At 42.4% G+C, this 57,671-nt stretch carries 32 protein-coding genes (2 of these 32 running past the window's edge); 4 read left to right on the top strand and 28 right to left on the bottom strand.

Annotated features, from left to right (window positions below; translation table 11 throughout):
* From LQ227_RS24190 to LQ227_RS24110, 17 genes are all read right to left on the bottom strand, one after another.
* Window positions 1–649: the beginning of a SusC/RagA family TonB-linked outer membrane protein gene (locus tag LQ227_RS24190; RefSeq protein WP_230151610.1), read on the bottom strand. The gene continues 2,174 nt to the left of window position 1, outside the view; 649 of the gene's 2,823 nt are visible here — the first part of the coding sequence; it begins with the start codon at window positions 647–649; its stop codon lies off the left edge, out of view.
* Window positions 650–682: 33 nt separating this feature from the next.
* Window positions 683–2,356: a RagB/SusD family nutrient uptake outer membrane protein gene (locus LQ227_RS24185; RefSeq protein WP_230146246.1), complete on the bottom strand. Its 1,674-nt coding sequence runs from the start codon at window positions 2,354–2,356 to the stop codon at window positions 683–685.
* Window positions 2,357–2,370: 14 nt separating this feature from the next.
* Window positions 2,371–5,541 (bottom strand): TonB-dependent receptor, encoded by a 3,171-nt coding sequence (locus LQ227_RS24180; RefSeq protein ID WP_230151596.1) that lies wholly within the window; start codon window positions 5,539–5,541, stop codon window positions 2,371–2,373.
* A gap of 560 nt (window positions 5,542–6,101) precedes the next feature.
* The gene (locus LQ227_RS24175; protein ID WP_230151594.1) at window positions 6,102–7,067 is read right to left on the bottom strand and encodes a DUF4886 domain-containing protein; all 966 of its coding nucleotides are present in this window, start codon (window positions 7,065–7,067) and stop codon (window positions 6,102–6,104) included.
* 5 nt (window positions 7,068–7,072) lie between these two features.
* A complete protein-coding gene (locus LQ227_RS24170) occupies window positions 7,073–8,101 on the bottom strand; it encodes a glycoside hydrolase family 105 protein (protein ID WP_230151592.1) in 1,029 nt (342 codons plus the stop codon).
* Window positions 8,102–8,234: 133 nt separating this feature from the next.
* Window positions 8,235–9,113, bottom strand: a complete 879-nt coding sequence (locus LQ227_RS24165) for a family 16 glycosylhydrolase (RefSeq protein WP_230151590.1) — start codon at window positions 9,111–9,113, stop codon at window positions 8,235–8,237.
* Between the two features lie 10 nt (window positions 9,114–9,123).
* Entirely contained in the window at window positions 9,124–10,236 is a 1,113-nt protein-coding gene (locus LQ227_RS24160) for an alginate lyase family protein (RefSeq protein ID WP_230151587.1), read from the bottom strand.
* 116 nt (window positions 10,237–10,352) lie between these two features.
* Window positions 10,353–14,438: a hybrid sensor histidine kinase/response regulator transcription factor gene (locus LQ227_RS24155; protein WP_230151585.1), complete on the bottom strand. Its 4,086-nt coding sequence runs from the start codon at window positions 14,436–14,438 to the stop codon at window positions 10,353–10,355.
* Between the two features lie 206 nt (window positions 14,439–14,644).
* Window positions 14,645–16,207 (bottom strand): DUF4832 domain-containing protein, encoded by a 1,563-nt coding sequence (locus LQ227_RS24150; RefSeq protein WP_230151582.1) that lies wholly within the window; start codon window positions 16,205–16,207, stop codon window positions 14,645–14,647.
* A 34-nt stretch (window positions 16,208–16,241) separates the two neighbouring features.
* Window positions 16,242–17,465: a SusE domain-containing protein gene (locus tag LQ227_RS24145; protein WP_230151580.1), complete on the bottom strand. Its 1,224-nt coding sequence runs from the start codon at window positions 17,463–17,465 to the stop codon at window positions 16,242–16,244.
* A 56-nt stretch (window positions 17,466–17,521) separates the two neighbouring features.
* Window positions 17,522–19,168, bottom strand: a complete 1,647-nt coding sequence (locus LQ227_RS24140) for a RagB/SusD family nutrient uptake outer membrane protein (protein ID WP_230146237.1) — start codon at window positions 19,166–19,168, stop codon at window positions 17,522–17,524.
* Between the two features lie 13 nt (window positions 19,169–19,181).
* Window positions 19,182–22,175, bottom strand: coding sequence for a TonB-dependent receptor (locus tag LQ227_RS24135; protein ID WP_230146236.1), 2,994 nt, complete (start codon window positions 22,173–22,175; stop codon window positions 19,182–19,184).
* A gap of 393 nt (window positions 22,176–22,568) precedes the next feature.
* Entirely contained in the window at window positions 22,569–24,359 is a 1,791-nt protein-coding gene (locus tag LQ227_RS24130; RefSeq protein WP_230151578.1) for a glycoside hydrolase family 2 protein, read from the bottom strand.
* Window positions 24,360–24,371: 12 nt separating this feature from the next.
* Window positions 24,372–26,366, bottom strand: coding sequence for a glycoside hydrolase family 97 protein (locus LQ227_RS24125; RefSeq protein ID WP_230151568.1), 1,995 nt, complete (start codon window positions 26,364–26,366; stop codon window positions 24,372–24,374).
* An 842-nt stretch (window positions 26,367–27,208) separates the two neighbouring features.
* Window positions 27,209–27,535, bottom strand: coding sequence for a multidrug efflux SMR transporter (locus tag LQ227_RS24120; protein ID WP_215126290.1), 327 nt, complete (start codon window positions 27,533–27,535; stop codon window positions 27,209–27,211).
* A 105-nt stretch (window positions 27,536–27,640) separates the two neighbouring features.
* A complete protein-coding gene (locus LQ227_RS24115; RefSeq protein ID WP_230151566.1) occupies window positions 27,641–28,492 on the bottom strand; it encodes an NmrA family NAD(P)-binding protein in 852 nt (283 codons plus the stop codon).
* Between the two features lie 159 nt (window positions 28,493–28,651).
* On the bottom strand, window positions 28,652–29,383 hold the full coding sequence (locus LQ227_RS24110) for a YafY family protein (protein ID WP_230146232.1): 732 nt from the start codon (window positions 29,381–29,383) through the stop codon (window positions 28,652–28,654).
* A 352-nt stretch (window positions 29,384–29,735) separates the two neighbouring features.
* Here LQ227_RS24110 and LQ227_RS24105 point away from each other — a divergent pair, with 352 nt between their 5' ends.
* Complete coding sequence (locus LQ227_RS24105) at window positions 29,736–31,007, top strand: hypothetical protein (RefSeq protein WP_230146231.1); 1,272 nt, start codon at window positions 29,736–29,738, stop codon at window positions 31,005–31,007.
* A gap of 89 nt (window positions 31,008–31,096) precedes the next feature.
* Here the strand turns inward: LQ227_RS24105 and LQ227_RS24100 are convergent, their stop codons facing one another.
* The 10 genes from LQ227_RS24100 to LQ227_RS24055 all read right to left on the bottom strand — a co-directional run bounded on the left by LQ227_RS24100 (window position 31,097) and on the right by LQ227_RS24055 (window position 52,273).
* A complete protein-coding gene (locus LQ227_RS24100) occupies window positions 31,097–32,020 on the bottom strand; it encodes a DUF4886 domain-containing protein (protein WP_230146230.1) in 924 nt (307 codons plus the stop codon).
* Between the two features lie 110 nt (window positions 32,021–32,130).
* A complete protein-coding gene (locus tag LQ227_RS24095; protein WP_230146229.1) occupies window positions 32,131–33,810 on the bottom strand; it encodes a sodium:solute symporter family protein in 1,680 nt (559 codons plus the stop codon).
* Between the two features lie 22 nt (window positions 33,811–33,832).
* Complete coding sequence (locus LQ227_RS24090) at window positions 33,833–36,112, bottom strand: FAD-dependent oxidoreductase (protein ID WP_230151563.1); 2,280 nt, start codon at window positions 36,110–36,112, stop codon at window positions 33,833–33,835.
* A gap of 222 nt (window positions 36,113–36,334) precedes the next feature.
* Window positions 36,335–39,178 (bottom strand): hypothetical protein, encoded by a 2,844-nt coding sequence (locus LQ227_RS24085; RefSeq protein ID WP_230151560.1) that lies wholly within the window; start codon window positions 39,176–39,178, stop codon window positions 36,335–36,337.
* Complete coding sequence (locus LQ227_RS24080; RefSeq protein ID WP_230151557.1) at window positions 39,175–40,626, bottom strand: SGNH/GDSL hydrolase family protein; 1,452 nt, start codon at window positions 40,624–40,626, stop codon at window positions 39,175–39,177. Before LQ227_RS24080 ends, LQ227_RS24085 begins: the two co-directional genes overlap by 4 nt.
* Complete coding sequence (locus LQ227_RS24075; RefSeq protein ID WP_230146225.1) at window positions 40,577–43,987, bottom strand: hypothetical protein; 3,411 nt, start codon at window positions 43,985–43,987, stop codon at window positions 40,577–40,579. The genes LQ227_RS24080 and LQ227_RS24075 overlap by 50 nt, the downstream gene beginning before the upstream one ends.
* Before the next feature lie 8 nt (window positions 43,988–43,995).
* Complete coding sequence (locus LQ227_RS24070; RefSeq protein WP_230151555.1) at window positions 43,996–46,590, bottom strand: glycerophosphoryl diester phosphodiesterase; 2,595 nt, start codon at window positions 46,588–46,590, stop codon at window positions 43,996–43,998.
* On the bottom strand, window positions 46,587–47,486 hold the full coding sequence (locus LQ227_RS24065) for a DUF5017 domain-containing protein (protein WP_230151553.1): 900 nt from the start codon (window positions 47,484–47,486) through the stop codon (window positions 46,587–46,589). Before LQ227_RS24065 ends, LQ227_RS24070 begins: the two co-directional genes overlap by 4 nt.
* Before the next feature lie 17 nt (window positions 47,487–47,503).
* Window positions 47,504–49,075 (bottom strand): RagB/SusD family nutrient uptake outer membrane protein, encoded by a 1,572-nt coding sequence (locus LQ227_RS24060; RefSeq protein WP_230151551.1) that lies wholly within the window; start codon window positions 49,073–49,075, stop codon window positions 47,504–47,506.
* 18 nt (window positions 49,076–49,093) lie between these two features.
* Window positions 49,094–52,273, bottom strand: coding sequence for a TonB-dependent receptor (locus LQ227_RS24055; RefSeq protein WP_230151549.1), 3,180 nt, complete (start codon window positions 52,271–52,273; stop codon window positions 49,094–49,096).
* A gap of 341 nt (window positions 52,274–52,614) precedes the next feature.
* Here LQ227_RS24055 and LQ227_RS24050 point away from each other — a divergent pair, with 341 nt between their 5' ends.
* From LQ227_RS24050 to LQ227_RS24040, 3 genes are all read left to right on the top strand, one after another.
* A complete protein-coding gene (locus tag LQ227_RS24050; RefSeq protein WP_230151547.1) occupies window positions 52,615–53,631 on the top strand; it encodes a GntR family transcriptional regulator in 1,017 nt (338 codons plus the stop codon).
* A gap of 467 nt (window positions 53,632–54,098) precedes the next feature.
* The gene (locus tag LQ227_RS24045; protein WP_230151545.1) at window positions 54,099–56,423 is read left to right on the top strand and encodes a PAS domain S-box protein; all 2,325 of its coding nucleotides are present in this window, start codon (window positions 54,099–54,101) and stop codon (window positions 56,421–56,423) included.
* 38 nt (window positions 56,424–56,461) lie between these two features.
* On the top strand, window positions 56,462–56,821 hold the full coding sequence (locus LQ227_RS24040; RefSeq protein WP_215126336.1) for a response regulator transcription factor: 360 nt from the start codon (window positions 56,462–56,464) through the stop codon (window positions 56,819–56,821).
* 120 nt (window positions 56,822–56,941) lie between these two features.
* Here the strand turns inward: LQ227_RS24040 and LQ227_RS24035 are convergent, their stop codons facing one another.
* A protein-coding gene (locus LQ227_RS24035; protein ID WP_371824755.1) for a glycoside hydrolase family 130 protein crosses the window boundary here: on the bottom strand, window positions 56,942–57,671 show its 3' portion. 302 nt of this gene lie beyond the right edge of the window; only the last 730 of its 1,032 coding nucleotides appear in the window; its start codon lies off the right edge, out of view; its stop codon occupies window positions 56,942–56,944.

Genomic DNA, 57,671 nt, shown 5'->3' with positions numbered 1-57,671 from the left:
GTGTTTGCCCGATATTGGTTAAGCCACGATTATACAAGGTGGCAAAATCGTAGGCATTTAAGGGCTTGATCAGGTTGCTGGCCGACTGAAAACCGCCCTGGGCATCGAAAGAGATTAGGTTTTCTCCAATTTTGCCTCTTTTGGTTGTCACCAGAATGGCACCATTGCCTCCATTTAGTCCGTACCAGTTTAAAGCAGCAGCATCTTTTAATACAGTTACGCTTTCAATTTCGCTGATATCCATATCTTCGAAATCACGTTCAATTCCATCCACCAAAAAGGCAGGTGTTGAGCCCTGCGCATAAGATGACCTTCCACGGATCTGATAGGATACATTGCCGCCACCAGGTTGATTACCTGTCCATCTGAACAAAAAACCACTTAATCTTCCGGCGAGTAAACCAGACAGGTTACTGATGGGCACTTTTGTAAGTTGGTTATAGCGAAGCGAACTCTGGGCAAAATTTACTTCTTCCCGACTGCGGGTGCCAAAGGGAATTTCAATCAATTTATTAGTTGAGTCTGTCTGTCCATCGTTTTCCTTTGTGATAGACACCTTCTGATTTGTATTTTGTGCTAAAGCTGTGCAGGTAAACAGATAGCATATGATGCCCAAAATTATGCCTGAACATTTAGTATATCTTGTCATTTCTTATCTTTTAAATTATATATAACTGAATGATTACCAGCCTGGATTCTGTTTTAAAGCGCCGCTGGTTTTATTCATTTCTGCTCTCGGGATCGGGTATAAATACATGTTATTGTTGAACACCTTTTTAAATGCGGGCAATTCTATTACGCTGTAGCTGAATGATCCATTGGCATTTTTAATCACCTTCATGGCTTTCATTGGCTGCGCCACGATTTCCGGTCCTTTTTTCCAGCGGAGTATATCCCACCAGCGCATGTCTTCGAAAGCAAATTCTATGGCACGCTCATTTCTGATGCGCTCGCGCATTTCAGCTTGGCTGAGGCCAGCTGGCAAAACCGGCATTTTAGCCCGCAAACGAATGGCGTTCACCGCGTTATACACTTCGGCAGTTGCTCCTGCTTCTTCATTTAAAGCCTCAGCATAATTAATCAGTACTTCGGCATACCTGTAGAAAACATAATTCAGAAGCGCCGATGCAGTAGAGCCCGAACGCGAAGCTTCAGGCCACAATCTTTTCAGGTAATAGCTGGTTTTAGTAATGGAGGTAGCCGTACTGATATCCGTTCCATAAGTGATAATCCCCTGTGCATTGGGCTCTGATTGCCAGGTTTGTACCGCACGCCCCTGCCAGGTAACATTATTATAAAGAATGTTGACATAAAACCGTGGATCTCTATTGAGGTAAGGATTTTGCGGATTGTATCCCGACGTGGCATCGGTAATCGGTTTGCCATTCGCCATTTCATACAGATCAACATGATTCTGAACTGGCGAAAGATTAGATTGTGCCCCCCCATAACTTGTAGGAATCAAAAAATCGCTGAGGTAGGTACCAATAAACCCTCTCCCTCCGCGTGGCCAGATCCGGATGTATTCATTAGAGTTTGCCACAGTGAGTACGTTTGCATAGTTGGGCTCGAGTGAAAATTTATTCAGGTCTATAATTGCTTTTGATGCCTCTGCGGCCTTCTTCCACTTAACTAAATCATTGTTGGGATTATTTAACGGGCTGGCATCGAATAACAACGCTCTTGCTTTAAGCGCCATAACTGCAGCGCCTGTAGCCCTGTTAGACTGTGCAGCAGGATTCGGCCAATCGGCATTGGTTAATGGCAATAGTGTGATGGCCTGCTCCAGATCACTCAAAATCAGCCCTAATGTTTCTGCATAACTCGCGCGGGGAAGGTCTGTTGAAGCTTCAGTAAAATCCTGAGGCTGCTTTAATATAACCACCCCGCCAAAGCGCCTTAAAAGCTCAAAATAAAAATATGCCCGGAGATAAAGTTGCTCACCTTTGATATAATTGGGATTGTAAAGATCTGTCCATGGGGTTTTGTCCATGTTGGCCAGCATCAGGTTTGCATTTCGGATTCCTCTGTACATTTGGGCATAAATCCCTGTTACATCTGAAGCCCCTGGGTCTAAAAACTGGCCGCTATTCATCGCGGCAACCTCTATCTGACCGTTATTGACAATAGATTCATCTGTAAATTGTGAGGTCATGCCCTTGTAACCGCTCAGGCGGCCATAATCTGAAATGGAAAACGTATAAGTAAAATCGCCGAAACGGGAAGCCAGCAAGGGGTCTTTAAAAACCTCTTCGAGGTCGCTCTGGATCCCCACATCTCGTTGTAGAAAATCCTTTTTGCAGGAAAAACCAATTAACGAGGCGACTAAAAACAAGAGATATATGATTTTTTTCATGATTATACCTTTAATTAGAGTGATAAATTAAGCCCAAAATTGAAGATCTTGGTGGTTGGAATAGTGGCAACGGATGAAGCATAAGCATTTCCCGACAAGCTATTTTCAGGGTCTATACCATAGAAATTAGTCCATGTTTTTAAATTCTGCCCGCTAACAAATACCGTAAGGCTACTTAACCGAAGTCTGGTTATCCATTTTTTAGGCAAACTGTAACTGAGCTGCACATTTCGCAGCTTGATGTAAGATGCATCCTGCAAGGTAAAATCGTTCAAACTTTCGTTGGGGTTTGCATTCAGGCCCGGACGGATTACCGGCCAGCTGGCGTTGGTATTGCCAGGCGTCCATCTTTCCAGCATCGGTGCATAATACTGGTTAAGGCCACCGCTTTGGAACACTACGTTAGAACTCACATTGGTTACCGCATTAAACAATGCCGACAACTGAAATCCCTTATAGCCGAACTGCATATTCAAGCTGGCATTGTATTCAGGGATGTTTGGATGCCCAATGGCCACTACATCCTGGTTATTGATTATGCCATCTTCGTTTACATCCTGATATTTAAAATCGCCGGGTATAGACGGATATGCCGTTATTTTGTTTAGCGGACTGCTGTCAATGTCTTTTTGGTCTGCATAAAAGCCAAGCACATGGTATCCGAAATAAGTACCGATAGGCCTGCCTGATACCCGCAGGTTCTCTGCAAGGCCGGGAGCCTCGTCTAGTACCCTGCGCTGGTTACGTGCATAACTCAGGTTTCCGGTGAAGGAGTAGTTAAATTCATTAATCTTATTGCGATAAGTTACTGAAAGTTCATATCCATGGTTATAATTGATGCCATAATTGGTACTTGGAACCGTGGCTCCATAAGTGGCAAAACTTGTTGCTGATCGGGTCGTTAAAATATCCGAACGCTCATCATCAAAAAGGTCTGCCGTGATATTCAGTTTATCTTTAAATAAAGAGAGATCAAGCCCTATGTTTCTTTTTAACGAGATCTCAAAGGTGATAAATGGATTACCATATTGCAATTGGGTATAGGTTGGCGCACTGAAATTGCTGTTTGGGTTTCCAAATACGACATTTGCCCCTGCCCCAAACCTATTCTGGTAATAGAACCGGCTTGTACCCGGACTGGGAATCCCTACCCTTCCAATCGAACCACGTATTTTGAGCATACTGATCCAGGTAAACTTTTTCATCCATTCTTCATTGGCCAGATTATAGCCTACAGTTGCAGCCGGAAAGAAGCCATAACGATAGCCTTTGGCATAGTTCTCCGAACCGTTGTAAGTAGCACTGGCTGTTAAAAAGTATTTATTACCATAGTTATAGGTTGCTTCTGAAATAATACCTTGATTAGCATATGGGGCGGCGGCAGCGGCTGAGCCTTGAAGCTCGCGCTGACCGATTAAATTAGCACTCAAGTTGTGCTTACCGAATGATCTGCCATAGGTTAAAAACAGCTGTAAGTTCGTTTTGGTGAACCCACTTCTTGAATAAGCTGGTGCGCCAAAAAAATCATTGTAAGTTCCTCCAACTGGTGTAAGCGCTAAAGTTGACCGATTTAGCTCGAGGTATCCTGTACTGCCTCTTTGCAACTTTCCTGATAATTGTGTGGCATCATAACCAAACTGGGCTTTTAAACTCAGGCCTTTTGTTATAAAATCAAGTTTTTGGCGTACCGTAAAAATTGATTCGGCAATGTTGTTATCGGTAAAAGCATATCCTCCATAGGTTAACAAAGCGTAAGGATTGAAGGCATTTACCCCACTAAGTCCATAATTTACGATGTGGTTATAGTTTCCATCCAACGCAATCACTTTAGGATCGTCGGAGTTGGTATATTCTTTAAAAAATGGGGCTGCCCACGACGGCATTTTCAGCGCCCTGCCCACAAGCCCTTCAATACCATTGCTCACCACACCAGCAGGGTCATTGTGTTCGCTCATGCCTGCAGGACTGTAGCGGTGCTCGTTTCTGCCTGCAAGGTTAACTTCAAAATTTGTAGTCTTGGTAAGATCTATGCCAACCCTGGCCCTGAAGTTATAACGGCTATAGCTCGGCGAGGTAGAATAATCTAAAGGTGTTTTAAATTCCTTGAAATTTCCATCTTCGCGCAGGTGGCTAAAAGAGGTAAAATATTTTACTTTTTCGCTACCGCCTGATATTGTCAGGTTCTGCTGGTTCTGCATCCAATGGTCTTTAACGAGTTCATCGTACCACATTACATTTGGATAAAGCAACGGATTACCGTTTCCGGCCTTAAATGTGGCTAAATCTTCATCGGTAAATGTGCGGGCTTCACCAACATTAAGCTGGCCTTCGGTAAGTAACATCGCACTTTCGTAGGCGCCCAGAATCTCAGGACGGGATGTGGCACTAACAATGCCCACGTTACCAGAAAGGGTTACCCTTGCCGGCCCTTCAACTCCCCTTTTCGTGGTGATTACAAATACGCCGTTGGCGCCTTTTAAACCGTATAAAGCGGTAGATGATGCATCTTTTAAGATGTTAATACTTTCGATCTCATTTGGATCAATATCGCCGAAAGAAGTCCGCTCAACACCATCCACAATAATGAGTGCTGTTGCTGAGGGAGAAACCTGTCCGCGGATATACAGCGCTGCACCGTTAATTCCTGGCCGTCCGGAGGTTTGCTGTACGACCAAACCAGGTACCCGCCCAGCCAAAGCGTTATTGACATTGGTTACTGGCGCTTTTAATAAATCGGCACCTGAAACGGTACTGATGGCGGCTGTAACGGCCGATCTTCTTTGTGTAGAATAACCATTTACCACCACATCATTAAGCGAACTACTTGAAGATGTTAAGGTTACACTAATTACACTGGAAGCGCCTATAGTTACTTCCTTGCTTTCAAAACCAATGGTAGAAAAAACAAGTACCTGACCTCGGTTAACGTTGATTTTATATTTCCCGTCCAGATCGGTTTGAACACCGATGGTAGTTCCTTTTATTTTGATTGTTGCACCCGGAATCGGTTGATTTTTCTCATCCTTAACTATTCCGGTTATTTCCTGAAACAATCGTTTGGGAGATGTAGTAACAGCGCTGGTGGTTATTTTTATGGGTTCGGCAGCGAGCGCATGTGCCCGACACCACACCACAATAACCACGAAAAACCAGCTTTTGGGCCTGAGGTTTAATTTTTTTATCATCTATTTGATATATGGTTAGAATTATTTTTTTCGAAAATGATGAGCCTTCCTTATCTGATTTTAAAGTTGCAGCCTCATTTTATTTACAATTATGCTTCAGGCAAAATCAATTGAATTAAAATGGTCACGCCTTTTTATCACGCATAATTCACCTTCAGGATACCATACAAGCGTCCTCATAAATCCCAAAAAAGGGTAGGTTTATCAGCTGAATTTTAAGAAAAGAGATATGAAAGCATTACAATAGCAATTATTTGATTTTGCCGTTTTGGTTTAAACCTTATGCCGTGAAATATAAGTTAAATGCCTATGCCATTCTATTTTACTGACTTGTGGTTTAGCCTTTGTGTTTTCCTCATTGGCAATGGCCGAGATGGTTGAGAAATGGGTTATCATACTTAGTTGGGTTTATTATTTGGTTAACACAAATCTATAGTACTTAGCCCTTACATAGGGTTCACTTTTGTACGGAAATGGTTTGGTTTTGTACAGTTAGCGCATTATTTCGATTAAATTTATCCGCAGACTGATGCTGGGGGCAAAAATCTGCGGAGATCAATTTAGTTGATAGACACTTTATGCTTATTCTCCACCCTGAGCTTTCCTACAACTTTGCGTGCCACTTTTTTCAGGTAAGCTGCAAAGTCATTAGATACACTTTGGGGCTTGAAGGCAATATTTTTCAAATCATCATTAAACAATAAGCTATACCAGATTAATCCACCTAAATATTTCCCTGCATCATTGGCGTGATTTGGATCGAAACTTAACTGATTCTTGTTCCAGAAGTACCCGATATTTAGCGAATTGGTCTGATCTGGTAAATTTGGTGCAACTGGATGATCATAATCAAATGAAAGATCGGGCTTGAAAGCATATTTTTTATTGGTAGCCACCATTTCGAAAGCATCGCCAACTGGTAAAATACGGGCATTGATCCGTTTTGCAAGGAGATGATAAGCTGCACGGGATTTTTGCCACATTTCTTCCTGATTCTTCGCGGTTAGGCCTTCACTTATACGCCCAAACTTCTTTGCATCAGAACGGTAAGCCCAGGTTTGATGGATGACGATGCGGGCCTGAGGTTGAAGTGTTTTTACATAAGCAACCAGTTTGTTGGCATAGGGATAATAGCTCGAGGAATCGCCCGAGAGGAAAGAATATTGCTGTATAGTTACAATATCCCAATTCCCTTGCCCCAATAACATTTTTAATGATTTACCATTATAAGGTTTGCCCTTGGGGTCATCAACATTGGCTTCTGCTTTTTCTATATATCCCCAATGCTGTTCGAGTGAGTGCCCACCGAGTTCGGCACGGCCGATAATGAGGGTCTTTCCCCTCCCTTTAGCCATTTGTGGCAAAAAGGCTGAAGCGTTTTGCGAAAAGCTATTTCCTATGATAAATAAGCGTAAGGTATCCTGCCGGTTTTGAGCAAAAAGATCGGTAACCAGGCAGATCAACAGCAGAAAAAAAGCTGTTGATTTAGCTAAAGGAGCGCGCTGTATTTTGATGTTAATCTTCATTCTTGTTAATTTTTATAAGCCTTCTCCTGTGATTTTAAATATTGATACAATTGAGTTCCCGCCAACAAAAATGCACCCACACCGTAAACCTCGGTACTATTTGCATTTACGGCATCCGGACTTGCGCCAATAGGTTGCACATAACCCAGCATGCCATCATCATGAACAGCAGATACCAGAGCTTTCCATGATTTTTCTACCACAGGAAGATATTGCTTCTTTTCCAGAAGCCCATGGTTTAAGCCCCAGGCAATTGCATAGCTAAAGAAACCTGTACCGCTCATCTCCTTAACCGGAAAACTCGCAGGATCCAATAATGATGCATGCCAGCTACCATCTGGCTGCTGTAAGCTGGCAACTTTACCCACCATATCTTGGTAAAGTTGTACCAATTTAGTCCTGTCGGGATGGTTTTTCGGCGTATTTTCCAGCACCCTTACCAAACCCGCCAAAACCCATCCATTACCCCTCGACCAAAATATTTTCTGACCATTTTTTTCTCTTTTGTTAAAGAAACTTTCATCTCTGAAAAACAGCTTCTCTGTTGGGTCGTAGAGGAATTCTGTGGTTTTCCACCACAGTTTTACCGCTGTGTTTAAGTATTTTTCATCTTTGGTAGCGGTGCTCAGATAAGCTAAAGCAGGAGGCCCCATAAAAAGGGCATCGCACCAGGCCCACTCCCTGTTTTGGATTTTATTTTTCCAGTTTAAAGGCTCGTTATGTGGTTGATTTACAATGCTGTCTGCCTGCAAAATAAACGGAGCAATCATCTTTTTCTTTTTAAATTTACTATAAAGCTGAGCATAAGTTTGCCCCACACAATAGTCGTCTGCATGGAAGCGCAAATGTCCGGTATTCCAACCCAGCTCATCGCCAATATCTACCAGCGTTTTAAGATAATGTTCATTACCTTTAATGTTGCCAAAAGCGAAAATACCAGTATAACAGGCCCCATTTGTCCAGTCAGCTTTTCGATGGTTAAAACCTTTATTTTTCCAGGTTTCCAATTGCCAGTCTGCTACCCGCTGCATCATTTTAAAAATGTTTGTTTTTTGCAGAACCGAATCTCTTTTTGCATGTGTTGGTGCAGAAAAAGCGCTGAATCTGCAACAGCCAGTTAGTATTAATATTAAAAGCAAGTGTCTAAAATTCATGTGATTCATATTTTTAATTTTTTAATTTATTATTTTGGTAAACCCTTACATAATCTACTTCGAATCTGGCCGGGAAGAACGTTTTTGAAGGATCGCCACCTTGTTTTCCGCCTATTGCCAAATCGAGCAACATATAATGCGGTTGTTTGAAAGGATTAATATTGGTACCATTCTGGTTCACCAGCTTATCTAAAGGCACCTTGTTTAAGAGCTGATTATCTACATAAAGTGCAATGCTGTTCTCGTCCCAATCCATTCGCCAAATATGAAACTGATCTGCCCAGGCCTGGCCGCCCAGGGAATCGATATTTTTCTCGGTGCTAAACCAGGCATCTTTTCGATCGGCTCCCATAAAGGCAATATTGGCGAGTAGTTTTTTCCGGTAATATTCCATTATATCAATTTCGCCGGTTGCAGGCCACGACCCTTTTATCCCCAATGTCCACCAGGCTGGCCAAATGCCATCGCGGATATCAATTTTACCGCGCATCACAAACCTGCCGTAAAGCCAGCTGTGCAGTCCTTGCGTTTTGATACTGGCGGAAGTATAATCGGCTTCTTTGCGGTTTTTCTTCCAATCGCTGCTCCCTTCTTTAAAATTGGGGTTTATCTTTTTTTCTCTTTTCGCTTCGAGGATTAATTTTCCGTTTTCACATCTGGCGTTTTCTGGTTGATACCATTGAAGTTCTTCATTGCGTTCAAATCCAAGCTCGTAGGTCCAGTTAGCCGGATCGGGCGCACCATTGCCATTAAATTCTTCGGCCCATATCAGTTTGAAACCATCGGCGGTGAGTGCTGGCGGCATAGGTTGTTTTTGCTGTTGTGCTACTGCAGATAAGCCCGCGAAGAAAGTACAGGCCATTAAAAAGGGTTTTAATAAATGTTTTTTCATTGGGGTTGATTTATTGGTATCCGTTTAAACGTAAAGGCATCAGTGTTGGAAACGTCCAGGCATAATCGTGTTTCGGATACATGATCGGGCGATATGGCGCCAGGTATTTCTCATATTCCGCGTCGGAATAAATGCCGTTCATGGCCTCCAGAAGATTGGCCGGCCAGAAGCCCGTTTCTGTATACACCGCTCCCGTAGCAGGATTTTTGAAGAATTTCCATTCTTCAGGATGCTGGTTATAGTAGTGCAAATAATCTAGCGATTTCTTAAATGATGCGCCGTTTTTTGTTGCTGCAAAAAGATTTTCACCGGTTTGGTTATAGATCACCCAACTCGAAGCCGTTAGCGGAGCCAGCGAAAAATAGGTATACCAGATTCCTTTGCCCTGTCTTTTTACTTCTTCAACCATGTGACCATCAGGAGCAATCTTATCGAAAAGATCATTTTTAATCAGCGCAATATTTTTTTGTAAATCTTCCTGATCATCGAGATAGGTATCAGCCAGTATAGAAGCCAGCCGGGACCAATCGCCAGAGTTATTGTTGCGGAAACGAATGCTATTTGCCGCTTCCCGGAAAACGTTTTTAGTCCATAATTTAAATTGCGCAACATCTTGCGGCTTCCATTTCCTATAATCTTTAAGCAGGTCTGCACTGATCATCATGGTAGTACCTGAGTACGACATTACCAGCGAACCATCTAATTGTGAATATTTTTTGTTAACAGATGCCCATGCATTGAGAAAATAAATTGCTTTATCGGCATATTTAGCCTTCCCGCTCAGTTGATAGGCCAAGGCGCAACTATAAGCCGAAAAACCATCAACCTGAAGTGCCAGTGAGGTTTTCCGATGGCCATCCTTGTCCTGGTAAAATCCGGGAATGCTGAAATCTGCTACTGCATGCTGTTCTACCAGCAAGGCAGAATCTGCTTTGCTGATCAGTGCTTTATAAGCTGAGGTATATGGCTCTTTTTTGGCTTTGAGCTGCCTTTTAACAAAATCAATCTGTTGTTGTGGGTGCATGCCCTTAAGTTGGTTTTGCGCAAGCACTTGCTGTCCTTGCAGCGTACTTAAAAGGAATGTTGTGAGAAAAATGAAAAGAAAAAACTTTAAATGGTTCATGGTATTTTATTTGGTTAAAATGGGATGCTGAAATCACGCAATGCTCCCTTTATGTATGATATTATTTTTTTTGCTATGTCCAATAAGGCAGCATATCTGCCTATTTCCCATCATCATTACGCCGTATTGCTTTCAGTACTGTAGCGCTTTTTATATTCAGACGGACTGGCTTCGAATTGTTTTTTAAAACAAACACTAAAATATTTTGCGTTGTTAAACCCGGTTTGATAAGCAACTTCTGCCACGGTTAAATCTGCATGTTCGAGCAAATAGGCACTTCTTTTCAATCTGATATTTAAAATAAATTCTTTAATAGACATACCTACAATATCATTGATCTTTTGATAAAGAATAGTCCTTCCGGTGTTCATATCCGATACAAAATCGTCGACTGAATAATTGGGATTGGCCATATTCTGCTCAATAAATTTCATGGCCTTAATCAGCAGTTCCTCATCCATTGAGGTAATGGTAACATTAGATGGGTCGACCACCAGGCGCTTGCTGTACATCTCGCGCATTTCCTGCTGGTTTTTCAAAATGGTATCAATCTGCTGAATGAGGTATTCCACTTCAAAAGGTTTATCAATAAAAACCGTGGCTCCATGTTCAAGCGCTTTGGTCTTGTTCTGGTGTACATCGCCCATACCAGATATCATTACGATAGGAATATGGCTGGTTTTAAAATTCTGTCGCAAATGGCTGCAAACCTCAAATCCATTGGTATTAGGCATCACCAGATCGGTAATAATCAGTTGTGGATAGATTTTTTCGGCCTTAAAAATACCCTCCATCCCATCGCTGGCCATGTATACGTTGTATTTTTCAGACAGTCGCCGTTCCAGATAATTCCGAAGATTAGGGTCATCATCAATCAACAAGATGCTGGTGGCTTTTCTGGCATTTTTTAATGTATGATCAGGCTCTTCAGCTTCTAACAGGATATCGTCTATCTCTGAGATGGTATAATCGTATACGCTCGACTGCATATCGCCAGAGCCGGCTTCTTTTTTTAGAGGGAGCATCATGGTAAAAGAAACTTTATTTGTTTTATTCACCATCCAGATTTTCCCCTCAATGGCATCCACAAGCTCCTTTACAATAGCAAGGCCAAGCCCCGAACTTTCTTCGAAAGTTGGTCGGTAAGACGACAAACGATTGAAAGAGGTAAATAAGGTAGCAATCTGCGCTTCTGAAAACCCGATACTGGTGTTCAATACCTCCACAGAAATATATTCCCGGTCATGATGATCTGGCATAACATCCACACGCAGTTTTTCTTCAGCTGTAGATTGATAAATCCGTACGCCAACATAGCCTTTATTGGAGGTATATTTTAAAGCATTAGAGAAAAGATTGGTCAAAATCTTTTCAATAATATCGTAATCAAAGGCAACATATAAATGATCTTCATGTGCCGTTATGTTGGTTTCAATCTCTTTTTTGTTCGCGTAAAGTTCAAAAAGTCCAAAAACGTCGTGTACGAAGCTGATAAAATCTCCAACCTGAGGGTTTAGCGTTACTTTCTGGCTTTCGATTTCCCTGAAGCGTAACAATTGGCTGATTGTACGTTGGATACGGGCAACATTTTTCTCAATTAACTGCATATATCCAGTGGCGTGGTCGTTTTTCTGCACCGTTTCTTTTAACTGCTTAAGGGGTTCGAGCACCAAGGTAAGCGGTGTCTTCAGATCATGTGAAATATTGGTAAAAAAATCTGTCCTCGCCTGGTTTAAATCCCGCATATTCTGTTCTTTCATCGCTTCTAAAGCCAGCCGTTCCTTAAAAACCTTCTTATTGGTAAAGTAACGCATAATGAAAAACAGGAGCCCCAGTACAATTAAAGTATAAATGGAGTAAGCCCACCACGACAGGAAAAACGGTGGATTTACATGAAAATAAAGTTTAGAAACCTCGCTGCCCCAAAGCCCATCGTTATTAGAAGCCTTTATTTCAAAAGTATAATCGCCACTAGGCAAATTGAAAAACTGTACAGCATGCTGACTGGTATTGATCTTGAGCCATTTATCGCTGAGGCCTACCATACGATAAGAAAATTGATTTTTATCGGCAGATAGATAGCTGTTTGAGGAGAACCGGATTTCGATGTTTGACTGATTACTGGAGAGTGAAATCCTTCCGTTCTCCTGATTGCTTAAAGTAGAAATATCTTTCACCAATGGCGAATCTTTGGAAATGTTGCTCACCTGTTGATTGTTGATGAGCAGGCCAGTGAAAAATACCTTTGGCTTTTGTAAGTTTTTGTTCAGGTATTGCGGATCGAAAAGTAAAAAGCCGTTTGTTCCGCCAAACAACATTTCTCCGTTTTTGGTTTTATAGGCTGACCTTAGATAAAAAGAGCCGCAGCTATTTGCCTTATAAAACCTGGCTTTTTCAAATTTTTGATTTTTTTGATCGAAAAAATACAGTCCATCATTGGTGCTGAACCAAATATTTCCAGAAGCATCATCTTCAAGAATACCGAAAACGATCTTTGGAGGGAATCCATTTGCGCCATTGAAATTAAGGTATCGGCCATCTTTCTTTAAAATGTTAACTCCTCTTCCGGAAGTGCCGAGCCAAAGATCGCCATTTGATGCTTCATAATAGCTACAGAGGTGATTAACCGCATATGGACCATTTTTGATGACATAATGCCGCAGCACCTTTAGGGTTTTGGGATCTGCAATGTACAAGCCCTGATGGCTAACGATCCGTAAATGCTGTTGCTGATCAAGCGAAATGGCCTCAATTTCTACATCCAAAGGTTGACCATTTAAACCAATAAGTTTCACGATTTCAGTTGCTGACGCTGGCTGGTTTTTCTTCCGGTGAAAAAAGGTTTTATCAGGGTCAGTCATCCACCAGGTACCTTCGGCATCGCGTACAAAATCATACACGGTTAAGGGCTGTTTACTTTCTGGCGAGCGTATGTCGAGGTTGCTAAAGCGCCCGGTCGCCATTTCATAGGCAGAAATGCCACCATTAAAAGAAGATACAAACAGGTGTTTTCGCTCAGGATCAAATTTTAAGCGCTTTACCATGTTCGAATTGATGGCGTTGGCTTCGCCTTTGGTGAAATGCCGGAAAGTATCTTCTTTTCTGTTCCAATAGTTAAGCCCGCCGCCCTCGGTTGCAATCCAAACATTACCCAGGTCGTCTTCCTGAAAACCGCTAACTATTGGATGGTTAAGCCCTCCTGCGCTCGGTGTAAAATAGCGCACATATGCGTCATAGAGTGAACAATAAGCGATTTTGCCGCCATAAGTTCCAATCCAGGCACCCTGATCCGGATCGCCATAAATGGTCCAGATCGAATTATTTGGCAGGGAAAAAGCATCATTCAGGTTCATTTTGAGCAATTTGCTTGTTTCTGTCCGCGGATCGTAAAGCAAAAGCCCCGACTGTGTAGCTATCCACATCATTCCGACCTGATCGATGAAAATCTTTTTAGCCATAGTTGCCTGGTTCCCTCCGGCCACTATTGCAATATTTTTTTTAATTGCTCCCTTCGCATCGGTAATGAATATACCCCCGTATTGTGTAAGAAAATAATAATCGCCCCGATAGGCCACTGCATCGTTAACTACATAGGAGGTTTTGCCCAAATCGGCAAAAACAGTAAAGCGCGACGTTTTGGTATCGAACCTATACAGTAAATTTTCCTGCGAGAGGTAAATGTTACCCTTCAAGCTAATTACGCTATTGAAATATCTGCTGGCAGGCAGTTTAATTTTTTTGACCGACTTGTTTTGTTGGTTATATCTTAGCAGGCTATCGCCCGAGAGCATGTAAACATTCCCATCGTCATGCAGACAGATTGAGCGGATTTTCCCTGGAAGAATTAAATCAAAATTAAACCGTTCGTAATTAAACCTCAACAGGCCGTGGTTTGTTGCTAAAAACAATCCGCCCTTTTTATCAGTTACAACCGAGCCATAAGCCCACTTTACCTTCGGATTACTCAATGAAGCCAGTTCGTTTAACTGATAAAAGCTGTTTCCATCATACATAAAAACAGCATCAGGGCCGGTATACCAGATTCGCCCCAAGCTGTCCTTAGTGATGCTCTGAATGCCTCCGTAATAGAATGTTTCGGGCATTACATGAAAACGATACCTGGAAATATCAATCGCAAATGCACTTTTTAGTAGAAATGCAGTGAAACAAAACAGCAAACAAATGATTTTCCGGATATCCATAAGGTTAAAGCAGAAGCAGGTAAAGTATTGGATTTTGAAATTACCACTAAAATTTTTATCTATAAATTTATTTCGATTTCTATTCTCTTTTATATTCACGATGTTACACGCCTGGAAGGGAAATCATTAAATGATGGTGTTCAATAATTTCTAAGATCGAAGCGCTCGTTTACCCTAAAGCAAACAAACGCTTCGAAAAGACCTTCTTATTGAACAGCTACATCCATCAGCTTGAGCCACCCTGTGGAAGTTAAATCGCCATTTACAGCAATTTTTATCCCCGGTTGATTTTCTTTTGTAGTATCAACAATGGCTACTGCCCAGGTATAATTTCCTGCAGGTACGCCTGCGCTTAGCTTAAATTCGTAAGTGGCAGGGTTATTTTTTAACCAGGTTGATGGTTCGGCTTTGGTATCAACAAAAACTTTCTTCACATTGTTATTACCATCAAGGAGTGCAAAAGCCACTTTATATTTGAAGTTCCATTGCTTAATATTGTTTGGAAAGTAACCCCAGCCCATGTTTCTCCAACGGTGTGTAATGGTGGTTTCGCTTCCACTAGTCAATTTTTCTGGCAGGTACACCTGATCCGGATATAAACGGTAGCCGCCTTCAGAAACAAAACGTTGTGTTAAGTTAAATGCCTTTGTAAACCAGCTTTCAAGTTCTCCGACACGGAAATCCATCATGTTCACTGCTGCGTCTGCCGAGGCATCAAATTCGCCCTGGCGCACATCTTCAGGATGATCTTCCCTGTATTTACCATTCGGATCGGTCCAGTAGCGGTGAGTGCCTGTCGTAATCCAGCCGCCTTCCATAATAACCGGACATTTAAAACTCCATGTTTTGGCAAAGTTTTTTTCCCAGCTTTGGTAATAATCGCTCATGCCGAAAGCATCCTGTCTTAAAATGTAACCTTTGTTAATTGATTTTACTAAAAGTTTATCGCTGTTTGCATTGGCTGCGCCCCAACTTGCCGGATGGCCGATTAAGCGGTGATAGTTGATTACCATCGGTACTTTATCGAAATTCTTAGTATAAAGGTTGGTTACCCAGTCAAAAACCTGTTCCTTAAGCGCTTCGGTATTTGCGCCAGTTGAAGTATTGGGATCTTCATAAATTACATTGTGTGCCTCGCCCCATTTACCCAAGCCATAGGCATCGATAAAAGAAGTGCGAACCGGATCGTTGAAATCTTTGGCCAGTTCTTCAATAAATTTGGCATAATATTGCTGGAAAACTGGATCCTGAGGATAAGGCGTACGGCGGCTGGGAAATTTACTGTCTTCCAGGTAATATTTCGCTCCGGCATCGAATACAAACTGCGGGGTATTTAAACCCTGGTCGCGGCCATCTACAACAATCCTGAAAGCAATTGGCAAACCCCTGCTCTCTGCACCTTTAATCATTTTATAAAGTGCTGAACCTGGATTTCGCCATGCATAAACGCCGTTTGAGGGGTTGAATGTTGCCCAGCTGGTCCGGATATAACAGGCTGAAGCATAATCGATCGCCTTTACTCTTTTTCCTAAATCGGGGACATAATATTCGGTATCCCAATAAGATTCGTTACCAGAACCCGAGCCGTACATTACCCAACCGTTAAGCGGGTTACGAAATACAGCACTCCTGTTGTACTTAGGTTTAACCAAAGTACCTTCAGCCTTAGCGGTTTCTTCATCGACATTTTTTTTACAGGCAAAGCCCATAACACCCATCAGGGCTAATAATGCTTGTGAAATCAGTATTTTATAATTCATTTTTTTCATCTTTTATTTTTTTGAGGTCCCATCACTAACTGTATCATCGTTTTTCTGCCAGTATGGTCATATTACGCAGGTCGAATACAATCACATTTGTACCAGATGGAATAGTATAATAAGAATTGCGCTGTGCACTGGTAGAGCCGCCAGATAGTGGCGCAACGGTACCCTGCACAAGGGTAAGTTCTTGTGCGGTACCGGTGGCGGTAAGTGGGCAGCTAAATGCGTAGGCCAGGTTTTTATTGTTATCATTACCTCCATAAACAATAAACTTGGTTTTACCCACCCTGCCTCCGGTATATACCAAAATCTGAGGATCGGCCAAACTCACTTTACAGTCCATTTTTACAGGGGTTCCAAAACTATTCACGGCCCCGTGCATCCATAACTCAGCAATGGTGGTTGTTTGGGCAATTCCGCCATCTCCGTTCCAGGTTACAACTTTTGGTGCCAATGCCTGCGCCGGAGAATAAATGGTTGCGGTTGCTTTTTGCATATTCACTACAACTCGGTATTTCCCTGCAGTCTCAATTTTCCATGAAAAGGCGGTTTCACGCATTTTTATGCCAATAGCGGTCCCGTCTTTTACCGTCGTAGCCGCATCAGCAGAGGCGATATAATTTGTTGAACCATTATATTCAACAGGAATTTGTAGTTCGCCAGGCTGTAAGTCGATCAGGTAGGCATACTGATTTAAATTCTCTAAAGTTTTGGGCATTTCAACCTTACTTAATCCCGGAACAGCGCTTCCGCCCAAAAATATTTTATCAGCATCAAAAACAACTGTTCGGATAGGCGTTACGTTAACCTGTACTGTTCTTACTTCAGGCGATTCAAAAGTGGCACCACCCTCCCATTGTGCAATAACCCTGAACTCTAGTGTAAAGGATTTGTTGGTAGGAATGCCCCATTTTTGATTTGCCCAGTTTTGTAATTGTTCAGAAGTGAAACTTCTGCTAAATGTTCCATCATCTTCGTAATTCATAATGGCGGTGGCCGAACCAAAGTTGTTCCCAACCAGATCCAGCTTGGTGATATAAGAAACTAAATGATCATTTGATTGCGGCCTCGCCGGATGCCACGAAAAGGTGACAATGTCTTTGCTGAGGTTGTTTTCATCAAGTGTTATATTCGCCGAAGATAGCTGTAGCACCAATTGTTCTTCAACTTTTTCAATATCGCTGACTCCCTTTTTGCAAGCTGTAAAACCGATCGACAGAAACAGTAAAAGCCATATTTTATATAAAAATCTATTTTTTTTCATCTGATATAATAGCATAAGTATTCATTTAACTTTGTTCTATTTTAGCACGCTCAGCACTACTTACCGTAGCCTGGATTTTGAGGAAATACTGCATCACGGTTTGCATCAATAATCGATTGTGGAATTGGCCACAGGGCGTGATAATCCATAATTTTGCCTTTGATGGCCGTATTATAAAGTTTCACCCGATCTACCAGCTTATTGGTACGTACTAATGTAAAACGTCGGCTTTCCTCTCCCACCAGTTCCCTGATGCGTTCATCGAGGAGAAAATCCATGGTCATCTGGCCTGCGCCTACTACCGAGGCACCGGCACGTTTACGCACCTCATTTACTGCGTCGGCGGCTTTCGCCAGGTTTCCTTGTCCTAAATAAGCTTCTGCGAGCAGCAGATAGGTTTCTGCCAGTCTAAATTTCACCCGGTCTTTATAACTTCCGGTTAGGCCAAGGTTTTCTGCCCGTCCGTAAAAAAACTTAGTAATTGCCGGAAATAAACTTTTGGTAGAAAACCAGGTTTGTTCGGTAATATTTGCTTTTTTGCCATATAATGAGGTTTCGCCGGGGTTATTATAGTACCAGTTGCGTTTGATGTTATAATTGGAATTACGGATATCCGTTGCTTCAAAAATCCCTGGAACATTACCTGTAGCATTTGTGCCTGCGGTTCCAACCCACCACTTCATCGGAGTGAGCTGTGCCAGGCCCCTTCCACCCAGGGTATCTGCTAAAACGAAACCCGTCATGGTAGAATAATTTGGACTCCAGGCCCTGCGGCTCCAATCGTCTGAATTGGTACCACCACCTACAGTATTAAATTCGAACTGCAAAACCCAGATACTTTCCCGGTTTGCGTTTTTTAACCTGTTCTGGTTATTCTCCAGGAAAAGATCACTGAAAACATCTCCAGCCTTATCTTTATTTACGCCAAATCGTGTTTTCATTAAACCATAATAGCCACTGTTGATTACCGCGAGTGCAGCTTGCTCAGCAGGTACATAGGCTTTGTTCAGCAGGTGCATTTCGCTCAGTAGATGGTAAGCAGCCCATTTGGTAAGCTTCCCGTCCTTTACCTGATCTGGATTTGCAGGTAAGTGCTGGCTGGCAAAAGTCAAATCGTCAATAATATGCCCCAATACCTCTGCTTTTGGGGTACGGGTAAAATTGAGTTTAAAATCGTATAAAATGGTTTCTACATAGGGTACGTCTCCATATAAATATACTAAGGTGCGATAAGCATATGCGCGGAAAAATCTGGCCTCTGCCTGAAAACGTTCCTTATCGGAAGGTGAATCCCAATTGGTATTTTTTTCCGAATAGATAAGCATTAAATTGGCCGATGAGATAATACTGTATGCCCAGTTCCAGTAAGTGCCAACAAACCTTTCTGATGAGTTTAACGTAAGATTTGCAAAAGGCAGCAGTGATGCATCGCTGTTGATGACATCAGCAATATCTGTTGCAGCCTGTAAAGCCTCGTAAGGGCATGCTCCATTGTGGATATAAGCTCCACCTTCGCCAAAAGTGTTGTATTCAGAGCGGGTAAGGGCGTATAATCCGGCACTTCCTACTTCAAAACCATAGGTACTGGTATAAGTATTGGTTGGTGCCAACTCTGTTTTCAAATCTTCTACCAGAAATTTTTTACACCCCATTGCCGAAAACAATATGATGAGTGCCAATCCTGTTTTTATAATTTTTTTCATGTGATAAAAAGCGTTAGAAATTTACGTTTAAACCGAACATATAAGACCGGGCAGTTGGATATGAGGCCATCCAGGTATTATCATAGTTAAGCACCTGCCTGATGTTCGAAATTGTATTTAGGTTGTTAACACTTACGTTAACATCAATACCATTTACACCAAGCTTTTTGGCCAATTGTTGTGCTATTCGATACCCAAGGGTGATATTTTTTACCTGTACATAAGAAACTTTTTTATAGTAGCCATGCCCGAAATTATTGTTGTATCCCGGCGAAACAATAGTTGCTTCCGGATTTTCTGGCGTCCAGTAATTGGCATTGTGTACATAATTGGTTATTCCGAAAGTCCACGAACTGATATTGGCCATATTATCATCGCGCCAAACGCCAAATACCCCGGTTACCAATGCCGACAGGTAAAAGTTTTTGTAGCTTACCCTGTTGCTTAACGAGGCGGTATACCTTGGCATCTTAGAGCCAATAACTTTGCGGTCTTTAGAATCGATGAGCCCATTACCATCCACATCTTCTAGCTTGGCAGCGCCTGCTGCTGCACCTTGCTGAACGGTATAGTTTTCACCTTTTTGCCAAATGCCAACCATATTATAATCGTAAAAAACCCGCAGCGGTTTACCAATAAACCAACTGTTATTTACATCATCAAGCCCATCGCCCCTGAGTTCTACAATTTTATCTCGGTCTAAGGAGAAAACAGCTGTCGAATTCCATTTAAAGTTTTTAGCATCAATATTGAGCGAGTTTAAGGTAATCTCTAATCCTTTATTCTGGGTTTGGCCGATATTATCCCAGATTCTACTGTAACCGTTCATAATCGGAACGGTACGGGTCATCAGTAAGTCTTTGGTTCTAGACAGGTAGGCATCAATTGTACCGCTTAAACGGTTTTTAAACAATTGAAAATCCAGACCAACGTTTGTGGTATAAGTTGTTTCCCATTTCAGATTGGGATTACCAACGCCATCACCAGCAAGGTAAGCGGTATTTACGGCCGTACCACCATCACCCCAGATGTATTTTACGCTCGAGTAAAGGCGATCTAATGTTCGGTAAGCCGTGATGGCCTGATTACCATTAGCACCATAGGAAACCCTTAGTTTGAGTAAATCGACCCAGTTTAACTTATCTTTAATAAAACTTTCCTCACCGATATTCCATGCCAGGGCAGCTGATGGGAAAAAAGCATATTTATTATTTTCACCAAATACGGAAGCACCATCCGAGCGGCCAGTAAAGGTTACGATGTATTTCCCTTTATAGCCATAATTGATCCGCCCCATATAAGATAAAAGTGCTGTTTCTGATAAATTTGATGACATGGTGAGGTTGCGTGCCGCAGTACTCATCATGTAATAACTGGTGTTATCGGTTACAAAGCCCTCGCCACTCTGTGATGAACCAACGCTTTTGGTTTGTTGCATACTAAATAAGCCTGTAGCATCAAAACGGTGATCGCCGAGGGTGCGTTCGTACTTCAGTACGTTTTCCCAGGTATAATCGTTATAATGTCCATTATTGATAGATGCCCTACCGCCAACTAAACCGGCCTGTTCACGACCGTCAAAGGTATCTCTTCCGTAATAGGTGCCTGCAAAGCTGCTCCTGTAGTTGTAACCGAAATTCGAGCGTGCAGAAAGTCCTTTCAAGGGCAACTTAATATCAGCATAACCACTTAGAAAAAAGCTACGGTTTATTCTATCCTGGTCTGCATTCACATTACGCATGGGGTTAACAATGAGCGAAGACTCCATCGGCTCGGGAACATAATAACCCGCAGCATCTATATATTTACCATAAGGGCTCATTTTGATGGCGTGTTCAATATTCGGGGTAACGCCTCCATCATTTCTTTGCGAAAACTGGGTACCAAGGCCAACAGTTAACCAATTATTAAAAGTCTGGTCGATATTGGCAGTAACATTCAGTCTCGAAAGCTTCGAATTATAAACTACCCCTTCCTGACTGAGCGAAGAAGCTGCCGCCATGTACTTGGTGTTTTGTGTGCCACCGGAGATACTTAACTGATGGTCCATCGTTATTCCCCTTTTAAAGATATAGTCTTGCCAGTTATGAGTAATGCCATTTTTATAGTTCTCCCGCTCGGTTACACTCATGATATTTCCGGCAATAGGATCGAGCTGGTCGCCGGTGTACCCTGATTTTAAACGACCGATATCCTGTTTCAAACGGATAAATTCATTTGGTCCCATTACATCAATCCGTTGCATTGGCTCAGCAAAGCCCAATTGCCCGCGATAGGCAACCTGCGCTTTACCCAGCATCCCTCTTTTGGTCTGGATCAGGATGACACCATTAGATCCACGGGCACCATAAATGGCCACTGCCGATGCATCTTTTAAAATGGTCAGGTTTTCGATATTATTGGGATCAAGGTCTACCAAAGATCCGCTATAAGGTATACCGTCCAAAACAATTAGCGGTGAGTTATTGGCCGATAATGAGTTTTCTCCACGGATCAGTAAAGCCTGGTCCTGACCTGGAGCAGCATTTCCTGTTGTGATATTAAAACCTGCTACCTGACCAACCAAACGATCCATGAGATTCGGCGTAGAAACCATATTAATCTGCTCCTTTCCTACTACAGCCAGCCCTCCGGTCAGGTCTTTTTTCTTGGCGGTACCATAGCCCACAACGACCACTTCATCCAGCTGTTTATCGCCAGCCATTTTAACATTAACGATCCCTGAGGCATTTACACTTGCTTCCTGGTTGCTAAAACCAACATAAGAAAATACCAGAATAGCAGCAGGTGGTGCCTGCAAGATATAATTTCCGTCTTTATCAGTCGAAGTACCCGTATTGCTTCCTTTAACCCTTACGGAAACCCCAACGAGTACCTCGCCCTTCTCATCGGTAACTTTACCGGTTATTTTTTTCAGGTCCTGCGCATAACCGATGTTTATCATCAATAAAATCAGCACAAGCATTATAATATGGCCCTGGAGCCTGATTCGTATTTTTTTTATCATGTAGAATTATATATGGTTAGTATTCGGATTATTATTTTTTTTGCTCCCGGTAGGCATGAGCTTGAAGAGATTGGATGTTTATCATGGGCCTGATGATTTGCTGGCAACTTTGATGTTTTGCTCAGGCTTGGCGGAAATGACAACGGCCCGAAAATCAATGATCTGTTGAATGCTCATATTATTTGGTTGTGATATCTGGTTAGTACAAAACTACCGCTAAAGCCCATTCCAAAGGGTTCGTTTTTGTACGGAAATGGTTTGTTTTTGTACAAAGGAGGCACTAAAGGGCAATTGTTATAATAATTTTAGCGAAATAAGGGTTACTTACTAGGGTGCATATTTTTCTGCTTTAAGTAGTTCTGAAGACTTAAAAAATATCCCTCATATAAATGTTTACTTAATGTTTTTGTAATAATCTGCTACGATATACCAGGCTTTTTTGCGGAATCCCTGATCTGAAACAAGGCCCTTTCTATTCCAGCCATCCTGGTAAGTAGGATGGAAACGGAAAGGTGATCGAAAATCGAACAATACCCAGGGAGAAATTCCCCGCAGGTTTGGAATGTGTTTAAACATCTCCAGATTGTCTTTATACAGCTGGGCCTGATAATCTTCACTCCATGAGCTCGCTACATCAGCGTCTCCGGTTTTACCGTACAAGGCTTCTGCGCCAAATTCGGAGATGATTAAAGGCTGGTTTCTGGCTACATCCCAAATGGCCTTATCGGGTGTAACTGGCCAGGGATGATACCAGCCCATGTATTTATTAATGGCTACCACATCTAATTCCTTAATGAAAGGATCATCCATAACAAAACATTGCCTGTTGCGATCAAACTTCACTAAATCGAATGCAGCTGTGATTAAACGAGTACTATCAATCTCCTTTGAACATTTGATCAGGTATTTCAAGAATTCATTTCTGGCTTTTGAGGGCTGTGTTTCATTTGCCATGCCCCAAAATGAGAGCGCACACCGGTTTTTATCCCGCATCACCATTTCCTTTATCATGGCTCCTGCCTTTTTTCTGGTTTCCTGATTTTCAAAATCAATTCCCTGCCAGATTGGTGTTTCTTCCCATAACAAAAAGCCCATTTTTTCGGCCGCACGTACCGTATATTCATTTTGAGGATAATGTGCCAAACGGATCATGTTACAACCCAATGCCTTCGCTTCAGACAAAAGCATCACGGCATCGGCCTCAGAAAAAGCGCGACCTTTTCGCTGTGGAATCTCTTCGTGAAAGCTGATGGATTTTAAAAAAACCGGCTTATCATTGAGGTAAATCTCGGTTCCTTTTACAGCCAGGTTTCTAAAACCGATCATTTCGTTTACCACATCTTCGGCAGTAGATACGCGTATGCTATAAAGCTTGGGCGACTCTGGCGACCAGCGCTGCAGCTGTTTTATATTGTTGATTGTAGCCCTGGCGATTCCCTGCTGATCTGTAACCAGCTTTCGTTTAATTTTCAACTCGGGAATTTCGACAGTTACCTCTACATTTACCTGGCTACCAGCAACTTTAACCGCTGCATTGATTTGATTGTTACGGTGTTTATCCAGCTGAATAAAATAATCTTGGATATAAACTTTGGGTGTTGATACCAGCATCACATCACGCGTAATGCCTCCATAATTCCACCAATCGAACGATTTTGCAGGAATGGCATCAGTAGTCCGGGTATTATTTACCTCGAGGGCTAAAAAGTTATCCGAGTTCTTGACCAAGTCCGTAACCTCCACCTGAAAAGGCGTAAAGCCGCCTTCATGCTCAGCAATTTCTTTTCCATTGAGGTATACCTTACAGCGATAACTTACCGCTGCGAAATAAATAAATAAGCGTCCATTTTGCGCTTTAGGTACATCAAAATGTTTTGCATACCAAACGGTGCCTTCGTAGTACTTCAGTTCCGGCAACTGGCTGTTCCAATCAGATGGTACATTTAGTTTTAAGCCGCCATCAAAGGAATATTCATAAAAATCTGTTTTGCTAACAGGCTTTTTATTCAGGTAAATTTTGTTCTTTCTCCCCTGATCATATTGATCTACAATGGCATCCCATTTCCCATTAAGAGATTGCGTTTTTCTTCCATATACATTGACCAAAATGTGCTGTGCAAAAATGTTCGAAAGCAGGCAGCACAGCAGTATCAGCAAAGAAAAAATGGTTTTGCTTAGCTTCATAAAATTATTGGTTTACTTTTTAACGATTTTCATTGCGAAGCCACCACCCTGGGCCATGGTAATGGATAGTTTGCGATTGGCAGGAATAGTGATCTGCTCTTTTCTGTAATCGGACGCGATTTTATCGGCATTTATGCCATCGCGATAAATTTCTGCAATATAATCTCCTGTACCGAGGAAGCTGAGATCAAGATCCAGCTTGCGGGCATCCCAGTTGGTTAACGATCCCAAATACCAGGTATCGCCCTTTTTGCGTGCGGTGGTAATATACTTTCCAATCTCACCATTAAGCACGATGGTATTATCCCATACTGTGGGGATTGAGCTGATGAAGTCAGTGCATTCCTGCTCCCTTTCATAATTATCGGGGCTATCACAAAGCATATTCAAAGGCGATTCGAATACCACATATTCAGCCAGTTGCCTACAGCGGGTTCCCTGGCTCATCGGTTCATCATTTATTCCCCTATGGCTTCGTTTGGTTGCATTACGCATGGCACCCTGGGTATAATCAACAGGCCCTGCAACCATCCTGATAAAGGGCATGGTAACATCATAGGTAACCATATCCATTTCAGGTCCGGTCCATTTCATTTGCTCAAGGCCGTTCACCGCTTCGTAGTTGATTACATTCGGGAAAGTGCGGTTCAGACCTGTTGGTTTATAGGTTCCGTGAAAATCAACAAGCAGTTTATATTTAGCAGCTGTTTCTGCCGCCCGGTAATGAAAATCAACCATCTCCTGATCATCACGATCCATAAAATCGATCTTGAAACCTTTTATCCCCAGTTGCGAATAATGTTTACACACTTTTTCCAGGTCTCGCTCAAAAGCGTAGTATCCAGCCCAAAGAATCAGGTCTACATTTTTAGATTTTCCATAGGCAACAAGCTCCTTCAGGTTAATTTCGGGTACAACCTCGAATAAACTGGCTTTAAGGTTTACCGCCCAGCCTTCGTCGAGAATAACATATTCAATTCCGTTTTTGGATGCAAAATCAATATAGGCTTTATAGGTTTGATTATTTACCCCTGTAACAAAGTTTACTTTGCTGATACCCCAGTTATTCCACCATTCCCAGGCCACTTTTCCTGGTTTTACCCATGAAACATCCTTTAACCTGCTGGGTTCAGCCAGTTTATAAACCAGATCATTGTCGGCCAATGCTTTATCGGTTGTGGTTACGATGGCAATACGCCAGGGAAATTTTGTTTGGGCCTTGCTTTTAGCCAGAAAGGGCTGACGGGAGGTTACCATCTGTTGCAGCTGGTTATGGCCACCCTGTTTTGTAGATTTGGGATAAGGTGCAAAGTTTGCTTCCAGGGTGGTGGTGCCACCAAGATTATAGAGATACATACCCGGATAGCTTTGCAGATCTGCCTCGGCTAAACATACTTTCTTTCCTCCATCAAGTTCTACCACCAGTGGTGAGAAAGCCAGTTTATTACTGTTCATTTCACTCAGACGACTGTAGTCATATGTGTTCTCAAACGAGTTGAAATATTGTCCTTCGAGCGTCTTCTCCTTTGTTTTTACATATGGAATGTAGGCTTTGTAATCTTTAGGAAATCGGAACGATGCCAGTTCTTCATTTACGATGAAGTCTTTTTTACCATTGGATACAAAACGATAGGCCATTCCCTCATTATAAACCCTAAAAATCAATTTGAAATCTTCTTTGAAATCAAGTGTTAATTCCGAATATTCATCATTTATCCGGCTTCTTTTGTAAAAGTGTGCGTCAATTTTTTCTTTAACAAGCGTGGTTTTGGCCTGCTTCAATTGGGATCTGATCCCAAAGGCGTTTCCATTACCCAGTTTCATGGCAATGGCGTTAGCACTCAGTATCAGTTTGCCATCGTGAAACAGCTGATAGCCAATAGTATCAGTAAGGAGAACACCCACTTGCAACCGCCCATCGGGCGAAGTAACACTAAGCCTCCTTTGGGCGATTGCGGGGATAGTTAGGAACGTTAAAAGGAATAGGCGTAGTATTTTTTGTTTCATCAGTTATACCTGTTATTTAATTGTTGATTTCTCCTGACCCGGCAGTGGTTTAATTGGATGCTGTTTGTGGTATTGGAGAATTTCCAACAGTATGCGAAAATGTTCGCCGATCGATCTCATAATAATTTGTAGCTATTGTATTTGGTGAGTCCAAAACTAGCTAAACTGCCTACCCGAAGGGTTCGGTTTTGTACAGAAATGGTTCAGTTTTGTACAAAATGAATGTTTAGCCGAAATTTAAGACCTCTTGTCGCGTATATGCCAGCAAAAGCGAGGTCTTTGTAGGATAAACACATTAGGCTCATGGAAGAATTGCCTCGGTCGAATTCCGAAGTCTTGTCTGAAGCGTAACCTAAATGGTCCTGCGTAGCCTCATCCATGGTAAATACATTAGATAGCTGCTGCCGGTCTGCTACTTAAATGAGCGACGCTAAACACAATGGCGACAGAAAAACGATATCAGCAAATGTTTGTGACGTGATATCGGATTGAAAATAATTCTCTTTAATTGTTCAACTATTTCTAATCCGACCCTTGAATAAGGTTCTATATTTAGCATATTAAATGATCTTTTTCAGTGGTTGGGCCTGATTTCGCACATAGTAAAAGCTCATTATTTCAGATCAAAAAAAACACTATAAGTAATTGACTACCAAAACAATACAATAAAAAAAAGATCAATCTTTAAAAATTCAGACACTATACTGCATTTAAAAAGAGCTTATGCCTGTAAAATGATCTTGCTCAAGCTGGTAATCCAGTTAACACTGAGTTAGGTCGAGTCATGCTTCAATAAAAACAAATTTGAATGCAAGACCCTGACCTAAATAAAGACTGCAAAACTATTCCGCTACGAGTTTAAGTCCAATCAGTGATATCACCAATGTACTCAGAAAAAAGAGGCGCCAGAAAGTAGCTGGATCTTTAAACACAAGGATGCCAACCACTACTGTACCTACAGCGCCAATACCTGTCCAAACAGCATAGGCAGTTCCAATAGGCATAGTCTGTGTAACTTTCATTAATAAAAGCATACTAAGAGACATGGTTATAAAAAAGCCAAGGTACCATAGATAAACAGCGCTTCCGGTCGCTTCCCTTGCCTTGCCTAAACATGACGCAAAAGCGACTTCGCATAGGCCGGCGATTGCTAATAAAATCCAATTCATAGTTACATTATTTACCTGTTAAGGTATTAATAACAAATTTACTGTCCGCCTCATTGGTAGGTGATCAAATATATTGTGACCTGGGCGGATCGGTCAGTTTCTGTATTATTCTTTTACCAGATCATGGATATACTGCTGTAGCGTAATTTCTCCCCTTACAGCGTTCTTCGGCGCCTCGATATCATTAGCTGCTATTTCGGTCATAGCCGCGTAAGACGCAGCGGCCTCATCAGAAAACCCTACAGATTTAAAAGCATTAGTCCAATCCTGCTTCGGAATCACTTTTACGCTTACCTTCTTGCCCAGTGCATCAGAAAACGCGTCAGCCACATCCTGTGGCGAATAAAGTTCCGGGCCTACTATGGCATTCAACTCCGGTCCGTTGTTGGTTGTCATAAACCTTGCCGCCAATTCCCCAATGTCCTGAGGCGCGACCATCGGTATCTTAAGCGCTTTTGGAAAGAACGATATAAGTTCGCCGGTTTCTTTTATGATCGGCAACGATGATGCCCAATTGCTCATGTAATAGGCTGATCTGATGATCTGATAAGGGTATCCAAGAGTCCCTATTCCTTGCTCAAGTTCATACAAGGTATTGAGATCACCAATCCTGCTGCCAGACCGTGCCCCTAGTGTCGAAGCAACAACTATCTTTTCTGCCTGCGTTCCTTTTAAGGCCTCCACTAAGGAAGCGACCGTTTTCCTTTCCTGAAGGTCCGTGTCCGTCAACGGGTCAGCAGGCGGATTCAGTACAAAAATGTTTTTTCCAGTTTGAAAGATCCCGTGCAAACCTTCGGTGTCATAAATATCTGCAACTGTAAATTTTGCGCCTTTAGCTTGCCAATCAGCTGCAGACTTCGAGCTTCGGGAAATAATGGTTACCGCCTCGCCGCTTTTGAGCAAGGCATTGGCTAAGGCAGATCCGATCTGCCCCGTTCCTCCAGATATGATATTCATAATGCTATAGGTTAAATTTCGTAATAAATCAAAACTACAAGCTACTGTGACAACTCTCTGTCATAGGTATTTTCAACTTCGGATTTTTTATTAACCGGTGCGCGTTTAGACAAATTAAGAAGCTGGAATAAACCGATGGTTCAGAAAAAAGCTGCAGCGTTAGGGATGTATGCTATCTTCTGCCAGTCTGTTGAGGTATTGAGAGATCGTCATTTTATGTGGCTCAAATCTTTCGTTAAGGATATAAAAGGACTGGAACCGGTCAATCCTAAAAAAACGGTAATCCTTCCGCAACCGGCAAAAGGCAAGTAACAACCACTTGTTTGCCGCATAAAACAAAGCAAAAGGCTCGACTACACGCTCTGTAATTTCATTTTCTTTTAAAGCGCAGTATTCGATTTTAATGAGCTTATAATCGGTTAGTGCCTGTTGCAACTCCGCCAAATGACTGCTCGATGGCTTCTCATCGGTATTAACATACACTTTTACACGTTCAGAGAGTAGGTTCATTTTCTCTTTTTCCGCATAACGCAGTACAGCTTTTACCTTGTCTGTCGCGTTGCGATAATTTCTAACCAGTGAATCATCGTTATTACCGGCAACGAGTTTTTCAGCGGTGATAACAGCAGCTGCTTCGCTTTCCGTAAACAACAATGGGGGTACTTTATAGCCCTCTACCAACGAAAATCCTTTTCCTTCTTCCGTAAAAACCGGAACACCGGCCTCTTCCAATAGTTTGATGTCCCTGTAAACAGTTCTTGTGCTAACTTTAAACCGGGTGGCAAGATCAGTTGCGGTTACAATTCGCTTGGTCTGCAAAACGGTAAGCAAGGCAATAAGCCTGCGTAAACGGGTAGCACTGCCAGATTGGTATTGGTTATTTGACGACATATGGACAAGGCATAAATTAAATATCTACTTTATTGGCTATTTTAATATATCGCGTTCTATTTGGGCATCATTCAACTCCTTTTATAGCCCCTCGGCTATTGGATAAATCTATAGCCGCTTTCTTAAAGGACTCATCAAACACTCGTTTCTCCTCTATTCAAATTTAAATTTTCTGTTCAAATTTTACACATAAATCCCCTAGTTAAATGTAGCAACGCTAATCCTCTTGATGTGGGAGGGCGACAAAGCCTCGGTCTTTCAACATATGTGTCAGAAAAAAAACCATATGAAGTATCCGCTAACACTTGATTTATTTAAAATTGATTAATTAAATCACTAACCAAATCTACTTATGAGAAACAAAATTTCACATGTGCTCATCGCAGCACTATTGTTTGCCGGCTGTTCAAAAAATGAAATCAACGAAGCAGAACTGTTAATTCCGCAAAAAACGACCGCAGCGCTCAGATCGGACTCCGTTAACGGAAGCATGGCAGCGCTCGCTGTACAGGGTACCGCCGAAATTAATGCCTCTACTGTACAACAGTCTATAAAAGGGTTCGGTGGAGCCAATATTGTGGCATGGACAGGGGACTTGACAAGTACCCAAAGAAGTACGGCATTTTCACCTACAAACGGCATTGGTTTAAGCATCGTCCGCGTACGTGTTCCAAATTCCTCCGCAGAGTTTGCTACTGAAAAAGCAACTATCGATGCATGTAAGTCATATGGAGGATCGGCCATCGCCTCAGCATGGTCAGCACCCGCATCGATGAAGACCAATGGAAGCGTAGTAGGTGGCAAAATCAAAACAGCTTCTTATTCTGCCTATGCTGCACATTTAAGTGCATTTAATAGTGCAGTTGGCGGCCTCGCCGCCATTAGTCCCACGAATGAGCCGGATTATCAGGTCAACTACGAATCTATGGAGCTTACCGCTCCGGAAGTAGCCGACTTTGTTGCTGCACAGGGCAGCAATTGCGGCGCACCGATTATGGCACCTGAACCATTTCAAATGAACCAGACTTATATTAATACCTATCTCAGTAATGCAACTGCAAAATCAAAAACCAGTTTTGTATGCGGCCACATTTATGGTAAAACGCCTTATAACCTGGGGAATATTGGCAAACCAGTGTGGATGACCGAACATTATACCAATTCGAGCATAAGCGGGGAAGATTGGCCAAATGCCATGACAGCAGCCAAAGAGATCCATGATTGCATGAATGCAGGATGGAGTGCGTATGTATGGTGGTACATCAGAAGAAGTTACGGACCTATCAGTGAAAGTGGCAATATTCAAAAATTAGGTTATATCATGGCACATTACGCCAGATATGTCCGCCCGGGATATACCAAAATCAGTTGTACTTCAAATCCAAGTACCGGTGTTTATGTTACCGCATACAAAAGCGGAACAAAATTAGTACTTGTTATCATAAACCAAAATGCAGCTGTTACTTATCAGCCCTTTAGCTATACCGGGATTTCGGTTAATGGATTTAACCGCTATTTTACAACAAGCACCACAAATCTTGGCTCAAACAGTTTCGCGGTTTCAGGCGGAAGCTTTGGCATTAACCTTTCTGCATCAAGCATTACAACACTTGTATCTTATTAAATTGCGTTTCCCTGGCCAAATGGTCAGGGAAATTCCATTCCTTTATTAAATCAGGCAGCATATTCTGCAAGGAGCGGTAAGAAACAAAATCAATTTTTGGAAACCTTTATAACCTTACTCGCAACCTCAAGCAGATAACTTTTAAAATCATCTGAAACAGATGCGGGTTTAAATCCTATTTTTTTCGGGGAATCTTTAAAAAGTATCCCGTACCAAATCAAACCGCCTAAATATTTCCCCGCATCATTCGCATGGTTTGGATCAAAGGCCAATTCTTGTTTGTTCCAGAAATAGCCCACATTGATAGAATGCGTTTGATCGGGCAAACTGGATGCAACAGGATGTTCAAAATCAAAAGTTGTATCCTTTTTATAGCCATATTTTTTATTGGTTGCCACTTCTTCAAACGCATCGCCAACAGGTAAAAGCCTTGCATTAAACTGTTTCGCCAGTTTGCGGTATGCTTCACGAGATTTTTGCCACATTTCCAACTGGTTTTTAGCCAATTGCGCTGGCCCAACTTTCCCAAATTTCTTTGCATCAACACGGTAAGCCCAAGTTTGGTGAATCACGATTTCTGCATTTGGTTGAAGCTTTTTAATGTAGTCTACCAGTTTTTTTGCGTATGGATTGTAGCTTGATGAATCGCCGGAAAGATATGAATATTGCTGGATCGTCACTACATCCCAGGTACCTTGCGACAATAACATTTTTAGCGATTTGCCTCCGTATGGCTTTCCTTTAACATCGGTTGAATCCTTTTCAAATTTTTCTACATAACCCCAATGTTGCTCCAAAGAATGACCGCCAAGTTCTGCCCTACCAATAATTAAATTTTTACCCATTTCTTTGGCCATTTGAGGCAGAAAACTGGTCGCATTTTGCGAAAAACTATTTCCAATTACAAATAAGTGTAATGTATTGTTATTGGTTTGACTGAAAGCATTAAGACTAAAAGCAAGCAAAAAAATGAATAATCTGCTGCCTTTGTACTTTAAAAAGAATTGTATCATATTTATAAATTTTTGTTTTTACTTCGCCTAGGTGGGCTTTCATGTATTTATAGGGTCCTACTCCTGAAAATAAAAAAGCACCCACTCCATAAACTTTTGTACGGTTTGCCTTAAACAACCAACTTTTTACTGGCTACCCGCCATATTAACCCTGCCGATATCAGGATTAGGCCGCCAACAGCCATAACGGTGATTGAAAAGTCCTTTGCGATATATCCAAGTATCCCAATGCCTATCCCCACAATACCCATTGAAAGTGCAATAACACCTATCCCGAATTTATTTTGTTTTGCAGCCTCAATATGGAGGGCCGGATCTACAACCCGGACCGCGGTAAGCTCTTTTTCCTGCTCCATTTCTTCTACCTTAATTGAAATATGCCCCTTAGCAGTATAATATATTTCGAAAAACAAAAGAACCGCTATTGGAATGCCCATACCCATGCATGTTTCCATGGTACGGTCGAGCTTTAAACCCCAGATACTAGGGGCAATTACTTTAAAGAACAGGTTGATCAGCAATGATGCTACGGTGGCGGTAACGACTGAAAATCCCGTTTGACGTTTAGAAAAAAGTGTCCAGATGATCGGTGCAAATAATGCTCCCCCTGCAATAGAGGCAGTACTTAAAACCACTTCAACAATTCCCCCGGCACTTGGAATCCAAATGGCAACAATTATTGTTAATACGCCAAAAACAAGGGTAAAGAATCTGGCCATCCAGATCACTTCTTTTTCTGAAGCTTTCGGTCTGAGCAGGTTTTTATAGATATCCTGTGCAAAAACAGTCGAGGCCATATTAATCGTTGTATTGGCCTTACTTGATGTGGCAGAAACCATTCCGGCCAGCACAAGTCCTATCAAACCTGCCGGCATTACTTTTTGGATCAACATCATGTATGCATCTTCACTTTCCAGTCCCTGAAGATTTGGATTGATCACCCGGTAGATCATCGGTGGGATCATCCAGATAAAAGGGCTTACAAAATACAACATGGTAAATATACCTGCTACCTTTTTTGAGTTTTTCTGGTTAGACACACTCGTATAACGTTGCACGTATGACCAGTTTCCGCCGATATAAAAGGTCTGATATACAATAAAAGCCAGCATAAACCCAAAGGTATAGTCCTGGTTAAAAGGTTCAAAAAAATGTGGCGGCGCTTTTGCCGCGAGGTTTGCCGGTCCTCCGATCTGGGAAAAAGCAATAGGGATCACAATCAGTACCGCAGCTGTAAGTATCACAAACTGAACCACGTCGGTTACTAAAACCGCCCATAAACCGCCAGCAGCGGTATATACCACAATGATCAATCCGATCACAATAATGCAGGTTTCTAGGGAGTATGGGGTAGCTACATGCACCATTTTACCAACCGGATACAATACAGCTGCAGTAGTAAACAGGCTCAGCAGCAAGGTCATATAGGTATAAAACTGTTTTTCGGCCGCACCAAACCGTTTGCCGATGTATTCGGCTGCTGTTGCAACACCTGTTTTTTTCCATCTTCCGGCAATAAAAAAGGTGACAATTAAGCCACTGATGGCCATTGTTAATTGTATTGCATTGGCAACCAGCCCATGTTTATAAGCTATAGATCCCCAAACCACAAAGGTTCCGGCCGAAAAATAGCTGATAAACAAGGATAGGCCATTAATCCACCAGGGTGTTTCTCCCCCGGCTTCGAAAAAAGCCTGTCCGCTTTTACTACCCACGCGGGTAAATGTAAGTCCGATACCGAATATAAGTAAGGCAAAAACCGCCATTACCACAAAATCTAATTTTCCCATTTAATTTATCTTTTATTTAGTATTATTGATAGCAACGCACCGAGAACAAAGCTGCAGGTACATCACCTGAAGGATGCTCCAAATATATCGTTAGGCTCCTGGTATTTAAAGGCTCAGTTAGCTCAATGATGTTCCTGGTTTGATAATTACCGGTTTTAGTAAAAACAACGGTCCCTTTATCGTCTTTAATTACATAATTCCTTACGCAAAACGGCATCACATTTTCCGGATGCCCCATCAGGACAGACTCCATCGGATGATCAAAATCAGTATCAAATAACAACTCGATCCGTTTAACGGTCTTGATTTCTTTCCAGCTGATGGTTAGTGCCGGATTTTTATCTTTCCAGTCGGCCACCCACGCATTTGGAGCAGAGACCGGCCTATCAATGCCATTGGTAACATTTGCAGCACCAAAAGCATTGATGCCCGATTTGTAGTTAAATGTAATATTGTGCCCTTCGGGCCTGCGCTTGGGGCACCAAAATTCAAACTCATCTACCCCGATATCCGCTGGCGGACTTTGTTTTCCATAATTGGATACGTCCTTATTAATGGCGTTGAACACGGATAATAGCCCCGTAACGCGCTTCGCTGAGAACTGCAGTTTAACATTAGGATTCTTCATAAAGGTAAGAAACGCATAACTTTCCTCAGGCATTACCGCATCAAAGCTGATCTTCAAGCAATTACGCCCAACATTTATTGGCAGTAAAACTTTATCTATAGTCAAATCTGGCGTATGGTTGCTCTTTTTACTGCTGATTCTAAGTTCCACTTCCAGCTCCGTTGCCACATCTCCTTCTGCATGTACAACAAAAGCCCCTATTGCACCTGCTTTTAAGGGGATCATCTGTGCAACAGAAAACTCAAGTGGCTTAAACAATTCACTTTCAGGAAGACCTGTCAGCGACAGTTCTGAGGATGCGGTAACCTGCGCATTGCGCACAAGGTCGAGCGCATCATGGAGTACAAGCTCTGGAATGTGATGCCCACTGCGCAGCAGCTCAGTCTGCAGTTCAGGAATAAATCCTTTATGATAGAGTTCCGCTGGCAACAGATTTTTGTCTTTACAGATCTTCGCTGCCATGGCAACTGCCTGCGCGGCATGGGCGGCAGTAGCCATAACCCTGGTAGAGCCAAAGGCAACATGCGTGGCACTGATAATTCTACCAGCCAGAAAAAGATTCCTGATGTTGCGGCTGTACAAAGCGCGGTAGGGAATCTGATAAATGCCCTTGCTATGCCATTGATTGCAACCGGGTTTCTCGCTGAACACCCCATCTGCCGGATGCAGATCTATGCTCCAGCCACCAAATGCGACAGCGTCATCATGCAATTGCTGGTTAACGATATCCTGTTGTTTGATGATGTATTCGCCTTCGAAACGACGGCTTTCCCTTTTGCCTGGTATGGTACCTACCCATTCTAGCGCAAGGTTTTCGGCTTCGGGAAAATTGCCAGAGTTTTTTACATAGTTCCATGCACCATAGGCTACTTTCCAGAGCTCCCATTTTATTTTTTCGGTATCATGTACCGTATCCAGTCTTCCTCCATACTCCAGCCACCAAAGTTTGCATCCGTGCTCCCTGGCATTAAAATTTTTAAACCTGGGGATTTTTGTAATATCATCAAGCGCATAAGAAGGAGCTACAAACTTTACGGGTTTGCCCGTATCCTTACTGTAAAAATACAGGCTATGGCCAAGCAGTTCGCCATATTCTTTTGTAGGCGCAAACTGTTCTCCAAATTCTTCTTTGGCCTCTGCTCCCATCCTGAATGCCGCACCCGCCAGAAAGGCCACAATGCCATCTCCTGATGCATCGCAAAAAAGTGGTGCGTGTATGATATATTCTGTAGAATTCTGACTGCAAAAGGCTTTTATGGCGCTCAGTTGATCTGTGGCTGATTTTTCTACATCATAAACCCCGGTATTGAGCAATAAGGTAATATTTGGCTCTAAAATAACTTTATCAAGCAAAACCGTATCAAAAATCAACGGATTTCCTTCAGGGTTCCGGTACATATTTTCGACCATTAACTCATCCACAACACCACCTTCCCTGGCCCAACGGTTATTATTTCCCATATGTGATGTAGCGCCCAGCATCCATAACCTTACCTCACTGCTCGCATTTCCGCCAAGCACGGGCCTGTCCTGCACCAGTACAACCTTTAAACCTTGCCTCGCAGCGGTAATTGCGGCACAGGTTCCTGATACTCCGCCGCCTATAATGGCAAGATCTGCCGCAAGTTCGTTAGATCGCAGTTGCCTCTTTTCGCCTCCTTGATTTGTTATCATAAAATATTCTGTATTATTTCTTTCCTTCTGTTATACTTTTCCAATTGTCTGTTCTGAATGACGACGAGGGAAATCCTTCTATATTAAAAACTTATTCAAATGCAAACCCCAGCCTTCGCTAGTGCCTGACCACATCCTTTAAAGCCTGTGGCGAAAGCCCTCAGCGGTTCTACCTTTGGCATCATTATCCTGGTGCACCGCCGTCGAATATCCGAATCAATATTATTTGCCTAATTCCGTTTCTTTGGATCTCATCAATTTTCCATTGACATCTGTTAATTCAAGGTAAAAACTAACCGCTTTATCTTTATCAACAGGTACTGTAAATTCAAATGGGTATTCATTTTTATCTATAATCTTTTCCTTGCTTCCATTGATCTTGTAGACCAACCGAGCCTTCTTCCATTTTGTATCGTCTTCCTGAAGAAATACAAAAAGTTTTTGGGCATAAGCACCAAGCTTAAACAATAATGCCTTTGCCTCTCCTTCGGGGATATTGATGTAATCACTTCTCTGGTCTTTTTTCACATTCAGGATCTGGTCCTGAAAACCACTGCTGATTTTTACGCCCGGAATAGCCAGGGCAGTCATGCCGCCGGCAGGGACATTGATCTGGAAAGTACCGTCTTTTAAATCCAAAACCTGTACTGAGGGATATAAAGTCTGCACTCCGGTACTGTTTGAAAAATCTACCCTTGAAGCATCTACAGAAACACGGGTGCTGATATCCGCTCCGGATTGGTTCATAAAAGCAAGCAGAAGTGTATCTCCTTTTTTTGCACTCACATAGTTTAAAGCAATATTAGCGGTGTTCAACAGGCGGGAAGGCATCCAGAGTTGCACATTTTCGAACTGAAAGAACCGGCCTTTCTTAGCGCCGTAAAACTTGTTCTGCAAATAGGCATATCCTTCTATATAATCGCTTGGAAAGTCTATCCTGCCGCTACTCTTCACATAAGCATCCGAAACCAGGTAATCAACAAACATAGAAGCCATTGGCAGGATATGATTGTAATGAAAAGAGTTTACACTCTGGTCTTTATGCTCGTGGAGTGGAAAATCGGCCTTTTCATAGGCTGTAGTTCTCTCCGTATTGATATGATATCCCGGAAAACTTTCGGAACGGCCAACAATCGAAGCTTTAGCTACATTCATTAAAAACGGATCTTTTGTATGATAGCCTATCCTTAACAACCAGGGCGCATAAGTGGACATGAAAATACCCCTGTGCCCGGTTGAAGTTCCCGATGATTCTGGTGTAAGTCCCATCTCAGAAAGCCTCCACGCGGGCACTTTTTCTTCAGGATAATACATTTGATGATGCCCTTTTGATTTAAGGTACCAATACATCGGTGCTTTCCCTCCTTTATTTACAGTAACCACATCATTCGGTATAGCGGGTGTCATCCAGGTAAACAAGGTGTAATGCCTGGCCCCATCCTGTGCGGCTTCCAGATACCGGCGATCAGCAGTAAGTTCATATAACTCCAAAAGCGCTGACCAGTTATTGGTAAAGGTTGGCCAGAAGAAATTGGAACTAAACAAGGGATCACCAAACGCCTTTAACCTTGTATTTACTCTTTCTTTCAGATATTTATCTGCCAGGGTCTTGCTTAAACTTAAATAAGCCGAATCGGATGTCAGTTTAAACATAAACATTGCATTGACCCAGTTGCGACCTTTCTGCTCTTCATCAAGATTTCTGACACGCGCCGTTCCGAACTCTTTTTTTGCCATCGTAGCATAAAAGGAGTTGTTCCCACCAAAAACATCAGACAAAACCTGTAATTCGGACAATGGCGCAATAGGCCCCCTCAACTTTCTGGATGGAGACTGAATTTTCTGGTTGCTATCAATCGCAAACAGGAACTTTTCGCGCGACAACATAAACTCCATTAAAGGATATGCCCTTTTATCAAACATTTCCTGATCATCCCTCACGATAGCCAATTCAAGCGGGTTCAGGCTCGAAACATTCTTTACTGCGCCAGGTACATCCGTAGCATAGGCAAAGCCTTTCAGGCTATCAATAAACCAGGCATAGCGGGTCTTTGAATAATCAATCAGATTGTCCAGGGTTGTATTCATAGAAACGGTGGCATTGGTCCGGTAATCCTTAAAGCCAAACACAGTTGTTGCAATTTGCTCATATGTTTTGGTGATGCTCAAGGGCTCAACAATAAGGTTCATTGAAAACTCAAAAGAATACCCTGCACTCATCTGAGAATTGAAACCACCTGGCATCGGGGCGAAAACCTGGGGCTGTAATGCTGATTTGTTATTTAGAAGTGCAATCCCAAACTGGCTGTTGGTTAAAAGCGGTAAAGGTTGAAAAGGCAAATACCTCGAATCAGCCAGTACACCTATTGAGTTATACCCGTCATTCACCAGTGTAGTAGGGATTGTTGCCATAAACGAGGGCGTTAGATAGGGCTGCTGGGGAACCCGTTTTTCGGTCCAGATCAGCGGCTGCCATACTTCATCAACATGATCACTTTTAAAAGATGGCGCCCCGATATACCCAACACTATAAAAACCGTTCTTTTTTGGTGTAAACGAAAACGCTATTTTAGGATAAGGCAAACTACTTTTAACCAGCCACGCTTTTAGCGTAAATAAGGCGTGTTCGGGAAAGATAAAATGAATGGAATCTCCAGAACTGATTGTTTTAATGGCGCTAAGAAAATGTGTTTTTCCGGCGTGATAGATATTGGCCGTTCTATCTTGCTTCGCACTTCTTAATATTTTATCGTCAAATCCATCTCCGGCAACACTGGCACTAACAATTTGTTGGCGATAATCGGCCAGGCTACTGTCGCTGGTTTTCCAGGTAGGAATATTGTAAGATACTTTTTTTAAGCCTGAAGGTTTTAATGCAAGTTCAGGATCCTTTTCATTCCAAACAACAACAAAATCTGGCTTAAACAGGTAAGTTTTGTCTTTTGAGATAATTTTAAAGCCCTGATTATCTTTTATAATTTGCGCATTCGACTGCATACATAAACAGCACGCAATTGAAAAGCAAATGAATTTAAAATACTTTTTTAATTTAAAGATCTGTTTCATTTCAATAATGTCCCCCTTAGTAAGATGCGACCTAAATAGATCACTGTCTGATCATATTTTTCAGGATGTTGAATGATATCCCCTCTCTTGTCTTCAGGCAGTATCATGAGTTTATTGGCTTTCCGGCCAGACAGGGTTACCTTTACCAAATGGTCTCCCTGCGGCACTTTAATTACATCAAGTTGTCCACGGTAACGGTTATCGCAGTAGCTGTTGAATCTGTTCAATACATCCGCAGTAGTTGTATCTTTTGCCTGGTAATAAATAAAATTCCCCTCCTTTTCCCTGCTTAGTTTTACCGGTTTCCCATCTACGATCCACTCCAGTTGCCCAACCTCTGGTCCGCCAATATCAAATACGCCCAGCATATCTCCCTCAAAACGAAAACTAAATGTGGCTCCTGGTTTATTTGCAGAAAGTACATTGAAAAACCAGGGACTGAATTTTTTAAGGTCTGGATCAGTATCTGTTGGCAACACCCTCCAACCCTTATCAGTAACCGGCAAAGCTGATGGATCTACCATCGTTGCCTCCTCCCATGCGGCAGTAATTAATGGTTTTGGCAGCTCCTTCTTTTTTAAAGGCTTTGCTGCCTCAATTTTTTTAAATGCACGGGCAATGGCGGCCGCATACAGGTTCCCGCCCGCTGTTGTCGGATGGATTCCATCCTCAGAAAACAAAATTTTCTGCTGATCAACTGAGTTCGCTTTCCAGATCAGCTTTCCCGCAGCTTCCAGGCTTGCTGCCTCCACACCTAAATTCACAGAAGGTAGGTCATAATGCTCGGCAATCTGTTCCAATCCCTTAATATTTGGGGGCAAGTCATTTTTTTGATAAAAGGCAGTTTGCCCGGTTAAAATAGTATACAGCAAACAAATAGCTGTATTCGGGTTCTTCCTGATTGTTTGACGGATTATGCCCTCCATCCCGGCTGCATAAGCACCATTAACGGCAAATTCTATAAAAATAAGATCGGGTTGATGGCTGAGTACCTGTTCATCGATTCTAAATGCGCCAAGCTCCGTTCCCGTGCCAGATACACCTGCGTTGATCCATTGAAAGCTGGCCTGAGGATAAGTTTGCTCCAGGTACCGGGCCGTTTGAAGGCGATAACCAAAATTTGCCTGGGTGATGCTTCCTCCAATAAAAGCAACCACCACCTTTTTACCCGCATTTACTTTTTCAAAGAAGCCCGGAAAGCCTGCCCTGGCATTGCATTCCAGTTCATTGTTAAAATCACCCGTTTCAATCACCGGGATATTCGCTGCAGAAACATCAAAATAAAGCGGAGAAGCCCCTGCCTGGGAGGCCGCAATCTTATCACGATCAGGCCTGGTTTGAGAAAATGCAGTAACAGACATTAATAAACAACCAAGCAATGCAGTTTTCACACCTTTTTTATTCATTACCATTGAGTACAATCTTTTTTGATTTTGTTTTCCCATCATTACTTTTAAAAATGAGCTCCAGTTTTGCGTCCTCACCCATCGCCAGTTTGTTAAAACCCCATTCGTAAGGGTACTGCTTTATTTCCTGAGTCTGATTGTTACAATTAACGGTTACGGAATATCCATTTAAAGGAGCCGTTTCTGCAAATCCATAACAAGTATCCCAACCAAAGGGAGAGCGGATACGGAACAAGAATACATGCCCCCAGGGAGCCCCCAAATCAATCACCTTCATGCCATCTTTTACCGGCTGAGATTTCTTTGTAACGGGAGTCGCCTTTAAGGGAATAGCAATGGCCCTGAATCCTTTTGCAGGGACAACAACATCAATCTTAGCCGCTTTAAAATCCCGGGGGACCTGCTGATCGCTTTGCGCATAAACCAGGGCTTTCCCATCCGTTAGCGCAGCCGTAGCATCAGTCCATTGTACAGCTACTTTTTGCTCAGACTCAGCTTCCGAGGAAAGCAGGATCCAGAAGTTCTTATCCGAAATTGCGGTAACATAATTGATTCCTGGATGCTGAATATTTACCAGCCCTTTATGCATCCATAGTGTGGCCTCCTGATCGCCAAAAATCTTTCCTTTTCCGCCACCATATACCCGATTGTTAAACCAGACAAATCCTTCCTGTTTGCTATAAGGAAACACTACATTTCCATTCGAACGCTGGATGCTTTCTGAGATCAGGTAATCGAGGCTAAAAGCGATATGTGGTGGGATATGATGATAATAAATGGAACTCACATCTGGCCCTTTATAGGGAAAATCAACCGACATGGGTATATCTGTAAAACCCGTGCCGTAATAGCCCGGATAGTTTGCATAACGACCGATCACTGCATTGCGGGCATAGGTTTCGTAGATGGGTTTGTTCTCGTATTGGAACAAGCGCAACAAATGAGGTGCCCAGCTACTCATAAATACCGGACGGACCGTCTGATCTTTTACTCGGGTAAAATAAGTACTGGGCTGCTCCAGGCCCAAACCCACTGGCGATACCAACCATTCGGGTACTTTCTTCTCCTGTACATCGCCATTTTTCCGGGGAAAGCCTAAACGATAAGGCTTGTTGCCTTTCCACCAGATGTGTGTAACACCATCATAATGATTATTCTTGTGAATTGTTTGCAGGCTATCTTCCACTTTAGGATAGCTGCGTATTCCTGCAATGGTAAAATGTGCACCATATTCTGCGGCTTTCAGGTATTTTTTATCTTTTGTTGTATCATAGAGATCCAGCAGGTCCCACCAGGGCGGATAAAAACTGGCATTGTAAAAAGGCACATGACTCAATACTGTACTGGTATTGTTATATATTTTTTGCTGAATAAAAAGATCGGCATCTTTTTTTGCCTGTTGCAACCATTTTGCCTGTCCTGTGAGCTGGTATGCCCAAAGCGCCTGGTTCCATGAATGGAAATCTGTTGAATAGCCTTTTGCTACCCTTAGGCTATCTCCCGGTAGTGCTATATTTTTCAGCCAGGGATTCAATCCGCCCAATATGCGATCCAATCCTACGTAATAAGATGTGGTGAACTGAGAGGTAAGCGGATTGAACTCCAGCGTTTTTCGTGTAGCATTATAGGCTGTCGGAACAATATCTGTCGCCCATCGGTACCCGCTTCTTGAAAGCGTAAATTCTATGGTCGGCAAGGACCGGCTAATGTAAAATTCTTCATCATTCTGCAATACAGAAAGCGCGATGTTGGCCAATGGCGTGGCATTTACAACTGTAGGTGCTGTTTTAGGGTCGCCTTCAATATCAAAAAAACCTTTTAGCTTGGTTGACCATCCCGCAGCATTGTCGTTTTTTACCAGTTCAATCATATTGAATACCGCATCGGTAAGCGAAGCTTGTTGTTGTTTCCGGTAGTCCTTTACCTCAAACACTTCTTTCGATACATAATCCATAGCCGAATCCCAGTTGCCCGCCTTTACACCAATAATAAATCGTCTGTCAATCAGCTCGCCTGCACGGTATTTAGAATCATTCATTCCCAAAACAGGAGAAAACATAACCGGTTGTATCTGGTTATTGTGGTTCTTCAGTGTGAAACCCGCAGGCGCATAGTCTACAGAACCCCAATCCTTTTTAAACAATTCAGGGCTTGTTGCCACATAACTTGAAACAATACCTTGCCCTGTTTTTGAAGAAACAATAGCCAAGGGTTGCTGCATCATTGAAGTAATCATCATTTGCGGACCGTCAGAAAGCCGCTTATACTGAAACATGGGTGCCATCAGCACGCTTTCCAGCTCCTGATCGGAAACAGCCTGAAAAGCTTCGATCCCCATACTGTAATACCCTAGCTGGGCAACTTTGCAGATCAACCGCAGATCAATATGTTGCTGCCCCGGATGTAATGTCCACAAACCGGTTATTTCAGAACCATTCCTGGTCACATATTGAACTTTTATGGTCTGTTTATTTACAGCTTCTGCTGTTATGGGAATGGCCTCGCTTAGGTTCCCCGCCTCAAAAGGATTGAGATCGGCTCCCGGCTGGTAAACTGCATATTTATTCCCCTTAAAAACAAAATATGCATTTGGTTTTTGGCTATCCCAGGTCGGGTAGTATTTATTAAACTGGATGGCGGTGGCATTAGTACTGATTAAAAAAATCCTATGGTCTTCAATGTTTGCAGTACTTACCTGTTGCCAGGCCCCATCTTTTTTTATCTCTGTTTTACAAGCAATAGCCTTATGGTCAGCTCCCGTTCGTACAAACTGCACACGTACGGCCTCGTTTTCAATTCCTGCAATTACCTTATCCGTCTTGCCCAGTTGAAGTGCGGGACTCGTGTTTTTCTTTTCCGCTGTAAGTGTTTCCTGCATAACAGGAAGCTTTTTCCAGGATAAAAGGGTTTTCTTGTCTATATCATTTGGATTGATGGTGCTATCCTGCGTAAAAAGAATAGCATCGCAGCGGCCAAAATTAAAATTATGGAGGCGCAACAGCACATCAGCCTCCTTTAGGTCAGCACTTCCTAAACGCTCCCAGGCATATCCTGGTTTTCCATGTCCACCTGCTTTTTTTAACCTGGCATTTCCAACCGAAAGCTGGAATAACCGGGTACCAGGACGGGTATCAAAATCTGGGGTCCTTATCCAGATGGCATAACGACCTGCTCTTCCGATATTCATCACGGTTAATGCATCAGATGTACTGTCCTGTTCTCCTTCTAAAAATCTTAAAATGCTACCACTGATGCCGTCTTTATTGACTTCATTAAACCATTTGCCTTTAAACTGAAAATCAGTCCCCAGCAACAGGCTTTTTTCTTGCTGAGCAATCACAGTTCCCGTTGTTAAAAACAAGAATGCTGTTAATAATAAACATAGCCTGGTTTTCTGGTACATGTTTTAATTTATTTGTATGTAAATGCATAAACCTGGAGGCCATAAGGTGCTATTTTTATAGGGTCTCCTGTAGAAAAAGGAATTTTTGAACCTGATGCAGAAAAACATTTGGCAGTTTTCAAATCCAGGCTGTGCCCTGAAATAAAACGGGACATGTCTAGCTTGAGTGTACTTTCCTGTATTTCGTCATCGTTATTCAATACAAACAGGTAAAACACTTTATCCTGCTTATTCAGAGCGCATACATAGTCCATATTGGGATTGTTCAATAAAACCAGTTTTTCCATCAATGCCAGGTCTCCCTGCTTGTCAAATATTTTTCCCTGCCTGAAGCCAAATGTTTTGTGAGGGCCAACCTTAGGCGTAAGAAAACCTGAAGGAAAATCAATCCGCCCCTGCGAACGTAAGGAAAGTTCTGCCATCAGGTAATCGGTGATCCAACCCACCTGCCACCAGGCGTGATGAGGAAAAGGCCCGGCTCCCTTGTTCATGGCGCTCCAATAATAGGAAGCGACTCCTGTGGCGGGGTCTACAAAAGCATCTTTACTTAAAGCTGCAGTCCTTGCCATTTTAAGGTATAGCGAATCTTTTGTCAGTTGAAATAACCTTACAAACATGCCGGCATGGCTTGCGAGCATAATGGGGCCGCTGTTATTTGCGGAACCTAAAATTCCTCCATGTTCAAAGCTTAGCCCCACCTGGCTTATTTGCCAGTCTTCCAATTGTCTCGACCCAACTTTTTTGCTTTCTTTATTCGGAATCGGATGAGAATAGATGGAGGTGGTATAGAATTGTGCAGTTTTAATGGCAGCCTGTTTAAATCGTACATCCTTTGTAATTTCATACAGATCGAGCAAAGCCTGGGCACTTTGTCCCGTTGCAAAATCAGGCGCAAACCTGGCATCTCCGCAAACACCTAAAAAGTATCCTTTCTCTACAGCATTTTTGATATACCAGTCTGCAGCTTTTACAGCCGCCTCCAGGTATTTCCTATCCCGAAGCGTTTGGTATGCTACCAACAGCCCGTAAAAAGTAGGTCTGTAATCTTTCAGATCTTCAAACATAGGTTTTTGCGTGTCGTTATGATAAGCTACTTCCCAATAACCTTCTGGTTTCATTTTAGTCAAAAGCCAGTCGGCCGCCATACGTATACCCGATTTAAGCTGCTGATTATCTGGCTCAAATAAGGACACATTTCCCATATCAAGCAGCATATAATAAGTGGTTGCAATTGGCTCGGTATAAGGCCCCCACTCTTCGGTAAACCGTTTTGAATTGTGGAGGTAATATTGACCAGCTGCAGCTCCGTGAAAGAACCCGCCGGAGGTATTTTGCTGTGCCAATTTAAAGTTCAATGCATCTTTAAGACGTTTCTGAACCAGAATCGGATCTTGAGTGATATTCGCCAACATCCACATGGCCCCATAATCGGCATTTTTTACGGCGTCTTTTTCAGAGCCGTACACTCCACCCAAATATTCCTGAGCACCGATCGTCCGGCCGTGATAATCGAAAGTCCGCCACCGTGAAGTACTGTCCTTTTTCACATAGTCTAAAAGCTGTTCCATGCGATCAGATAAGGAAAGCTTGGTTTGCTTTAAGTGCAGTAACTCATCAAAGCGGTAAACATCATTTACGACATGCTGATATGCCTGATACCAGTTTGAAGTATTGATGGTGTACCTGAAATCAAAGGAGATGCTTTCCCCCTTTTTTAAATACGACTTGTTTTGCCCCAGTACCGGATGATATAAGGTTGGGCTCAGTTGTTCCTGCCTGTTGATCAGCGACAGGCCAAGCAGCCAGTTCGACTGGGTAGATTTATCATATTCCCATGGGTGTCTGGCTGTTCCCGGCTCGGCCGTTACGGCGAGTGTAATTCCATCTCTATTGGTGAGCATAGCTGTAAGTGCAGCCGCTGTTCTTTCTCTTACCACCACCGGTCTATCCGGAATTCCGTGTCCATAAGCATAGGCATCTGTAAAGTTATTGTTGATGGTACTGCCTTGAAACACACCTGGGATACAGCCCCATTCAAAACTTTTTTTGTCGTTTGTGTTCAATGCCGGAGTTGCTATGGAATAATATCCATCCCTCTCGGCTGTTAAATGAATAGAAACACATAGATCATTTTTGTAAACAGGATCTAGTTTCCAGATTGCTTTTACGGTAGAAACCGCTGTTTTTTGCTGAAAAACGAGTGTATTACCAACCTGCTTATACTGCTGTGGATAAAATAAAATGGCACGCCCTTCCTTATTTAAAGAAACCGCAGAGGTATTCGCCTTCCAGGTAGGAATGATATAGCGGTATTCAGGTTCAGGAAACTGAATTTCTTTCCCGTTTTTGTCCTTAGCCTCCGAATCCATCCTGGGTTGATCTGCACTGTAAAGCAGGTTATATTGCCCCAATGTGCCAGACAGGGAATGCCATCCGTTTTCACCTTTTACCGATAGCTGTTTTATTTGATATCCCTTACCGGTATCTTCCCAGTTCAGGCGAAGTACATCATTTGTTAATCGGGCTTTGGGCGCTAGCTGGGCATAGCTGCTGTTTGCAAAAGCAAGCAACAGCACGATTAAAATTAAAGGGTTTAATCTCATTGGGTAATGGTTAAATCTATTTCTTTTACAACTGTAAGTGATTCTTCTACATTGGCGTTGGTTGCCACAAACGACACTTTATATACACCAGCTTTAGTATAAACCCTGGTATAATCTGTCAGTTTCTGGGAAATATTCTTAATAGGCTCCCCTACGTCTGGCAAAATACTATTAGGGTTGAACTGTTTGCTTACTACCCAGTCGTCATCAAGATCGGTACTGTTCCTCACCGTAAGCAACTGTGCTGAACTAATACTCCAATTGGTTGCAGGACCACTAAAATTAAAAACAGTCCAACCCGCGGTAGCCATAGTGGCCAGTACCGCTTCTTCGCCCTGCTGATTGGTGCTTTTTAGATCGAAAGAACGGATTACCCACCGGTTTTGCTGTGCTTCTGGTTTGATAACACTGGTCTTATAAACCAAAGCCAGCGCCATATTTTTGTTACGCCCGGCAAAAGTGTTCAGGCTGATATTTCCTGAGGGTGTCTGGTCCAGGCCGGCAGATAAAACGGCTTTATCTGTAATATCTTCCCAGGTGGCAGCCTTTACATTTGTAGCATCATATATTCCGTTGAAATTGGTAGATACGTACAGTTTTATCACCGATTGATCGATGGGCATTAAGCCGAACTGGGCATAAGTTTTAAAATTGAGGGAAACCGAATTTCCTTCCACGACCGTTCTTTTCCGGTATTCATATTTGCGCCCGGTTTCTCCCGACCAAAATACAATGTTCTCTGGTTTACCATTAATTATAAACCGAACGGGTTCTCCAACTTTATAACTGTTTTTTTCCAACTCAACAGAAAAATCATCCTGCGGAGCCAGCTCATAGGTCTTCTGGCAGGAAGCCAGGGAAAATAATATTACAGATGCAATTAATAGCTTATTCATCTTATACAATTTTGTAGTTACCATCCTGTATTTTGTTTGATATTAGGGTTAACGGCCAGTTCGCTGTTCGGGATCGGGAATAAAACAGCACGATCTGTAACGCGCTGTGCCTGTGCAACAGCCGCGTCTTTTAAAGCAGTTGGCATGTTGGTTTGGTATTCTCTTGCCTGTGTTTGCATAACGGATGGATAAATACCCCATCGTACAAGATCGTGCTTCCGGATGCCCTCAAAAGCAAGCTCACGTAACCGTTCATTCCTGATCAGATCAAGGAAGTCCTGCTGCGACAAATTAGCAGCAGCATCGGCCGCCACATCAGGAACAAGTACATCTTTTCCATAGCCTCTTCGCCTCACCATATTTATCGCTTTATACGCATTTGCAGAGGGCCCATTGTTGGTATAATTATCAGCCTCTGCAAACATCAGCAATACATCGGCATACCTTAACAGCGGCCAGTTTGTACCGGTATAGTTTTGATTTCTTGGTAAAAGAAGTTCATACTCGCGCCTCCATTTTCCATTGCTACGGTCGTATACCTGATCTGCTGCCCAATTGGTCCGTACAGCCGTTTGTCCGCTTGTCACATACCGGTAAGGAGCAACTGTCCAGTCCCTTCTCAGGTCGCCATTCGCATAAGCATTGTAAAGCTTCGCCGTAGCATGAACATAATCATAACCATATCCCATTTCAATATTTCCACAGGTAATGCCGTTATAGCTGCCAATCATGCCGCCCTCTTGTATTTCGCCCTGGTTTACGCCTTTAAATTCTACTTCCCACATACTTTCCTTTGTATCGAAAATCTCCTGAACATGGTTGATATAGATTTGTTTGAAATCGGGATTAAGGCTGTGCAATCCTGACAGCATTACTTTTTCTGCATAAGTTCTGGCATCAGCATATTTTGCAACATCATTTAACGGGGCGCCTGCCATAGTCATATAGACCCTCGCGAGTATACCCTGTACGGTAGTTTTCGTAATACGGGTATTATAGCCATAATCAAAAACGGATTTCACCAGGCCTTCTGCCTGTTTCATATCAGTAACGATACGTTCGTAAAGGTCCTTTAACGGCGTGCCAGGAAGAGGCGGTTCTTCAGGTGATTTACTCGATTGAAGCTTTAAAGGCACGCCTCCAAACTCATCTGCCAGCAGAAAATAATAGTAAGCCCTTAAAAATAGTGCCTGCCCTTTTATTTCGTTGCGTTTTTCAGCAGTCACCTTAACGGCCTTATCTATGTTTTCGAGTAACATGTTCGCTCGCTCAATACCCGTGTAAAGCGTTTCCCAATGTCTGTTTAATTCCAGTGTCGAAGCATCCACAATATTGGCATTCATTCCCGATGTCTGGTTTTTCATAAAAAATTCGTCACTAAAAACCATGTAGCAAGACATCCCTTGTGAATAAACCCTGTTATCGCCCAAACGGTCGTATACTCCGGCCAGTGCAGATTGCAGTTCACTTTCTGTATTATAATAATTTACTGGCGATACAAAATCCTGTGGGGTTGTATCCAGGATCTTTGAACATGAGCTAACAACCAGTGCCAGCATCATCGCGATATATAATAAAGTTGTTTTCATTTGTAAAAACATTTATCGTTAAAAAGTTAGGTTCATACCAAAGGTGATGGTGCGTGCCCTTGGATATGGGCTCCAGTCGAAACCCGGTGTAAGCGCAGAATGGCGCACTGAAACTTCAGGGTCCAAACCGGAATAGTTGGTCCAGGTTATCAGGTTTTGTGCCGAAACATTAAAGCGGGCTGATTGTATTTTCAGCTTTTTCGTTATTGTAGAAGAAAGGTTGTAGCCCAACGAGACCGTCTTTAACCGTAGGAAGGAGCCATCTTCTATATTTCTGTCGGAGAATACATTAGGACCATAACCACCTGCGACAGGCAAATCGCTGTTCTGATTTTCCAGAGACCACCTGTTCTCGTAGGTTTTAAACATATTAAGACTTGGTCTGGCTTCTGCGCCTTCAAATACAATCCGGTTCGCATTTAAAATGTCATTTCCGTAAGACCATTGTAAGAAAACATTGAGGTCAAATGGTCCATAAGTGAAATTATTGGAAAAACCTCCAATGTGTTTCGGATTAGGATTACCAACAATCGTCTGATCATTTGCATCTACCACCCCATCTCCGTTAATGTCTTTGTATTTGATGAAGCCCGGCTTAATGAGCGAGCGGGCGCTCCCATTATTCGGTACATCAGGTTTCAGCTCATAGCTACCGTTAGATAGTACATTGAAATCACTTAAAGGGTACACGCCATCAAAAACATAGCCGTAAAACAAGGCTACGGGACGCCCTGGTAAGGCAATATAGGGTAAAGAGTTATTGAAATTGGCGTTCCAGTTCGAAACACGTGTAATCAAACTAGGCTGATCACCATTCAACTCTTCGATCTTGTTGGTATTAAAGGCAATGTTAAAATTGGATGTCCAGCTAAATTTCTTTGTACTCACGTTTATTGTATTTAAGGTAAACTCCAAGCCCCTGTTTACCACAACACCAATATTTTTAAATGCGGCAAGGTACCCGGTTGAAGTAGGCAATGAAGCATTCAGCAACAAGTCTGTGGTTCTTTTATAATAATAATCGGTAGTTAAACTGATGCGTTGCTTAAAGAAACTTAAGTCTATTCCAAGGTCAAGGTTTCCGGTTCGCTCCCATTTAAGGTTCTCATTTCCCAGCCCAACAGGTATAGTTCCTTTAATGTATTGTCCGTTAAAATAATAGCCACTTCTGGTATTTCCGGTGTTGGCGCCTACTTCCTGATCCAAAATACTCAGGTACGCAAAGTCTGATACCCGGTTGTTTCCGGTAATTCCATAGGAAGCCCTCAGTTTTGCGGAAGAAATGGCTTTAACTGATTTCAGGAAATTTTCTTCCCCAATATTCCAGGCAAAGGCCCCGGAAGGGAAATAACCCACTCTGTTATCCCGGGCAAATTTTGAAGATCCATCACTACGGATAGAAGCCGTGAACAGGTAGCGGGAATTAAACGTATAGTTCACACGTCCCAGGAAAGACACCAGCGTTGAATAACTACCTGAGGTTGTTTTTACCAGGACAGTCCCCTGATCAAGCCCCCTGACACCCAATGACTCATTTGGCAATAAAATAGATACAAATCCATCACCTTCCATACTATTTCGCTGCATGGTAAATCCAGCCACTGCATCTAAACGGTGTTTCTTGTTAAATGTCCTGTTAAATGTGAGCAGGTTCTCGTTCAGTAAACTGCGGATATTTTGATTTTCGAGGGAACCATTAATGCCATAGCTTTGCCCATAAACGGTCCGTGGATTTCCAGCTGCCGTATTAGAATTGTTAAAACGCTCAAAAACCAAACGGGTATCCGTCATCCCGCCACTCACCTTAAACTTAAAATACTTCAGGAAAGCATACTCCGCAAAAGCATTGGCAGTAAGTGATTTGTTAAAAGCATACTGATACAAGTTGTTGGAGTTTACCACCGGATTTATCCTTAAATCTGTATTGCCCGCCACATCATCGTCAAATGGCTGATCAAGGAAATTTTCATCATCCGCATTGCCAGTAACAGGCCTGTATCCCCATGTACTGTACATCAAATACGAACTGGCATTTCCGGCCGAGCTGCTGTTTAAGTTATCACTGGTTAGATTTGCGATCTGACCTTTTTTGATTCCGTATGTATAATTGGTATTAATGCCAATTCTCATGTTTTTCCCTACACGCTGATCGATCTGAAACCGCCCCTGGTATCTCTTATATCCACCATTAATAACAATTCCGTTCTGATCTAAATAAGAGCTGCTTACCGAATATTTTGTAGCCGCAGTGCCGCCCCTCATAGAGAAGCTATGATTTTGCATAAATGCATTCTGTAATACATTATCCTGCCAGTTTATCCCGCGCTCATTGCGGTACGCATCTAAAGTTTTGCCGTCCTTAAGATACAAAGCGGTAGCCGAAGTCTTATTCAGGTCCAGCTGATACTTCACAAACTCATAAGGGCTCATCACTTCTATCTGTTTTGACGGATACTGATAGCCCAGCCAATTGTTATAGTTAACTACCGGTGCGCCTACCTTACCTTCCTTGGTCTTGATTATGATTACCCCATTGGCCCCTCTCGCTCCATAAATTGCGGTAGAAGATGCGTCTTTCAATATATCTATTGATTCAATATCATCCGGATTAATGGTATTGTTGTCGGGATTTTCCAAAGGAAAGCCATCAATTACATAAAGCGGTGAGTTAGACTGGGTAATGGAATTTCCTCCGCGAATGGTGATGTTGCTAATACTGCCTGGCTGTCCATCACCAGAACCGACCTGCACTCCTGCCACCCTTCCTGCCAAAGCATCTTCAAAAGAAACCACCGGTGCTTTTTCCATATCTTTCATCACTACAGAACCGACCGAACCAGTAAGGTCCTTTCGTTTTACCTGGCCATAACCAACAATTACCACATCATCTAAAGCAGTGTTGTTAGGTACCAGCTGAATTTTATACTGGTTTTGACTGGTGATAACCACAGTTTTGCTGATGTAGCCAACCATGGAGACAACCAATAGTTCACTTTCCTTTGCATTGGAAAAGCTAAAGCGGCCCTGATCATCTGTTACGCGGGAAGCCGTTTTCCCCTGGATGACTACTTTCGCACCCGGCAAGGGTTTCCCGGTTTCTTCTGTAACAGTTCCGGTAATGGTTTTTACCGCTTGGGCCAGAATGGAAAGCGGAATGCCCAGAACCAATAGCACAGTTAAGAGTAAGTTTGGTTTCATATTCATTATTATATTTGGTTGCATTGCTACGACAGACATTTACATATCCGCAGTATATTTTTAAATGACTTGCTAAAGCATTTAAAACCTCATCCAGATTCCGAGAATAGCAATTAGAGCGGTATAACAATAATTCCTACGCATATAAACCAAACGCTCATAACATTAGTCTGGTCTGGACTGGTAAGTAAACAAATATAGTATATTTTATTTCTTTTCAAAAGATAAAAAAAATAAAAAAAGCTCTTTACGCCCGAAATGGGCTAATTATTGAATATTTGTTAGGTGGACTGGTTTGGTTTGTATGGTGTATTAATTACATTTGCCTAAATAATATACCCATGACCTCCGAAAACACACTGCAGAAAGGCAATCAAGGCAAAATGAAATACCAACAGCTTGTCGATCACATTATGTCACTGATTGAAATTGATCAGCTACGTATTGGAGATCAGCTGCCTTCTCTTAAGCAGCTGCAGTTGCAATTAAAAATGAGTAAGGAAACTTTACTCAAAGGCCTAAATGAGCTTGTTGAAAAAGGTATCGTAGAATCGGTATATAGGAAAGGATATTATGTACGCAAAAAGTCCATTCATCATTCCTTCCGCGTGTTTTTGCTACTTGATAAAATGAATATTCTGCGTGAACAGTTTTATAGAACGCTTTTTAATCAACTGGAAAACCGCGCCGATATCGACATCTACTTTCACCATCATAATTATCAGGTATTCGAAAAATTGATCAAAGAAAACCTGGGATCATATACACATTATGTCATTGCAACTTTTTTAAAAGAAAATGTAGCCCCGCTCCTCAACCTGATTCCCAACAAGAAAAGAATAATTATTGATTTAAACGAGCAAGGTTTATCAGGCAATTACAGTAGTATATATCAGGATTACGGCTATGACATTTATAATAGCCTTCATAAGCTAAAGGCCGAGTTGAAAAAATACGATCGGCTGATCTTGGTTGCCCATCCCGAAGCCGTCCATGCAAAGCTGGTAATTGAAGGTTTTTTACATTATTGTACTGAAACTGAGTACCCCTACCTGATACAATCTGAAATTGATGAAAAGACTTTTCAAAAAGGTAATGCTTATGTAACCTTTAGCAGGTACGACACCGATGATGTGATGTTAATTAAGCTCGCCCGAAAAAAGAAATTTAAGTTGGGAAAGGATATAGGTCTCATCTCTTATAATGATACGCTCGTGAAAGAAGTGCTTGAAGATGGGATTACTGTTATCTCAACTGATTTTGAAGCAATGGGTAAAACAGTCGCACAAGCCATCCTGGATGAAAAAATCGTGATTACGAGAAACCCAACAAAAGTTATCAAAAGACGTTCGCTCTAGTCGGGTTCTTCCTCGCCTTTGGTGATTATCAGAAGTTTTTTCATTTTCTGCCATAATATAATAACTTAAGGCATCAATAGAAAAATGGCAACCGCTGTAAATGTTACTACCGGTTACCTATGGTCTTATATCTGTTGCACGCCTTATATCATTAAGTTAAGCCCTGTGGTCGTCAGCCTGAGTATAGCTGAAGATTTATTGATATTGAATCAAAACTCTACACCGCAAAGTCGATTTTAATAATAACTCGTATAATTATGCGAAAATCACATTTAGTTCAATTAAAGAAATTTTTATTTTTGCATAACACCAGCTCAAAGTCGATGGGTTCAATCAAAAAGGCTAAAATGGATAGCCCAAAAGGGATGCATTTTTTTATTCTTAAAACTATTATCGCTCAGGGTTGTTGACATAGATCGGGTATTAATGTGAATGTACCTCCTTTAATTAAATAATTACCGCCCAGTATGGACTTAACTTCCCTAAATCAACTGTTTACCTTTAAGTCGATTTTTGAAAGCTTGGAAGACGCAGTAATCTGCAATGACATTGATTTTAAAATTACAGATATAAACCCGGCGGCAGAGCGACTGTTCGGTTTTACAAGGGAGCAGATCGGAAAGGCAGTTTCCGGAATAATGGAAAAAGCCGTTTTTGAAGAGTATAAGCGCTTAGTGGACACTGTGCGGAGTGGTGCGAAGGTCCATGATTTCCGTACCGTACGCCGATCGGTAACCGGGGAAGACCTGTATGTTTCCATTACCATCTCTCCAATTACTGATGCTGAGCAAAAATTGATAGGCATTTCCCAAATGATCCGCGACATTTCAGATGAGTATACCGCTGAAGAGCAGCAAGCTACACTGGCGGCCATTATTGAAGGATCCGAAGATGCAATCGTCTCTAAAACGCTGGATGGTTTCATTACCAGCTGGAACAATGGAGCACAAGGAATTTTTGGTTATGCTGCATCAGAGGTAATCGGGAAGCATATTACCATCCTCATCCCTCAAGATCGGATACATGAAGAAGATTACATTATCACTAAGGTAAGGGCAGGCCAGAAAATCGAACATTACAAGACAGTACGCCTGACCAAGGACGGAACTGAAATACCTATATCGCTTACCGTATCACCCATAAGGAACAAGCAGGGGCGCATTATTGGGGTAAGTAAAATTGCACGTAACATTACAGCGCAAAAACTTGCCGATGAGAAGCAGGCCGCATTGGCAGCCATAGTAGAGAGTTCTGATGATGCCATCGTAAGCAAAACGCTCGACGGTATAATCACCACATGGAATAAAGGGGCTGAAAATATTTTCGGCTATAGCGAAAACGAAGCCGTTGGCCGCCACATCTCTCTATTGATTCCGCCAGACCGTCTTGATGAGGAAGAACGCATCATAGGCAGTATCAAAAGAGGTGTTAAGATAGATCACTTTCAAACCATAAGGATAAGCAAGGAAAACAAGGAAATCCAGGTCTCCTTAACAGTATCCCCGATCAAGAACAGTGATGGGATAATTATTGGCGCTTCAAAGGTAGCCAGGGATATCACTGCCCAGAGAGAAGCGGAAAACGCCTTAAAAAGCAACTCCCAAAAGCTCATGATCCTGAATTCGATAGGTAAGAGCATCAGTGAACAACTGGATGTTAATGTCATTTTGCAAAAAGTGACCGATGCGACAACAGAACTTACAGGGGCGGCATTTGGCGCTTTCTTTTACAATAAAACCAATGCCGAAGGTGAATCTTATATGCTCTATACGCTCTCGGGCGCTCCCCGGGAGGCATTTGAAAAATTTGGTATGCCCCGTAATACAGCAGTATTCCACACTACCTTTAGCGGTGAAGGGGTTGTGCGTGTAGACAACATCAGAAAAGATGAACGTTATAGCAAAATGGCTCCCCATTTTGGGATGCCCGATGGACACCTACCTGTGGTCAGTTATCTGGCTGTACCTGTAATTTCCTCAACAGGGACAGTAATCGGCGGGCTTTTCTTTGGTCACCCAGAACCAGGTGTATTTCTGCAGGATCACGAAGACCTGGTAGTTGGGGTTGCTTCGCAGGCAGCCATAGCACTCGATAACTCTAAACTTTTTGAAGAGGTTAAAACCCTTAGCCTTAAAAAAGATGAATTTATAGCCTTGGCTTCCCATGAACTCAAAACACCACTTACCTCTATGAGCGGCTTTCTCCAGGTGCTTCAAAAAACAGCTTCGGATGGTTTGAACAAAGTTTTTTTAAACAAGGCGATCAAGCAGGTAGACAAACTCAATATCCTGATCAACGACCTGTTTGACATTTCCAAAGTCCAGGCTGGCAAATTACAGTTCAATTTTGAGCGGCTGGACCTTGGTGCACTAATCGGTGATATCTGCGAAACATTTGAGCAGACCGTTCCCGGACATAATTATATTTATTTCCGCGAAGGAGACCTTGTATTACAAGGGGATAAAATGAGAATGGAACAGGTAATCACAAACCTGATCGGCAATGCAGTAAAGTATGCACCAAATTCCCGCGATATTAATATAACGGCTGTAAACCATAACCATGAAATAGTTATTTCCGTGATAGATTATGGCGCAGGGATTCCTGCGGCCGAACAGGTCCATATATTCAGCCAGTTTTACAGGGTAAGAGAAAAGGACAGGAATATATCCGGACTTGGACTGGGCCTTTACATTACAAAGGAGATTATTGAACGCCATGGAGGGCGGATATGGGTGGAAAGCGAACCCGGTAAAGGTGCTGCATTTAAATTTGCGGTCCCTAGTCTGTAACACACACATTAAATCTAATCTAACAAAGACAAACACAAATGAGCAAAAAATTAGTTTATGTCCTGGAGGACGATGCGGATATCAGTGAAGTGGTCAGTTATATCCTGTCCGAAGAAGGCTATGAAGTAAATGGCTGCCCTACCGTTGCGGCGTTCAACCATATGATCTCGCAGAGATTGCCTGATATAGCGATTCTTGATATCATGTTACCCGATGGTAACGGACTTGATATCTGCAGGCAATTGCGCATGGATGAGCGTACCTCAGTCATTAATATCATCATGATGTCTGCCAACACGACCAAGAACGAAATTATGGGTTCGGGATGTGGCGCAGAATTTATAGCAAAGCCCTTTAATATCGACCATTTCGTTGCCCGGGTAAACCAGTATGCATAAATTGGCTTAACACCACTGTAGATTTTGCTGTAAATGATATGCTGATTTTAAAGCTACCTTGATAAATCTTGCAGAGGCCTGCGTGGTATAGTTGATGGAGGTTAATTATGTTTCAATCAATCATCGAACGGAAACCGTTACAGCCAAAATCTCCGCGATAGAAAATTCAGCGCCGCAGACAAATTCGTCTGCCGCTCCGTAGTAAATAGTGAGCTTATCCCCCTCAACTACATGTCCGTTGGTAAAGACTACTTGACCGAAAAACCCGCTTAACTCATATGGCTCGCTTGGAACCATAATCGGATCAATCGATCTTCCTAAAACAATTGAAGGGTTCTGGTGGTCGAGCAGAAAGGCACCCAGGCAGTAACGATGGCGCTCATCTGCCCCGTGGTATATCGCCAACCACCCTTTCTCGGTCCATATGGGCGAAGCCCCGGCGCCTACACGGGCACTGTCCCACATACCTTCCCTGGTCTTAATAATGCATTTATGGTTTCCCCATCGGTTAGCATCAACCGAATCGCATAGCCAGATAAAGTTACCACCAATTTCTTTCGAACTTGGACGGTGAAGGGCAAAAAATTTTCCGTCAATTTTTCTCTCGAAAAGTGCGCAATTCTTATTGTGTGGAGGCAGGATCATTGTTGGCAGGGAAAAGTTTTCCCAATCCGTAGTGGTGCGAAGTCCCACTCCTACGCCAGAGGCAGATACAGCTGTATAGGTTAGATAATACACTCCTTCAATTTCAGTAACCCTGCAGTCTTCTATCCCAAAACGCTCCAGCTCACCCATCCCAAAAAGTCCGGGAAATCTGTCGCTTTCTGAAAAATGGACACCATCGTCACTA

The sequence above is a fragment of the Pedobacter sp. Bi27 genome (genome assembly GCF_918698255.1).
Classification (GTDB): domain Bacteria; phylum Bacteroidota; class Bacteroidia; order Sphingobacteriales; family Sphingobacteriaceae; genus Pedobacter.
Note: the sequence above shows the minus strand (reverse complement) of the source record. Positions and strands in the feature narration are given on the sequence as shown.

Excerpts from the sequence above, each read along its gene's own strand:
- LQ227_RS24160 (WP_230151587.1), bottom strand. The coding sequence starts at position 10,236 with ATGAACCATTTAAAGTTTTTTCTTTTCATTTTTCTCACAACATTCCTT.
- LQ227_RS24150 (WP_230151582.1), bottom strand. The coding sequence starts at position 16,207 with ATGAAAAAAATGAATTATAAAATACTGATTTCACAAGCATTATTAGCC.
- LQ227_RS24115 (WP_230151566.1), bottom strand. The coding sequence starts at position 28,492 with ATGAATATCATATCTGGAGGAACGGGGCAGATCGGATCTGCCTTAGCC.
- LQ227_RS24140 (WP_230146237.1), bottom strand. The coding sequence starts at position 19,168 with ATGAAAAAAATTATAAAAACAGGATTGGCACTCATCATATTGTTTTCG.
- LQ227_RS24110 (WP_230146232.1), bottom strand. The coding sequence starts at position 29,383 with ATGTCGTCAAATAACCAATACCAATCTGGCAGTGCTACCCGTTTACGC.
- LQ227_RS24105 (WP_230146231.1), top strand. The coding sequence starts at position 29,736 with ATGAGAAACAAAATTTCACATGTGCTCATCGCAGCACTATTGTTTGCC.
- LQ227_RS24120 (WP_215126290.1), bottom strand. The coding sequence starts at position 27,535 with ATGAATTGGATTTTATTAGCAATCGCCGGCCTATGCGAAGTCGCTTTT.
- LQ227_RS24175 (WP_230151594.1), bottom strand. The coding sequence starts at position 7,067 with ATGAAGATTAACATCAAAATACAGCGCGCTCCTTTAGCTAAATCAACA.
- LQ227_RS24165 (WP_230151590.1), bottom strand. The coding sequence starts at position 9,113 with ATGAAAAAACATTTATTAAAACCCTTTTTAATGGCCTGTACTTTCTTC.
- LQ227_RS24125 (WP_230151568.1), bottom strand. The coding sequence starts at position 26,366 with ATGAAACAAAAAATACTACGCCTATTCCTTTTAACGTTCCTAACTATC.
- LQ227_RS24075 (WP_230146225.1), bottom strand. The coding sequence starts at position 43,987 with ATGTACCAGAAAACCAGGCTATGTTTATTATTAACAGCATTCTTGTTT.
- LQ227_RS24100 (WP_230146230.1), bottom strand. The coding sequence starts at position 32,020 with ATGATACAATTCTTTTTAAAGTACAAAGGCAGCAGATTATTCATTTTT.
- LQ227_RS24080 (WP_230151557.1), bottom strand. The coding sequence starts at position 40,626 with ATGATGGGAAAACAAAATCAAAAAAGATTGTACTCAATGGTAATGAAT.
- LQ227_RS24145 (WP_230151580.1), bottom strand. The coding sequence starts at position 17,465 with ATGAAAAAAAATAGATTTTTATATAAAATATGGCTTTTACTGTTTCTG.
- LQ227_RS24180 (WP_230151596.1), bottom strand. The coding sequence starts at position 5,541 with ATGATAAAAAAATTAAACCTCAGGCCCAAAAGCTGGTTTTTCGTGGTT.
- LQ227_RS24155 (WP_230151585.1), bottom strand. The coding sequence starts at position 14,438 with ATGGATATCCGGAAAATCATTTGTTTGCTGTTTTGTTTCACTGCATTT.
- LQ227_RS24170 (WP_230151592.1), bottom strand. The coding sequence starts at position 8,101 with ATGATGCAGCGGGTAGCAGACTGGCAATTGGAAACCTGGAAAAATAAA.
- LQ227_RS24055 (WP_230151549.1), bottom strand. The coding sequence starts at position 52,273 with ATGAAACCAAACTTACTCTTAACTGTGCTATTGGTTCTGGGCATTCCG.
- LQ227_RS24135 (WP_230146236.1), bottom strand. The coding sequence starts at position 22,175 with ATGATAAAAAAAATACGAATCAGGCTCCAGGGCCATATTATAATGCTT.
- LQ227_RS24040 (WP_215126336.1), top strand. The coding sequence starts at position 56,462 with ATGAGCAAAAAATTAGTTTATGTCCTGGAGGACGATGCGGATATCAGT.
- LQ227_RS24090 (WP_230151563.1), bottom strand. The coding sequence starts at position 36,112 with ATGATAACAAATCAAGGAGGCGAAAAGAGGCAACTGCGATCTAACGAA.
- LQ227_RS24045 (WP_230151545.1), top strand. The coding sequence starts at position 54,099 with ATGGACTTAACTTCCCTAAATCAACTGTTTACCTTTAAGTCGATTTTT.
- LQ227_RS24130 (WP_230151578.1), bottom strand. The coding sequence starts at position 24,359 with ATGAAGCTAAGCAAAACCATTTTTTCTTTGCTGATACTGCTGTGCTGC.
- LQ227_RS24085 (WP_230151560.1), bottom strand. The coding sequence starts at position 39,178 with ATGAAACAGATCTTTAAATTAAAAAAGTATTTTAAATTCATTTGCTTT.
- LQ227_RS24050 (WP_230151547.1), top strand. The coding sequence starts at position 52,615 with ATGACCTCCGAAAACACACTGCAGAAAGGCAATCAAGGCAAAATGAAA.
- LQ227_RS24060 (WP_230151551.1), bottom strand. The coding sequence starts at position 49,075 with ATGAAAACAACTTTATTATATATCGCGATGATGCTGGCACTGGTTGTT.
- LQ227_RS24185 (WP_230146246.1), bottom strand. The coding sequence starts at position 2,356 with ATGAAAAAAATCATATATCTCTTGTTTTTAGTCGCCTCGTTAATTGGT.
- LQ227_RS24065 (WP_230151553.1), bottom strand. The coding sequence starts at position 47,486 with ATGAATAAGCTATTAATTGCATCTGTAATATTATTTTCCCTGGCTTCC.
- LQ227_RS24070 (WP_230151555.1), bottom strand. The coding sequence starts at position 46,590 with ATGAGATTAAACCCTTTAATTTTAATCGTGCTGTTGCTTGCTTTTGCA.
- LQ227_RS24095 (WP_230146229.1), bottom strand. The coding sequence starts at position 33,810 with ATGGGAAAATTAGATTTTGTGGTAATGGCGGTTTTTGCCTTACTTATA.